Annotated in this window: 66 protein-coding genes, 1 tRNA gene and 1 pseudogene; 8 read left to right on the top strand and 60 right to left on the bottom strand. The window is 70.2% G+C overall.

Features of this window, described 5'->3' with window-relative positions:
- Positions 1–3: 3 nt before the first annotated feature.
- Complete coding sequence (locus tag Csp2054_RS14395; protein WP_096900151.1) at positions 4–1,200, bottom strand: Gfo/Idh/MocA family protein; 1,197 nt, start codon at positions 1,198–1,200, stop codon at positions 4–6.
- Positions 1,201–1,364: 164 nt separating this feature from the next.
- Between Csp2054_RS14395 and Csp2054_RS14390 the strand changes: the two genes are divergently transcribed.
- From Csp2054_RS14390 to Csp2054_RS14370, 6 genes are all read left to right on the top strand, one after another.
- Positions 1,365–2,789 carry a glucose-6-phosphate dehydrogenase gene (locus Csp2054_RS14390; RefSeq protein WP_096900150.1) on the top strand — a complete coding sequence of 475 codons (1,425 nt, stop codon included), beginning with the start codon at positions 1,365–1,367 and terminating at the stop codon, positions 2,787–2,789.
- A gap of 76 nt (positions 2,790–2,865) precedes the next feature.
- Positions 2,866–3,642: a dienelactone hydrolase family protein gene (locus Csp2054_RS14385; protein WP_096900149.1), complete on the top strand. Its 777-nt coding sequence runs from the start codon at positions 2,866–2,868 to the stop codon at positions 3,640–3,642.
- Positions 3,643–3,744: 102 nt separating this feature from the next.
- A tRNA-Arg gene (locus Csp2054_RS14380) sits at positions 3,745–3,817 on the top strand.
- A gap of 235 nt (positions 3,818–4,052) precedes the next feature.
- Positions 4,053–4,334 carry a hypothetical protein gene (locus Csp2054_RS14375; RefSeq protein WP_141399281.1) on the top strand — a complete coding sequence of 94 codons (282 nt, stop codon included), beginning with the start codon at positions 4,053–4,055 and terminating at the stop codon, positions 4,332–4,334.
- A 39-nt stretch (positions 4,335–4,373) separates the two neighbouring features.
- Entirely contained in the window at positions 4,374–4,541 is a 168-nt protein-coding gene (locus tag Csp2054_RS18270) for a hypothetical protein (protein ID WP_176491735.1), read from the top strand.
- Between the two features lie 71 nt (positions 4,542–4,612).
- A complete protein-coding gene (locus Csp2054_RS14370; protein WP_096900147.1) occupies positions 4,613–5,674 on the top strand; it encodes an acyltransferase family protein in 1,062 nt (353 codons plus the stop codon).
- Here the strand turns inward: Csp2054_RS14370 and Csp2054_RS14365 are convergent.
- The 58 genes and pseudogenes from Csp2054_RS14365 to Csp2054_RS18240 form a co-directional block, all read right to left on the bottom strand.
- Positions 5,671–7,728, bottom strand: a complete 2,058-nt coding sequence (locus Csp2054_RS14365) for a hypothetical protein (protein ID WP_096900146.1) — start codon at positions 7,726–7,728, stop codon at positions 5,671–5,673. The two genes, Csp2054_RS14370 and Csp2054_RS14365, sit on opposite strands and share 4 nt — an antisense overlap.
- 15 nt (positions 7,729–7,743) lie before the next feature.
- Complete coding sequence (locus Csp2054_RS14360; protein WP_096900145.1) at positions 7,744–8,136, bottom strand: hypothetical protein; 393 nt, start codon at positions 8,134–8,136, stop codon at positions 7,744–7,746.
- Positions 8,137–8,185: 49 nt separating this feature from the next.
- A complete protein-coding gene (locus Csp2054_RS14355) occupies positions 8,186–9,625 on the bottom strand; it encodes a phosphodiester glycosidase family protein (protein WP_096900144.1) in 1,440 nt (479 codons plus the stop codon).
- On the bottom strand, positions 9,625–10,041 hold the full coding sequence (locus Csp2054_RS14350) for a hypothetical protein (RefSeq protein ID WP_096900143.1): 417 nt from the start codon (positions 10,039–10,041) through the stop codon (positions 9,625–9,627). Before Csp2054_RS14350 ends, Csp2054_RS14355 begins: the two co-directional genes overlap by 1 nt.
- 13 nt (positions 10,042–10,054) lie before the next feature.
- Positions 10,055–10,543 (bottom strand): hypothetical protein, encoded by a 489-nt coding sequence (locus tag Csp2054_RS14345; protein WP_096900142.1) that lies wholly within the window; start codon positions 10,541–10,543, stop codon positions 10,055–10,057.
- Entirely contained in the window at positions 10,543–10,977 is a 435-nt protein-coding gene (locus tag Csp2054_RS18265) for a hypothetical protein (RefSeq protein WP_096900141.1), read from the bottom strand. The genes Csp2054_RS14345 and Csp2054_RS18265 overlap by 1 nt, the downstream gene beginning before the upstream one ends.
- Positions 10,974–11,678 carry a hypothetical protein gene (locus Csp2054_RS14335; protein ID WP_096900140.1) on the bottom strand — a complete coding sequence of 235 codons (705 nt, stop codon included), beginning with the start codon at positions 11,676–11,678 and terminating at the stop codon, positions 10,974–10,976. Before Csp2054_RS14335 ends, Csp2054_RS18265 begins: the two co-directional genes overlap by 4 nt.
- 62 nt (positions 11,679–11,740) lie before the next feature.
- Positions 11,741–12,400, bottom strand: a complete 660-nt coding sequence (locus Csp2054_RS14330; protein WP_096900139.1) for a hypothetical protein — start codon at positions 12,398–12,400, stop codon at positions 11,741–11,743.
- A gap of 32 nt (positions 12,401–12,432) precedes the next feature.
- Positions 12,433–13,323, bottom strand: a complete 891-nt coding sequence (locus tag Csp2054_RS14325) for a hypothetical protein (RefSeq protein WP_096900138.1) — start codon at positions 13,321–13,323, stop codon at positions 12,433–12,435.
- Positions 13,320–14,456: a hypothetical protein gene (locus Csp2054_RS14320; RefSeq protein ID WP_141399280.1), complete on the bottom strand. Its 1,137-nt coding sequence runs from the start codon at positions 14,454–14,456 to the stop codon at positions 13,320–13,322. Before Csp2054_RS14320 ends, Csp2054_RS14325 begins: the two co-directional genes overlap by 4 nt.
- Positions 14,457–14,473: 17 nt before the next feature.
- The gene (locus Csp2054_RS14315) at positions 14,474–15,367 is read right to left on the bottom strand and encodes a hypothetical protein (protein ID WP_096900136.1); all 894 of its coding nucleotides are present in this window, start codon (positions 15,365–15,367) and stop codon (positions 14,474–14,476) included.
- The gene (locus Csp2054_RS14310) at positions 15,364–18,597 is read right to left on the bottom strand and encodes a hypothetical protein (RefSeq protein WP_096900135.1); all 3,234 of its coding nucleotides are present in this window, start codon (positions 18,595–18,597) and stop codon (positions 15,364–15,366) included. The genes Csp2054_RS14315 and Csp2054_RS14310 overlap by 4 nt, the downstream gene beginning before the upstream one ends.
- Positions 18,590–18,868: a hypothetical protein gene (locus tag Csp2054_RS14305; RefSeq protein ID WP_096900134.1), complete on the bottom strand. Its 279-nt coding sequence runs from the start codon at positions 18,866–18,868 to the stop codon at positions 18,590–18,592. Before Csp2054_RS14305 ends, Csp2054_RS14310 begins: the two co-directional genes overlap by 8 nt.
- 23 nt (positions 18,869–18,891) lie before the next feature.
- Positions 18,892–19,320 (bottom strand): hypothetical protein, encoded by a 429-nt coding sequence (locus Csp2054_RS14300; RefSeq protein WP_096900133.1) that lies wholly within the window; start codon positions 19,318–19,320, stop codon positions 18,892–18,894.
- An 81-nt stretch (positions 19,321–19,401) separates the two neighbouring features.
- Complete coding sequence (locus tag Csp2054_RS14295) at positions 19,402–20,109, bottom strand: phage tail tube protein (RefSeq protein WP_096900132.1); 708 nt, start codon at positions 20,107–20,109, stop codon at positions 19,402–19,404.
- A 76-nt stretch (positions 20,110–20,185) separates the two neighbouring features.
- Positions 20,186–20,632: a minor capsid protein gene (locus Csp2054_RS14290; protein ID WP_096900131.1), complete on the bottom strand. Its 447-nt coding sequence runs from the start codon at positions 20,630–20,632 to the stop codon at positions 20,186–20,188.
- Positions 20,629–20,994, bottom strand: a complete 366-nt coding sequence (locus tag Csp2054_RS14285; RefSeq protein WP_096900130.1) for a hypothetical protein — start codon at positions 20,992–20,994, stop codon at positions 20,629–20,631. The genes Csp2054_RS14290 and Csp2054_RS14285 overlap by 4 nt, the downstream gene beginning before the upstream one ends.
- A 12-nt stretch (positions 20,995–21,006) precedes the next feature.
- On the bottom strand, positions 21,007–21,330 hold the full coding sequence (locus tag Csp2054_RS14280; protein ID WP_096900129.1) for a hypothetical protein: 324 nt from the start codon (positions 21,328–21,330) through the stop codon (positions 21,007–21,009).
- Complete coding sequence (locus Csp2054_RS14275; RefSeq protein WP_096900128.1) at positions 21,327–21,791, bottom strand: hypothetical protein; 465 nt, start codon at positions 21,789–21,791, stop codon at positions 21,327–21,329. Before Csp2054_RS14275 ends, Csp2054_RS14280 begins: the two co-directional genes overlap by 4 nt.
- Positions 21,792–21,807: 16 nt before the next feature.
- Positions 21,808–22,233, bottom strand: coding sequence for a hypothetical protein (locus Csp2054_RS14270; protein WP_096900127.1), 426 nt, complete (start codon positions 22,231–22,233; stop codon positions 21,808–21,810).
- Complete coding sequence (locus tag Csp2054_RS14265) at positions 22,233–22,598, bottom strand: hypothetical protein (RefSeq protein ID WP_096900126.1); 366 nt, start codon at positions 22,596–22,598, stop codon at positions 22,233–22,235. The genes Csp2054_RS14270 and Csp2054_RS14265 overlap by 1 nt, the downstream gene beginning before the upstream one ends.
- Before the next feature lie 19 nt (positions 22,599–22,617).
- Complete coding sequence (locus Csp2054_RS14260; RefSeq protein ID WP_096900125.1) at positions 22,618–23,478, bottom strand: P22 phage major capsid protein family protein; 861 nt, start codon at positions 23,476–23,478, stop codon at positions 22,618–22,620.
- A gap of 17 nt (positions 23,479–23,495) precedes the next feature.
- Complete coding sequence (locus tag Csp2054_RS14255) at positions 23,496–24,281, bottom strand: hypothetical protein (RefSeq protein WP_096900124.1); 786 nt, start codon at positions 24,279–24,281, stop codon at positions 23,496–23,498.
- 91 nt (positions 24,282–24,372) lie between these two features.
- The gene (locus Csp2054_RS18260; RefSeq protein ID WP_176491734.1) at positions 24,373–24,519 is read right to left on the bottom strand and encodes a hypothetical protein; all 147 of its coding nucleotides are present in this window, start codon (positions 24,517–24,519) and stop codon (positions 24,373–24,375) included.
- Positions 24,520–24,528: 9 nt separating this feature from the next.
- Positions 24,529–25,779 (bottom strand): phage minor capsid protein, encoded by a 1,251-nt coding sequence (locus Csp2054_RS14250; protein ID WP_096900123.1) that lies wholly within the window; start codon positions 25,777–25,779, stop codon positions 24,529–24,531.
- Positions 25,739–27,385 carry a capsid protein gene (locus tag Csp2054_RS14245; RefSeq protein WP_096900122.1) on the bottom strand — a complete coding sequence of 549 codons (1,647 nt, stop codon included), beginning with the start codon at positions 27,383–27,385 and terminating at the stop codon, positions 25,739–25,741. The genes Csp2054_RS14250 and Csp2054_RS14245 overlap by 41 nt, the downstream gene beginning before the upstream one ends.
- 10 nt (positions 27,386–27,395) lie before the next feature.
- A complete protein-coding gene (locus tag Csp2054_RS14240; RefSeq protein ID WP_096900121.1) occupies positions 27,396–28,691 on the bottom strand; it encodes a PBSX family phage terminase large subunit in 1,296 nt (431 codons plus the stop codon).
- 86 nt (positions 28,692–28,777) lie between these two features.
- A complete protein-coding gene (locus Csp2054_RS14235) occupies positions 28,778–29,245 on the bottom strand; it encodes a helix-turn-helix domain containing protein (RefSeq protein ID WP_096900120.1) in 468 nt (155 codons plus the stop codon).
- Positions 29,246–29,654: 409 nt separating this feature from the next.
- Positions 29,655–29,885: a hypothetical protein gene (locus tag Csp2054_RS14230; protein WP_096900119.1), complete on the bottom strand. Its 231-nt coding sequence runs from the start codon at positions 29,883–29,885 to the stop codon at positions 29,655–29,657.
- Positions 29,882–30,334 (bottom strand): HNH endonuclease, encoded by a 453-nt coding sequence (locus Csp2054_RS14225; protein WP_176491733.1) that lies wholly within the window; start codon positions 30,332–30,334, stop codon positions 29,882–29,884. Before Csp2054_RS14225 ends, Csp2054_RS14230 begins: the two co-directional genes overlap by 4 nt.
- Before the next feature lie 672 nt (positions 30,335–31,006).
- Positions 31,007–31,213: a hypothetical protein gene (locus Csp2054_RS14220; protein ID WP_096900117.1), complete on the bottom strand. Its 207-nt coding sequence runs from the start codon at positions 31,211–31,213 to the stop codon at positions 31,007–31,009.
- Positions 31,210–31,752 carry a hypothetical protein gene (locus Csp2054_RS18255; RefSeq protein WP_176491732.1) on the bottom strand — a complete coding sequence of 181 codons (543 nt, stop codon included), beginning with the start codon at positions 31,750–31,752 and terminating at the stop codon, positions 31,210–31,212. The genes Csp2054_RS14220 and Csp2054_RS18255 overlap by 4 nt, the downstream gene beginning before the upstream one ends.
- A 108-nt stretch (positions 31,753–31,860) precedes the next feature.
- Complete coding sequence (locus tag Csp2054_RS14210) at positions 31,861–32,628, bottom strand: hypothetical protein (protein WP_096900116.1); 768 nt, start codon at positions 32,626–32,628, stop codon at positions 31,861–31,863.
- Complete coding sequence (locus Csp2054_RS14205) at positions 32,625–32,915, bottom strand: hypothetical protein (RefSeq protein WP_096900115.1); 291 nt, start codon at positions 32,913–32,915, stop codon at positions 32,625–32,627. The genes Csp2054_RS14210 and Csp2054_RS14205 overlap by 4 nt, the downstream gene beginning before the upstream one ends.
- Entirely contained in the window at positions 32,912–33,052 is a 141-nt protein-coding gene (locus Csp2054_RS18250) for a hypothetical protein (protein ID WP_176491731.1), read from the bottom strand. Before Csp2054_RS18250 ends, Csp2054_RS14205 begins: the two co-directional genes overlap by 4 nt.
- A complete protein-coding gene (locus tag Csp2054_RS14200) occupies positions 33,049–33,375 on the bottom strand; it encodes a hypothetical protein (protein WP_096900114.1) in 327 nt (108 codons plus the stop codon). The genes Csp2054_RS18250 and Csp2054_RS14200 overlap by 4 nt, the downstream gene beginning before the upstream one ends.
- Positions 33,375–33,929: a single-stranded DNA-binding protein gene (locus Csp2054_RS14195; protein ID WP_096900113.1), complete on the bottom strand. Its 555-nt coding sequence runs from the start codon at positions 33,927–33,929 to the stop codon at positions 33,375–33,377. The genes Csp2054_RS14200 and Csp2054_RS14195 overlap by 1 nt, the downstream gene beginning before the upstream one ends.
- A complete protein-coding gene (locus Csp2054_RS14190; protein ID WP_096900112.1) occupies positions 33,926–34,276 on the bottom strand; it encodes a hypothetical protein in 351 nt (116 codons plus the stop codon). The genes Csp2054_RS14195 and Csp2054_RS14190 overlap by 4 nt, the downstream gene beginning before the upstream one ends.
- A complete protein-coding gene (locus Csp2054_RS14185; RefSeq protein ID WP_096900111.1) occupies positions 34,273–34,638 on the bottom strand; it encodes a hypothetical protein in 366 nt (121 codons plus the stop codon). Before Csp2054_RS14185 ends, Csp2054_RS14190 begins: the two co-directional genes overlap by 4 nt.
- Positions 34,635–35,414, bottom strand: a complete 780-nt coding sequence (locus Csp2054_RS14180) for a hypothetical protein (protein ID WP_096900110.1) — start codon at positions 35,412–35,414, stop codon at positions 34,635–34,637. The genes Csp2054_RS14185 and Csp2054_RS14180 overlap by 4 nt, the downstream gene beginning before the upstream one ends.
- Positions 35,414–35,818 (bottom strand): HNH endonuclease, encoded by a 405-nt coding sequence (locus Csp2054_RS14175; RefSeq protein ID WP_096900109.1) that lies wholly within the window; start codon positions 35,816–35,818, stop codon positions 35,414–35,416. The genes Csp2054_RS14180 and Csp2054_RS14175 overlap by 1 nt, the downstream gene beginning before the upstream one ends.
- Positions 35,815–35,958, bottom strand: coding sequence for a hypothetical protein (locus tag Csp2054_RS18610; protein ID WP_255252763.1), 144 nt, complete (start codon positions 35,956–35,958; stop codon positions 35,815–35,817). The genes Csp2054_RS14175 and Csp2054_RS18610 overlap by 4 nt, the downstream gene beginning before the upstream one ends.
- 68 nt (positions 35,959–36,026) lie before the next feature.
- Positions 36,027–36,572 (bottom strand): hypothetical protein, encoded by a 546-nt coding sequence (locus Csp2054_RS18605; RefSeq protein ID WP_255252762.1) that lies wholly within the window; start codon positions 36,570–36,572, stop codon positions 36,027–36,029.
- Positions 36,469–36,912: pseudogene (locus tag Csp2054_RS18600) on the bottom strand (DNA cytosine methyltransferase); the annotation flags it as partial. The pseudogene Csp2054_RS18600 and the gene Csp2054_RS18605, both read right to left, overlap by 104 nt.
- A gap of 53 nt (positions 36,913–36,965) precedes the next feature.
- A complete protein-coding gene (locus tag Csp2054_RS14165; protein ID WP_096900107.1) occupies positions 36,966–37,157 on the bottom strand; it encodes a helix-turn-helix domain-containing protein in 192 nt (63 codons plus the stop codon).
- Complete coding sequence (locus Csp2054_RS14160; protein WP_096900106.1) at positions 37,154–37,732, bottom strand: crossover junction endodeoxyribonuclease RuvC; 579 nt, start codon at positions 37,730–37,732, stop codon at positions 37,154–37,156. Before Csp2054_RS14160 ends, Csp2054_RS14165 begins: the two co-directional genes overlap by 4 nt.
- Positions 37,732–38,412, bottom strand: coding sequence for a hypothetical protein (locus Csp2054_RS14155; RefSeq protein WP_096900105.1), 681 nt, complete (start codon positions 38,410–38,412; stop codon positions 37,732–37,734). The genes Csp2054_RS14160 and Csp2054_RS14155 overlap by 1 nt, the downstream gene beginning before the upstream one ends.
- A gap of 15 nt (positions 38,413–38,427) precedes the next feature.
- Entirely contained in the window at positions 38,428–38,823 is a 396-nt protein-coding gene (locus Csp2054_RS14150) for a hypothetical protein (protein WP_096900104.1), read from the bottom strand.
- On the bottom strand, positions 38,820–39,758 hold the full coding sequence (locus Csp2054_RS14145) for a RecT family recombinase (protein ID WP_096900103.1): 939 nt from the start codon (positions 39,756–39,758) through the stop codon (positions 38,820–38,822). Before Csp2054_RS14145 ends, Csp2054_RS14150 begins: the two co-directional genes overlap by 4 nt.
- Positions 39,755–40,378, bottom strand: a complete 624-nt coding sequence (locus tag Csp2054_RS14140) for a YqaJ viral recombinase family protein (protein WP_176491730.1) — start codon at positions 40,376–40,378, stop codon at positions 39,755–39,757. Before Csp2054_RS14140 ends, Csp2054_RS14145 begins: the two co-directional genes overlap by 4 nt.
- Before the next feature lie 112 nt (positions 40,379–40,490).
- Positions 40,491–40,802: a hypothetical protein gene (locus tag Csp2054_RS14135; RefSeq protein WP_096900101.1), complete on the bottom strand. Its 312-nt coding sequence runs from the start codon at positions 40,800–40,802 to the stop codon at positions 40,491–40,493.
- On the bottom strand, positions 40,799–42,079 hold the full coding sequence (locus tag Csp2054_RS14130; RefSeq protein ID WP_096900100.1) for an ATP-binding protein: 1,281 nt from the start codon (positions 42,077–42,079) through the stop codon (positions 40,799–40,801). Before Csp2054_RS14130 ends, Csp2054_RS14135 begins: the two co-directional genes overlap by 4 nt.
- Positions 42,080–42,167: 88 nt before the next feature.
- Positions 42,168–42,299, bottom strand: coding sequence for a hypothetical protein (locus Csp2054_RS18595; protein ID WP_255252761.1), 132 nt, complete (start codon positions 42,297–42,299; stop codon positions 42,168–42,170).
- Positions 42,296–42,544, bottom strand: a complete 249-nt coding sequence (locus Csp2054_RS14125; protein ID WP_096900099.1) for a hypothetical protein — start codon at positions 42,542–42,544, stop codon at positions 42,296–42,298. The genes Csp2054_RS18595 and Csp2054_RS14125 overlap by 4 nt, the downstream gene beginning before the upstream one ends.
- Complete coding sequence (locus tag Csp2054_RS18245; RefSeq protein WP_176491729.1) at positions 42,541–42,714, bottom strand: hypothetical protein; 174 nt, start codon at positions 42,712–42,714, stop codon at positions 42,541–42,543. The genes Csp2054_RS14125 and Csp2054_RS18245 overlap by 4 nt, the downstream gene beginning before the upstream one ends.
- Positions 42,711–42,905, bottom strand: coding sequence for a hypothetical protein (locus Csp2054_RS14120; protein ID WP_096900098.1), 195 nt, complete (start codon positions 42,903–42,905; stop codon positions 42,711–42,713). The genes Csp2054_RS18245 and Csp2054_RS14120 overlap by 4 nt, the downstream gene beginning before the upstream one ends.
- Positions 42,902–43,165: a hypothetical protein gene (locus Csp2054_RS14115; protein WP_096900097.1), complete on the bottom strand. Its 264-nt coding sequence runs from the start codon at positions 43,163–43,165 to the stop codon at positions 42,902–42,904. Before Csp2054_RS14115 ends, Csp2054_RS14120 begins: the two co-directional genes overlap by 4 nt.
- Positions 43,162–43,401, bottom strand: coding sequence for a hypothetical protein (locus Csp2054_RS18240; RefSeq protein ID WP_176491728.1), 240 nt, complete (start codon positions 43,399–43,401; stop codon positions 43,162–43,164). Before Csp2054_RS18240 ends, Csp2054_RS14115 begins: the two co-directional genes overlap by 4 nt.
- A 71-nt stretch (positions 43,402–43,472) precedes the next feature.
- Between Csp2054_RS18240 and Csp2054_RS18235 the strand changes: the two genes are divergently transcribed.
- The gene (locus tag Csp2054_RS18235; RefSeq protein WP_176491727.1) at positions 43,473–43,841 is read left to right on the top strand and encodes a helix-turn-helix domain-containing protein; all 369 of its coding nucleotides are present in this window, start codon (positions 43,473–43,475) and stop codon (positions 43,839–43,841) included.
- A 20-nt stretch (positions 43,842–43,861) separates the two neighbouring features.
- Positions 43,862–44,254 carry an ImmA/IrrE family metallo-endopeptidase gene (locus Csp2054_RS14105; RefSeq protein WP_096900095.1) on the top strand — a complete coding sequence of 131 codons (393 nt, stop codon included), beginning with the start codon at positions 43,862–43,864 and terminating at the stop codon, positions 44,252–44,254.
- On the opposite strand, the gene Csp2054_RS14100 is transcribed toward Csp2054_RS14105, so the two are convergent.
- Complete coding sequence (locus Csp2054_RS14100; protein WP_096900094.1) at positions 44,171–45,499, bottom strand: tyrosine-type recombinase/integrase; 1,329 nt, start codon at positions 45,497–45,499, stop codon at positions 44,171–44,173. The two genes, Csp2054_RS14105 and Csp2054_RS14100, sit on opposite strands and share 84 nt — an antisense overlap.
- Positions 45,500–46,099: the final 600 nt, after the last annotated feature.

The following is a 46,099-nucleotide window of genomic DNA, read 5'->3' as shown; positions in this document are numbered from 1 at the left end:
CGCTCAGCCGATCGGGCGCCAGGCGCGGTCGCGCGCGCTGTCGAGCACCGACTGGATGACCGCCGCCGCCCGTGCGCCGTCCGCGAAGGTCGGCAGGCCGTCAGGCGAGCCGCCGCGGACGGCGGCGTAGGTGTCGGCGACGAACGCCGTGAACGCGTCGAGGTACCCCTGCGGGTGACCGGCGGGCACCACGGCGAGCCGGCGCTGGTCCGGATCGCCCTGGGACGGGTCACGGACGACGATGGTGGCCCCGCGCTCGTTGCCGAACCACGCCGACTCCGGCTGCTCCTGGTCGAACGCGGCCGATCCGAGGGTGCCGTCGACCTCGAACCACAGCCGGTTCTTCCGCCCCGCCGAGACCTGTGAGATGACGACGTTGCCGATGCGACCGGCAGCGGTGCGGAACGTCGCGGCCGCGGTGTCCTCGGTGGTCACCGCGGAACGCTCGGAGGCGTCGGCGACCGGGTCGGGGTCGGGGGAGCCGGAGAAGGACGGGCCGGACGCCGCCGGACGGGTGGGGTAGACGATGTCGGTCGCCGCCGAGACCTCGACGAACGGTTGCCCGGTGACGAACTCGACGAGGTCGCACCAGTGCGAGCCGATGTCCGCGAACGCCCGGGACGCACCGCTCGAGGACGGGTCGACCCGCCACGACGACGCGTCCTCGTCGAGCATCCAGTCCTGCAGGTAGTGCCCGTGCACGGCGAGCAGGCGTCCGAGCTCGCCGGCGGCCACGCGCGCCCGGACCTCGCGGACGACCGGGTGGTAGCGGTACACGAACGGGACCGTGGCGACGACCCCGGCCTGCTCGGCCGCGGCGGCGAGCTCGTCGGCCTGCCCGGGGTCGAGCGCCAGGGGCTTCTCGCACACCACGTTGATGCCCGCGCGGATCACCGCCAGCGACTGCGGGTGGTGCTGGCCGTTCGGGGTGCAGACGTGCACGACGTCGGGGGCGTCCGCGATCACCTCGTCGAGCGAGGCGTAGCCGCGGGGCAGTCCGAGCTGCGCCGCCACCTGGGCCGACCGCTCCGGCGTCCGCCCGAGGACGCCGAGGACGTCGGCACCCGCGGCTGCCGCAGCGCGCACGTGGACCGCGGCGATCATGCCGGTGCCGACCACCGCGACGCGCAGCCGACGCCCGTCGTGCTCGGTGACGGTGCCACTGCTCCCGGTGCCACTGTTCACGGTGCCACTGCTCATGCTGCTCCCTCGCGCATCGCGCTCCTCCGCGCCGGACTGCCCCCACCGTAGCGGGACCGTGCGGCGCGTGCCCCCACCGTGACGGCGCACCGCGCGCCCGGTCCACCTCGCGGCCGCGCGCCCGGGGCGACCACGCGCAGGAGCCGGTGGGTACCGTCGGGGGCATGTCGAGCCTCCAGACCACCCTGCTCATCCTCGGTGCCAGCGGCGACCTCTCCAAGCGCCTGCTCCTGCCGGGTCTCGCCACCCTCCTCGAGGTCAAGGAGGACTGGGACGTCCAGCTCGTCGGCGCAGGCACGGAGGACCTGTCCGACGACGACTGGAAGCGCCTGGTCCACGACGCGTTCGAGAACGCGCAGGCCTCCAAGAACGAGGAGGACGAGGGCGCCCACGACGGCTCCGAACGCCTCAGCCAGCGCCTCCGTTCCGTCATCGACGCGTCCAGCTACCGCAAGTCCGACGTCACCAGCGCGGACGACCTGCAGGCACTCCTCGCCGACTGCCGGCACGACCCCGCCGTCTACTTCGCCCTGCCGCCCGCCGTCACCGAGAAGAGCTGCGAGGTGCTCGCCGACCTCGACCTGCCCGCGGGCACCCGGTTCGCGCTCGAGAAGCCGTTCGGCACCGACGCCGCGAGCGCCGAACACCTCAACGACGTCCTGCACCGCTTCCTGCCCGAGGAGCGCATCCACCGGGTCGACCACTTCCTCGGTCGGTCGACGGTGCTCAACCTCCTCGGCCTGCGGTTCGCCAACCGCATCATCGAGCCGCTGCTCTCCTCGCAGCACGTCGAGCGGATCGACATCGTCTACGACGAGACCCTCGGACTCGAGGGCCGGGCGCGCTACTACGACAAGGCCGGCGCGCTCGTCGACATGATCCAGAGCCACCTGCTCCAGGTACTCGCCGTCGTCGCGATGGAGGCCCCGGCCTCGATCGACGCGGACGACCTCCGCACCCAGAAGGAACTGGTGCTCCGCGCCGTCCGGCCGTGGGGTGGCGACGTCGCCACCGCCGGCAAGCGGGCCCGCTACACCGCGGGGAAGGTGGGGGACCGACCCCTGCCGTCGTACGTCGACGAGGACGGCGTCGACCCGTCGCTCGGCACCGAGACCCTCGCCCAGCTGCGCCTCGAGGTCGCGAACTGGCGGTGGGCGGGCGTCCCCGTCACCCTCCGGTCCGGCAAGGCCCTCGCCGAGCAGCGCCGCGAGATCGTCGTCACCTTCAAGGACTCGCCGCACGTGCCGAACGGGCTGACCGGAGCCGAGCGCCCCGACCGGCTGCGCATCTGGATCGCGCCCGACGAGATGCAGCTCGAGCTCAACGTGAACGGGCCCGGCGACCCGTACACGATCGACCACACGGCGCTCGCCGTGACGTTCAACCCGGGACGGCTCAGCGCCTACGGCGAGGTGCTCGCCGGCGTGCTCGAGGGGGACGCGACGCTCTCCGTCCGCGGGGACAGTGCGGTGCAGGGGTGGAAGGTCGTCGAACCCTTCCTCGACGCCTGGCGGAACGGCGACACCCCGCTCGACGAGTACGCCGCCGGCTCGGCTGGTCCCGACGGCTGGGACAACCTGGACGACTGACCCGGCCGGGGACGGTCGGCGGGGAACCTGGACGACTGACCCGGCCGGGGACGGTCGGCGGGCGTAGCGTCGGCCCGTGACCATCTACGACGACATCCTGCAGACCGTCCCTGCCCCGGCGGGGTCCGACGTCCGGGTCGAGGCCGTGCGCTACGACCACGACGGGACCGCGCTCGAGGGCCTGCTCGCGAAGGACCACAGCGTGTCCGGGCCCCGTCCGGCCGTGCTCGTGGTGCACGACTGGCTCGGCGTGAACGACCACGTCCGCGCGCGGGTGACGATGCTCGCCCGCCTCGGGTACGTCGCGCTCGGAGCCGACATCTACGGCGCCGACGTGCGACCGTCCCACGAGGAGGCCTCGGACGTGGCCGGCGGCTTCTACCGCGACCTGCCGCTGCTGCGGGCGCGCGCGCTCGCCGGCTTCGAACGGCTCCGCGAGGACCCGGACGTCGACCACACCCGCATCGTCGTCATGGGGTACTGCTTCGGCGGGTCGACCGCCCTCGAACTCGCCCGGGCCGGCGCTGACCTGGTCGGGGCCGTGTCGTTCCACGGCGGCCTGATCGTGCACGACCCCGCCGACGTCGACCACGTCCGGGCGAAGCTCCTCGTGCTCACCGGCGGCGCGGACCCGATGGTGCCGGACGAGACCGTCGCCTCGTGGCAGGCGGAGATGCGCACCCGGCCGGAGATCGACTGGCAGGTCACGACGTACTCGGGCGCGATGCACGCGTTCGCCGTCCCCGGCACCGACGCCCCCGAGATGGGTGCGCAGTACCAGGAGCGGGCGGACCGGCGGTCGTGGCAGGCGCTGCAGGTGTTCCTCGGTGAGGTCTTCGACGAGGAGGCCTGAGCGTTCGCCGACGTCGCGACACGCCGGGCAGTCGGCTCGGAGGCCCTCGATTGGCGCGTGGCCCGCACCTGTTGTAGAGTCTTCCACGGCCGCTGAGGCCACGCGCTCGTAGCTCAATGGATAGAGCATCTGACTACGGATCAGAAGGTTGGGGGTTCGAGTCCCTTCGAGCGCACACTGTGTTGAGACAGTTGCATCCCACGGTGCATCCCACCGTGAGTGCAGAGAACGCCCCGAGCTTCGGCCCGGGGCGTTTCTCGTTTCGGGGGAGGAGTGCCACGTGACCGACTGCGCGCACATCTGGGTGCCCGCCGGCCTCGACCCCGACGACGTCCGCATCTGCGCGAAGTGTCTCGCCGAGCAGGAGCCCACCGAGGCCTGATGTCGGCGGTGCACGCCAGCATCACCCCATGACCGATACGCAGTGGTCGCCGCCGCACCACCCCGACCCCCGGCGGCCACCGATCGTCGAGATGGCACCCGACCCGGAAGCCCGCGACCTCGACCCGGCGCCGCCCGTGTGGGTCCGCATCGACGTCGAGGGCATGGGAGTGCAGCGCGTCGTCGGCTTCGCGCTCAAGGCGTCACCGCTCGCCGTGTACGCGCAGCTGCAGTTCCTCGGCCGGACCTACCACCTCTGGGTCGAACGCTCGAAGGTCACCCACCGCACGATCCCACCGTCGGGACGCTGACACCTGACCGATCGTCGGCTTTGGATGTAGAATACGGTCATGGGTCTCCGCTGGCACATCCCCCTTCCCGGGCCGTTCTCGCTCAGTGGCCGCGTCGGCGGGTCCGGCACCGTCTGGAAGCACCCAGGCTGCAACATCCACCACCGCACAAAGCACGCCGCCGACACCTGCCCCAACCGGGTCCGCCTCGCACGCAAGGGCCGCTGAACGACGAAAACGCCCCACCCCCGGTGACAGGAGGTGGGGCGCATCATGAGAGTCGCTTAGCATCGAACATCATGGGGGAATCTCTCAAGCGCATGCCGCGCCTCGACTCGCTGACCGGTCTTCGTGCGTTCGCCGCGCTAGCAGTGTTCCTCCATCACGCCACCGCGTACCAGGAGTCTCCGGGTTGGGCCGGCTTCATCACGAACGCCGGGGACGACGGCGTCTCGTTCTTCTTCATGCTGTCCGGTTTCGTTCTCGCCTGGAACGGCCGTGACTCCGACAGCCCAGGCCGGTTCTACCGACGTCGCGCGGCACGCATCCTGCCTCTGTACTGGATCGCCTGGATCGTAGGCGGTGCCTACGCCATCGTCGCCGACCACCAGCGGCTGACGAGCATGCTGCCGTCCGCCGTCTTACTGCAGAGCTGGTTCCCGCAGAAGGACGTACACTTCGCAGGCAACTCCGTGGGCTGGTCACTGTCCGCCGAGATGTTCTTCTACCTGATGTTCCCGCTCGTGTTCCTCGGCCTTCGCCGCCTGCGCTCCCGTGGGGTGACGATCGTGCTCCTGACCGCCCTGTTCTTCGTCTTCGCAATCCCACTCACGCTGCAGCCGACCGAGGCCGCCGGCATCCGGTACTGGGTCATCTACCTGTTCCCCGTCACGCGGTTCTTCGAGTTCGTCGTCGGCATGAGTCTCGCGATGATCCTCCGCAGCGGAGTGCGCTTCCCCGTGCCGGTGGCAGCGACTGCAAGCTTCGCCCTCGCCGTGTCGATCGCGTCGAACTGGATGCCCCGTTACTGGCTGCTCGTCGCGGCGACCGCCATCCCGTTCGTGCTCCTCCTCGCGAGCGCTGCAGACGCCGACCGTGCGGGGAAAGGCAGCGTCTTCGCGTGGAAGCCCATCGTGAAGCTCGGCGAGTGGTCGTTCGCTTTCTACTTGGTGCACCTCGTGGTGCTGCGCGTCGTGATCGCGGTGACGAATCGGACTGTTCCGATGCCGTGGTGGGCTACATCAGCTATCGGACTCGTCATCGGGGTGGCCGTCGCCGCGGTGCTCTGCGAGTACGTAGAGAAGCCGCTCGAGAAGCGGCTCCGCGGCGACGACCGGCTCCCGCGGTCCCTCGAGGTTTAGTTCGTCGCGCCCGAGTACAAGCCCTTCCACTTGGCCGCAGTCGTGTTGTAGAGAGCGGGCCCGACCCCACACCCCAACGCCGCATTGGTGTTGAAGGCGACATCTCCGTCGACCGCGGACAAGATGGCGACGTCCTGCTTCAATCCGAGCCCGTTCACGGACACGACCTGAGATGCGTCGCGGGAGACGGTGATCGTGGACGCTCCCAGGTAAGAAACGCCGTGGCCCACGACCCGAGCAGACCCGCTCGCCCCGCTCACGGCCACGAGGGCGCTCGACGATGTCGCAGCGATTGACGACAACGACGCGGTGACCGGGCACAGGGCGGCGATGAGATTCGCTCCTGCAAAGGTGATGTCGCTGAGCTGCATGCTGACGGCGTTCGTGCCGCTCTTGGTCGCCACCACGTTCGACCCGGCCCAGGAGCACGCGCGGATCACAAGGGCCGTGATTACAGCGCCGACGAGGTCGGCGAACACCGAACCGGCCGTTCCATCCGAAACGACGTTCGCGATTCGGAGCGACTGAAGCACACCTCCTGACCCCGTGTTGCCCGTCATGAGCGCGACAGCGGTGAAAGTCGCGGCAGCGGCCGTGGTTGTCTTGCCGTTGTAGACGCCATCGACGGTGAACGTAGACCCGTAGGTGCTGCCGCTGAGGTTGCCCGCGAACACGACACCGTAGTTAGACCCGGTTGGGGCGGTCTGCATTCGAACGTCTCGGATCGACACGAGGCCCCGGGCCTGCATGATGTTCACAATCCCCGCCGCCGCCGCCTGCGAGCCGTTCCACGCGATGTCCTCTACCACGATGTCACCGTTCGCGAACGTGCTCACCACGGGCAGATTCTGCCCCGTCACGAGGTGTACCGACGACACACGAACGTCGCGCACTCGAGCAGCGACCGCTCCGTTCGCCACGTACCCGATCTGCACACCGCCGGCCGTCGTCGTGCCACGCACGTTCTCGACCGCGATGTTGCCGCCACCGAAGCGGTTGTCCTGACCGATCTCGTACAGCTTGAACGCGGACAGCGACCCCTGCGGAAGAACGTCGCGGATCAGTATCTGCGAGTACCCACCCTCGGTGTCCGTGATGAACGGCGTGTTCGAGTCCTGGCCGTTGAGGACCGTCATGTCGTCGCCACTGTCACCAGTGATGTGCGTCGCGGTGATGTTCGACACCGGTCCGGTGAAGTGCAGGCCGTCGCCGGCGGTACCGTCGAACCGGATGTTGTCGACGAAGACACCGTTTGCGTCCGCGATGCTCAGGGCGAACTTCCCGCCCTGCCCACGCGTGCCGACCATGTGCCAGGTCTGGTCGCGGAGGACCAGGCCGTCGATGCGTCGGAACGCGGACCCGAGCGCGTTGAGGTACGTCGCGGAGGCGACGTGTCCGTGCGCTGGCTCCTTGTCGATCGACCAGTAGCCGCCCTGAACGACTACATTCGACGTTCGTGTGCTGAAGATATCGGCCGTGGCGCCCGTCATTGACGTGACGGCAGCGATCGACAGCGTTGCAGTCTGCGTGTCCGTAACAGCGGTGATCGTGGCGTACCAGGTCGCCCCCTGCGTCGACGCCTGCTTCGCGCCTGCGCCGATGACCCCTACTGCGGATCCGATGTCGGCCGCCGTGAAGTTGGCGGTCGAACTCTTCAGGGTCGTGCTCCCAGCCGTGGACACGGCATCCGTGACTGTCCGCGTTGGCAGCGCAGACGAGGTCCGGATGATGTTGCCCCCGTCCAGCCCGTGCAGAACCGCACCGTACGCCTCGAGCAGCGAGTTGCTCGGCAGGGTGATGGCGCCATTGAAGTAGTAGTGGCTTCCCGCGAGGAGACGAACTCGATGATCCTGCGTGAGAGCGGCTTGCACCGCGGCAAGGTCCTCAGCACCCGTCTGATCGCCACTGGGATGGATCGTCTTCAGGTACCGCTGCGCGAGCGCAGCGCCCTCCGGTGCTGCCGGATCTACGAGGTTCTCTGCAATGGCAGCACGCACCACGTCGGGAAACTGTCCCGTGGTCGCGTCGGCTGCCATGAAGGACGGAATTGCCATGGGGTGACCTCCTGGTCAGTTCGACGAGTACGCGCCGGTCGACGCGTCGTAGATGATGGACGACCCAGCCGGCACCGAGTAGACGCCCGTCGTGGAGTCGTAAGCGAGAGCCCCGCCGCCACCGCTCGCAGCGACAACCTCCGCCAGCGCCGCCCCTTCCGGTGTCGCCGGGTCGGTCAGGTTCGCGGCGATCCGTGCGCGCACGTCATCACCGAACTGATGCGTGGCCCCGTCGACGTACGCGGCAGCGTCGAGGTCACCCATCGGGGTTACCCCGTCACCGATGCGTTGCAGTCGGGAGTCGGTTTCGTAGGCGGGTTCCCCGACGCCGGGGATGAACGCGGCTGCGGCGAAGTTCGCGCGGGTGTCGCGGCGGATGCGGATGTTCGCGAAGAAGGGAGTGTTCATGGGCTCGGTTTCGTTCGTGAGCTCACCGGACGACGCCGGCAGGACTGGGTCAGAAGATGGTGTCCGCGCCCCACTTCACCTCGTCGAGCGTGACGTAGAGCGGTGTCGCGGCCCCCGCGATGACGGTCATCGAGAAGTCGGAGGGGATGCCGAGCTTCCGGATGTTGTCGTTGTTGCCGGCGAGCTCGAACCCCTTCGCAGCACCCTGGAACCGGAACAGCGGCGGAACGTCCGCGACCGTCGAGTCCGTCGTGGGGAACGGGACAGCGGAGCCGCTCACCGGCGCCGGAGCGATGCTGCCCCGCATCTCGATCTGCCCGTTGAGCTGCCGGATCGACGGCGGGTTGTCGGGGTTGTACGCGACGAACCCCGACCGCAGCGGCAGCGGCATCCATCCCGTGTCGACGGCCGCGGTCGCGAGCACACCGTTGACGAGGAAGCAGTCGCCGACCTTCCTGCGGCCCACCGTCCCGTCGTAGCCCGTCGCCCCGTCCGATGAGGGGATCGGGTAGAGACCCTGCACGTACATCTGCGCCGAACCGCCCCCGTCGAACGTGGACGCGTTGTAGCAGCCCTCCGCGACGGCCAGGGCGACCATGTCGTTGCCGGTCAGGCCGACGCTGTTCGTCTTCCCGACGGTCGAGATCAGGATGATGTCGCCCGTTTCCGACTGGCCGATGATCGTCCGGGCGGAGATCTCGGTGAGGAAGTACTGCCAGTTCTTCTGCGTGAGATCCTGCGCGACCCCGTCGACGACGAGGTTCGGGCCGTACGACCACGAGTGCACGACACCTTCCGCGACCATCGACGCGGCCGTGTCGCCGCGCAGCGCCGAGTAGCACTTGAGGCGTCCGTCGGGCAGGAGACCGAGGCCCTCGATGCCGGCCGGGGAGCCGCTGAGGTCCGTGCGCTCGAAGTCGTGGAAGATCTTCCCGTTCCGGATCTGCGCGCCACGCATCTCGCCGAAGTTCGACGTGACGTTCCACCCGGACGCGTTCGTCGCGATCGGGTAGCCGGTGCGGCGCGCGAAGGCGTCCACACGTTCCCCGGGCGGGATGAACGCGGTCCCGGTGGAGTCCGGGTTGGTCTCGTCGAAGTCGCCGCCGTACCGCTTGTCGACCAGGCCAGGGATGAACCGCCCATCGGTCTGGACACGGGTCACGGCGTACGGGTAGCCCGCCGCGGCGACCTTGTGGGTCACCGAGACCCGGGGCGGTTTCCAGTCGACGACCCGCTGGTACAGGCCGGAGATCTTCGCGAGCAGCGCGTCGAGCACCTGCGGGGGGAACAGGTGAGTGGTCGGGTCGACGGGAGGATGGTACGGACGGTCGGACCACCGGTTCGACCCGTCACCGAACGTGACGTCGCCCGTCTCGATGTTCACGCCGGGCTCGGCGACACCGAGGACCGGGTTGTAGAGCTCCCAGTTCGCGGTCGTGTCCGCGCGGAAACGGAACTGGAACGGTTCCTCGGTGTCGATGAGCGGCATCAGCCGATTCCTTCCTGTCCGCGGCGCACCCGCAGGAACTGCTCCCGCGGGATCGTCCGCTCCATCTCCGGCCACGCCGGGAGTTCTTCACGGGTCAGGCCCGCTTGTTCGATGAGCTGCACACGCAGCGCGGCCGCGTGCTCACGAGCTCGCTGCTCGTTCTCGACAGCGACCTGACGGTTCGCATCCGCCCAGTCCGCGCGCGCCTGCTCCGCCGAGGCGCGCATCCGCTCCTTGTCGAGGCGGGCGAGGGCTTCGTCGCGCTGCTGCACGATGTCGATGCGCCGCTTCCCCTCCCGAGGGGACACGCCGGCGCGGAGCTTCTGCAGGACGGTGGCGAGGGCACGGATCACATGTCCGATGCCGACACCGCCACCGAGTGCTGCGATGAGGACGACAGGGTCGGTCCAGTGCAAGGTGGGCCTCCCCCTAGAAGTGCTGCCGTGGGACCGTGTTCTTCGTCCTCCGCTTCCGCACGCGGTTCAGCCAGGAGCCGTCGCTGTCGCCGGGTTCGGAGGTGAAGATCACGAGCTCGTCGTAGCGGCGCGCCATGTACAAGGTGGTGGCGACGGTCATCCCGAACGCGGCGAACGTCGCCACGCCCGACAGGGCGCCCGGGAACAGGACGACGGCGTACACGGCCGTTCCCCACCCGGCCGCGACGTTGCCGACGTACTCGAGCGCCCACAGGCGGGTCGCCCGGCCGATCAGCGCCACCCAGCCGCCGAGCATCAGCCACGCGAACAGCATGATGATCCACGTCTGCCCGAGCAGGGTGTCGTACACGTAGTCCGACACCCTGCCGAGCGCGAGGAACCCGGACACCCCGATCACCGCGTAAGCGAGGAGATCCGTGATCCACAGCAGACGTTCCCACCAGAGCCGACGCTGGTTCAGCTTCGGATCAGTGGCGACCATCAGCTCGCCGCGAGGTGCTTCGGAACGTCGTCCGAAGCGTCGCTCGCGGCGGCGGCGTCCGGGCCGACCGCCTGCTCGGCCTCGTCGGCGCCGACCGCGTTCTGCGCGTCGATCTGCGCCTTCACCCAGTCGGGCATCTCGATCTCGGGCACGTCCGCCATGTCGACGGACGCGTTCTGGATCACGGTGCCGTCGGCGCGGGTCGTGGAGACGTTGATGGTCTCCTTCTTGATGTAGCCGAACACGAGCGCGACGCCGACCGTGATCAGGCCCAGCGCCCAGGCGGGCGGGTTCCAGCCGGGCGCGACGGTCTCGATGATCTGGTTCACGCCGACGGTGGTGACACCGCCGACGGCGACCGCCTGCACCTTCGACGAGATGTCGGTGGCCTTCCGGACGACCTTCTGGATGCCGTCGATGATGTTCTGGGTCACTTCGCTACCGCCTTCTGCACGAGCTTGTCGAGGGTCCCGGCGGACACCTGCCGGACCACCGGGTTGTTCTTCTGCCAGGTGTTGAGCTCGGCCATCGAGCCGAACGTGAACAGGCCGGTCGTCTCGTCGCCTCCGACGAACCGCCGGCCATCCGTGTAGACCGCTGGTGCTGCCATGTCGTCCTCCTGGACGGGTGTGTGGGCGGGAGCGCCCGGGGTGGGTGTGGGTGTGCTGGTGAGGTCCCAGCCGCCGTAGGACGACAGGAACCCGAGCAGGGGGCGGCCGCCGGTCTGCGCGATGCGCTGCCGGATGGTGACGCGGCCGATGACGCCGAGTCCGGCGAGCGAGTCCGTGGCGGGGCCGCCGCTGTCGTAGCCGACGCCGTCCCCGTCAGCGGTGAACACGTCGCCGTACATCCAGTTCTTGTCCCCGGCCCACCGCGGCCCGTTCGTCGGGCCGAGCGCGATGACCATGCCTCGGGGGATGCGCGTCTTCCCATCGATGATCGGGTGCCGGTGCTGCTTCGGCGCGTTCTCCCACGCGGCGATCGCGGAGGGCAGCGGCGTGGTGTTCGGGACTCCGCCGATCGCGAAGTACGTCCACCTGGCGCAGTTGCCGGGGCGGTTCCGTCCCGGCGAGTAGCCGTCGACGGACATGGTGAGGAACCTCTGGGGTGCTGCGGTGACGTCGATCGACGGCATGCATGCCTCCTTCAACGACGAAGGCCACCCCCGCGGGATGGCCTGGATGGGTGCGTGCTCGGTCAGATGTTGATCGGGTACGAGAGGGTGAACCGGATCCGGTCGCCGGAGGTCCACTGGAACGGCGACGACGACGACGTGGCGGACGTGTTGATCGCCGACCCGGCCGCAGTGCCCGTGGTCGTCGGGATGCGCGCGAGCGCGTTGCCGTTCGAGTTGATGACCGGGCCGATGAACCGATCGTCGGCGGACGAGCCGACGTTGATGAGTTCGACCGTGCCGATGTAGTCGGTGTCGTCGAGCCACGACGCGATCGGGATCGGCGGGACCAGAGAGATGTTGCCGATGCTCGGGAAGTTGCCGAGCTGCCAGGAGAACCGCACCTCGGCGTTGTCGAGGACACGGCGCACCTTCGAGTAGATCGTCGTGCCGCCGCTCATGCCGTTGTACTGCGGGGAGAAGTTCGTCCAGCGGGTCAGTAGCGGCAGCCATGACCCGGACTGCAGCAGGTAGAGGCCGCCGTCGGTGGTGTCGTACCACTCGAGGCCGTCCCACACGTCGCCGTCCGCGAGCGCCTGGTTGCGGTCGGCGGTCGTGCCGACCTTCCGGTTGCCGACGAGGGCGGCGTACGCGGCAACCTCGGTCAGGTCCGCAGCGTCCTGCGGGACGCCCGACCCGGCGTACTGCGGTTGCCCCTTCTCGCCGGTGGAATCGCGTGCCATGAGGCTCCTTCGAGGTCGCGGCCGGTGGGCCGTCAGTAGGTGGCGGTGATGCGGAGCGCGCCGGACATGCCGTCCTGCGCGAGGGAGCGGAAGATGTTCTTCCCGCCGTGGTTCACGCCGACGCCGAACGAGCCGCCGCCCTTGCGGAGCGCGTTACCCCACGAAGTCGGGAGGGACACCCACCCAGCGGTCGGGGCGAGGGTCGTCTGCGCGCCGTACGACGGCTGCCCGGACGGCTTCGACTGGTAGCCGTGCAGGGCGAAGTTCGGCCGGTTGCCGAACGTCGACACGATCGACAGGTAGATCTCGACACCGGTGATCGTCGCGTTCGACGGCAGCGTGTCCGCGAGCTTCGACCCGTAGAACCACGCGCCGTAGTACGAGTCCGACGCCCACACCTGCGCCTGCTGCCACCCGTACCGGTTCCAGGAGCCGGCGTCGCGGGCGGTGAACACGGTCACGTGGCGCGACGTCGTCGGCGCCGGGTCGTCCGGAGCCGGAGGCGGCGCCGGTGTGGTGGAGAGCACACCGATCGCGACGGGCCCCCCGTGCCACCGCAGCGCCATGATCTGCCCGGCCGCGGGCGTGGAGCCGATGTACGGGGCGACCACGTCACCGAAGTCCGTAGCCAAGGTCACCAGGCTCGACGCGACCGACTTGACGGTGCCCTTCGCCGGCTTCGTGACCGTCGGCCCCATCACGAACGCCGTGCCGTCGTCGAACGTCCACACGTTCACCGGCTCGTTGACCTCCGGCAGGTACCCGGACCCGAACCGGGCGGGGATGCGGCCGCCGCCGACGTCGACCGTGCAGTCCGTCATGGACGACGCCACGAACGTGCCGACGAGGGGTGTGAGCTTCGTCTTCCCGTCGATGGCCTTGAGGAGCACGTCGACGTCGGGGATGCCCGCCTGGTTCGTCACTGCGGCCCCACCTTCACGGTCGTCTGCTGCGTCGTCGCGTCGGAGCGTTGGATGCGGGTCACACGGCCGACGTACGGGGCGACGCCGAGCTCCTGCACGGTGATGACGTCGCCGATCTGCCGCAGCGGGTTGAACGTCTCGGTGAGGTCGTGTTCGACTCCGGTGAGCTGCGCGACGCGCGGCAGCCAACGGTCGACGTACGCCTTCGCCTGCAGCCGGTTGGTGATGTACTGCGACTGGTAGAACTTCGGCCGCCGGCGGAACGGCGACAGTGCGCCGTCGGGTTCCGCGGCGCGTAGCGGGCCGTCGGTGATCTGCCCGGACGCGAGGACCGCGGAACCGTCGGTGGTGTCGTAGGCGCGGACCGCGATCGCGTTGTAGACATCATCGGGGCTCATGCCACGGTCGACGCGGATCAGGTTCCCGCCGTCCCCGTCGCTGAGCGTGTCGACGGGGCCCGGCCACGTGTTCGGCCGCATCGACACGGTGCCGTCCGGGGTGACGAACGGGACAGCGTCGACCGAGTACGTCGCGAGGTCGTACACGGCTTGCAGCCGGTCCTCCTGGTACGCCACCGACTTCGGGATCGGAGCGTCCGGCACGTCGGAGGGGCGCGTCACCGGAAGGCCGGTGAGCCGCTGCACCTCAGTCCACGCCGACGTCAGCGACGACGGCGACCCCGGCGTGTAGAACCGGTCCACCTGCACGCCGTAGAACAGGTCCGACAGGGTCACGTCGATCGTCTCGCCGACGGTGACCGCGGCCCCGTTGAACAGCATGCGGGTCGAGTTGATCGACGGCGTGCTGTCGACGAGGTACTGCCCCATCAGCACCCGCTCGGACAGGGCGGGACCGTCCTCGACGAGGACGTACGCCCACACCTGCGTGCCGAACGGGCTGAGCACGTCGGCGACGCCGGACGGCGCGATCGACCGGGCGAAGTCGTCCTGGTAGACGAACGACAACGACCCTGTCGACTGCACCTGCTGGCTGTCGTCGTCCGTGAACGACGGCGCCGTGCAGGGAAGATCCTGCAGGACCCGTTCGCCGTCCTTGATCACGTCCGCGACCCACCGGAACGTGAAGGAAGCCCCGCTGATCGCCATCCGGAGCTGAGCAGATGACGGGCGCACGGGGCCTCCTCGGTACGTCAGCCCGCGAGTCCCGCGAGCTTGTAGTCGGTGTCGCGGGCCAGGCGCGACGTGTACGCGGCCGCGCGGGCCGCCCGGGTCGGGTACGCCGCGTCGATGTCGTCGCGGGTGAGCGACGGGACGACGAGGCCGGGCGCTGGCGGAGCGACCTCGGAGCCGTCGAGCTGGTACTGCACCAGCTTGTTCGCGCCCGACGTCAGCCGCTTCGGTGTCGTGCAGCCCCAGAACAGCACCGCTGGCAGCGGCACCGACGGCGGTGTTCGGATGCACAGCACCGCGGGGAACGTGGTGTCGTACGTGCCGAACATCGCGTCGAACGTCGCCGCGTCCGCCGGGTGTAGCAGCCGCAGCAGCAGCGACACGCCCTTGAGGCCCGACCGCTGCCCGTTGATCGTCCGGCCGAGAGCGTCGCCCTGCGTCCACACGGTGTCGCCCGGTGACTCCCACGCCAGCGTCTCGGTCGACATCACCCGGACCCGCACCTGCAGCGCGAGCGACGGGTTCAACGGCTGCGACACCCACGTGTCCGTCGTGTCGACGATCACGGTCGCCGGGTCCGTCATTCCGAGGGACACTCCGTCCGCGCTGAACTGCTCAGCCTGGTACGTGACCGGCACCCCGAACGGCACCTCCTGGTCGAGGACCGCGGCGCCGCCGACCGCGAACAGGTTCACGCCGCCCCGGACGGGCATCGTGCGACCTGCCGCGGTGCGGCGGACGACGATCGTCTGCGTCCCGCCGGCGAGCGTCGAGAACGACACGGCGACGCGGGGGCCGAGCGTGTCGTCGTCGAGCACCGTGATTTCAGGCGCGGTGAACGAGGAGAACGCGTTGCCGCCGTCGAGGACCAGGGGAGGAGTCGACGATGCGTCCCCGCCGTTGAACGTGGTCACGTGCCGCTCCTTCGTCCTGCCTTGACCGACGCCGCGCGCCGCCTGCCCTGCTGCTCCACCTCGACCCGGATCACGTCACGCAGCCCGTCGCCGGTCACGTACACGTTCACCGGCGCCGGCACAGCCGCCTTCGAGTCGGTCAGCCGCTCGAGCGTGTTCGCCGGGTTCGCGTTGATCGCCTTCACGACGGACCGTGCGCCCGGGTACGCCATCGCCTGCGCAGACGACACCTCCTCACCGATCGACAGCCAGGTCGGGATCTTGTCGCTGAACGACGACCCCGCGGAACCCCACACCGACCCGGACTGGCTTCCCGACGTGCCGCCCTCAGCGAAACGCTGAGCACGGATACCGTCGACGCCGGCCGTGCCGCCGTGCGCCTGGAACGCCGCCTTGGCCGCACCGGGCGCTGCGCCCTGCTGGATCGCCTGCGTGATCTGCACGTTGCGGGTCGTGATCGTCACGGTCTTCGACGTCGGGATGCCGGCGATCGACCGCTTCACAGCGTCGAGGTTCGCCTGCGCCTGAGCGATCTCCGCTCGCAGCTTCGTCTGCTGGTCCGGCGGGACCGTCTTGAGGTCCGCCTTGAGCTGATCGATGTGCCGCTGCGCCTGGTCGATGAGGGTGTCGGCCTTCGTGGTGTGGCTGCCCGGGATCGTCGCGATGTACTTCTTCAGGTCGGCGATGCCCGAGTCGGCCTGCTTCTTGTCGATCTCGAGCTTCGTGGGCTTGACCGTGAGGTTCGACACGTCGTAGAGCTTGTCGATGTAGGCCTGCACCGCCGGGGTCAGGCTCCCTTGCGCGCGGAGAGCATCCTCGAGCGCCGTCTTCGACTGCTTGTACGCCTCGACACCGGCCTGCGTGGACCCGGTGGCCTTCGACTGCGCTTCGGCCATCTGCTGCGCGGCCTGCACCTGACCCTGGATCGCCTGCTGGTTCGCGACCGCCGCGGCCGAGTTCCCGTCCATCGACTTGCCGTTGTCCTTGAACGACTTCGCGGCCTGGTTCGTCGCTGACGCCACACCCGTCTGGGCCTGCGCGACCGACAGTGCCCCGCCGTTGAGGAGCGTCAGGGCGTTCGACAGCAGACCCGCGGCGTCGTTCTCGAGCTGCATCGCCTGCGTCGCCTCGCGGGACGACGCGGCCTGCTTCTTCGCCGCGTCCGTCGCCTTCTGGTAGGCGCCGGTCGTCATCTCGTACGCGGCGGCGTTCGACTTGATCGAGTTCGTCGCCTTGTCGGATGCGGCGTTCGCGGCGTCCTGCTGCGCCTTCTGCTTCTGCACCGCCTTCGCCTGACCGTCGATCTCAGCCCGCAGAGCCCGCAGCGCGTCGAGCTGCTTCGACGCGGCACCCGTCGCGCCGGCGAACGCTCCACCGGCCTGCGACTGCGCTTCCACGCTCTTCCGGAGCTTCTGCTCCTGCTGGTCGAGCACGTCGTTGATCTGCGACTGCGCGTCCCGGTTGCCGGTGACGGCCTTCGTCATGTCGGTCAGGGTGATGCCGTACTGCTTCGCGGTCGACATCGCCTTCGACGACTGCAGCTCCTGCGCGACCAGCTTCGCGGTGTGCTCACCGATCGCGTCGCCGTCCTGCTGCAGCGCGGAGGTGTAGTCCGTCGTCGCCTGCGTGTTCTGCTGCGTCGCGTTCATCGCGACGAGGGTGACGGCTGCGAGGCCGGCGAGGAGCCCGACGACGAGCCCGATCGGGTTCGCCGCCATCGCCGTGTTCATCGCGACGGCACCCTCAGCGACGGCAGCCTCACCGGCGGCCGCGGCCGGAGCGGTCGCCGCGACCGCACCCTGAGCGGCAGCCTGCCCGGCGGTCGCCGCAGCGGACCGGGTCGACGCGCCCAGCAGGCTATCCATCGACGCGGACATGACCGTGATGCCAGCCTGCACGCCGGACGCGAGAGACTTCGCGCCCTCCCACACCTTGAACCCGAGCCACGCCGCACCCGCGCCCGCCGCGAGAGCGGGGAGCACGGGCCCGGCCTGTGCCGCGACCTGCGCGATCTGCCCGATGCCGCCCGCGACCTGGATCACCGTCAGCCCGACCGGGCGGAGGGCGCCGAGGAGCGCGACCGCACCCTGGGCGAGGTTCCCGAGGCCGTCGACGACGATCGGGAGGTCGTGGGCTGCTTCGTTCGCGAACGTCGCGAGCCCATCACCGGACGCCCACCGCTCGAACCCGTCCGCGACGCGGACGATGAGCCGCTGCCCCTGCTCCATGAGCGGGTTCGCGACCTGGAAGCCCTTCACCAGTCCGGTGAGGATCGAGTTGCCGGCGTCACCGAGCGCGTCGGAGAAGCCGACGATCTGACCGCGGAGCGCGGGCATGTCGCCGGAGATGGTGCGCTCGGCCTGCTGGAAGTGCTCGAGCATGGCGCCGGCGGACGTCGCGGCGAGGCTGTCGAGGTCGCCCTTGAGCGCCTGCAGCCCGGACCGGTACGCGGCGCCCGCGTCGGTGCCGTCGTCCATCGCCTTCTTGATGCCGAACACGGCGAGGACACCGGCGGCGCCCATGCCGAGGAACGCACCACCGACGGCGGCCGCGGCACCTGTCAGCGGGCCGATCGTGGAGATCAGGCTGACGATGCCGGTCGTGAGCAGCCCGGTGCGGGTCGACGCGACCTGGAACGACTTGCCGCTGCTCTCCGCCGCGTCGCCGGACGAGCGGGTCGCGCTGGCGAGTTCCGCCTCGCCCGCGGCTGCCGCGGCAGCCGAAGCCGCCTCCGCCGCCCGAGCCTCGTTGAGCTGCCGGGTGAGCCGCTGCGCACGCTCCACGGCCGCCGACTCACGGTTCGTCGCCTCGGCGAGAGCGATCCGCTTCGCCATCAGCTCGGACGCCGTGCGGCTGCCCTTCTCCTCCGCCTCGTTGAGCCGGGCCTGCGCGAGGTCCGCCTTCATCGACGCGACGGCAGCCTTCTCCTGCGCGTCCGTGAGCTGCGCCTGCGCGTCCGCCGCGGACCGGGTCGCGACGGATCCGCCGCCACCTGCCCGCTCGACGACCTTCACGTCGATGGTCGCGGACTCCGCGTCGAGGGCACGCACCGCGGCGGCGAGCATCGCGATGCGCTCCTCAGCGCGGTCCGTGTCCGCCGACACCCGCACGTCGGCGTTCATCGTCTTGAGCTCGCGGACGTCGGCCTTCGCCTTCGCGATCGTCCGGTCCCACTCGGTGTCGTCCAGGCGGAGGAAGCCCTTGATGCCGCCGACTTCGGTGTCACTCATCGTCGCGTTGCTCCTCGTCGTCGGGGGTGTGGAAGTGGGAGCCGATGAGGGTGCCGGGCACGGTGATGATGCGTCCGGGCGTGACGAGGTGCTCGTCGATGCTGAGCAGCCCCGACACGAGCGCGGCGAACTCCCGCCACGTGTGCGTGCGGAGGACCGTCGTCAGCCGGAGGCCGAGGTGCCGCTGCATGTCGAACGCGAGGAGGTCGAACCGGGCGATGATCTCGCCCCAGTCCGCCGTCGTCCGCTCGCCTGCGACGTCGGGCGGCACCTCGTACCACTCGTAGGTGCCGGTCAGCTCGTCGTAGTCGCCTCGTCCGTACTGGGCGATGGCGTCGAGTCCGTCTCGGGGGCCGGCGTCGGCTCCGGCTTCGATGCTTTTGGGTCGATCGAGTTCCACATCCGCTCGGCGACCTCGCGGCCCGCCATCGCGTCGCCCATCGCGGTCGTCGCGGCGTGCTCGATGACGCCCGGGTGGATGCCGTCGGCGCGCATTTCGTCGAGCGCGGAGCCGAGGAACATGCGCTGGTACTCGTCGTCGGTGATGCGGTCGGCGTCGGTGATGACGACGCCCTCCTCGCCGGCCTGCAGCCGCTCGATCAGGCCCTGGTACTTGCGGTACCGGACGACGGCGGACGCGGTCGCGGGCGGGATCTCGTACCCCTTCCCGCGGATCGGGAGGACGAGCGGGTCGGCGAGTTCGTAGTAGTCGCGGAAGGTCATGAGCTGGGGACTCCTTCGAAGGTGGGGACTGAGGTGTAGGCCGGGGCCGCCGCGTCCCCAGAAACGGCGGCCCCGGGGTCATCAGGCGCTCCGCGTGTAGGCCAGCGCGCTGCTGGTGTCGACCGGCGTCGTGACCGTGATCGGCGCGGAGCCGGCGGACGCCGACGGGAGCACGGCGACGATGAGCTGGTCGTTGATGACGTCGAACGACGTGGCGGCGGTCGAGCCGAACTTCACGGCGGTGGCGCCGGTGAAGCCGGAGCCGGTGATCGCGACACCGTCGCCGGTGCCCTGCCCGCTCGGGCTCGCCCCGACGACGACGGGGGACGCGGTCACCTGGTACGGGTTCGTGATGTCCATCTGCAGCGGCACGTCGGTGCCGGTGAACGTCACGGTCGCCTGCTCGAGGTTCTTCACCCCGGTGTTGGACCGCTTCCAGGTGACGAGCGCGACGCCCTGGTTCGCCTCGGGGCCGCCGGTCTTGTCGAACCAGCGGAACCCGACCCGGGCCGCGTCGTCGAACTGGCCGATCCGGGACCGGACGAGCTCCTGCGCGGGGTCGTAGACGCCGCTGTTCTTCCGGCGGAAGAAGCTGACGTCAGCGTTCCAGTCCTGCATCGTCACCTCGGACGACGCCCACCCGTCGGTGTCGTAGTCGGACGCGTCCTCGAGGTTCGGGTTGACGTTCGGGTTGAAGTCGTTCACGCCCTTGAAGCGCAGCCAACCCCCGGCGAGGGTGAGGTCTGCGGTGACTTCGCAGGCGAACTTGCGGGCGAGCGCGGTGCTCATGTGTGCCTCCTGAGGCGGTGTGCGGGCATGCGGAAGTGCCCCCACTGGGGAGGGCTGCGTCTGGGGACGAACCGACCTACGGCCGGTGGCTGGTGGGCGACCACTCGACGTCGACGTCGAACTGGTCCGCGCGCTCCTTCCGGAGCTTGTCGTCCTGGCCCATCGGCACGCTGTTGCGGCGGAGGCACTGGACGATGACGGCCGACCCGGCGGGCTGGTCGGTGAGGCCGTGTAGGGCGGCGAACACGGCGTAGCCGATGTCGTCGACGGACCCCGGGTTGCTGGCGGTGCCCTTCATCGCGACCTGCAGGATGCCGGTGCCCTGCGTGATCTCCGGATGCTGGTCGGTGTCGACCCAGTTGAGGATGATCTGCGCGTTGTCGACAGGCCGTTCGGTGCCGCGGAAGATGACGACGTCGTCGGGACTGTACGTGCCGGTCGTGGACCACACGCCGACGCCGGCAGCGTCGAGCAGCTCGGCGATCGCGGTGATGAGCTGGCTGACGGGGGAGTCGGGGGTCACAGGCGCTCCTCGAACACTCGGGCGCAGGCGCGCAGGGCGGGGTCGCGGGCTTCGACGATGCCGGTGGTGAGGAAGAACGACTGCCCGTGCGTGTGCGTCAGCGGGGCGCCGACGCGGCCGTGGCGGTAGTAGACGCCGAACTCCTGGTAGCGGGCGTACGGGCCGGGGAACCGGATGATCGCTTCCGCGCCGATGGCGGTGACGCTCGGCGAGCCGACCAGGTGCGACGTCTCCACGGGCACCTTCGGGGTGGTGACCTGCCGGACGACTTCCATGCCAGCGGCGACGGCCGGGGTGATCGCAGCGTTCTTCCGCGCCTGCAGACCGTCCCAGTCGAAGGTGTCCTCCCACTCGATCGGCACGTGCGCCTCCGGTCAGGTGAGGGTGACCTGCACGTGGTCGGGCAGGTCGAGGTCGCCGGAGTCGTAGACGGTCGCGGCGAGGATGCGTGCGGTGCGGCCCCGCACGGTGACGCGGGACTCCGCGGCGAGTGTCGCAGCGTGCTTGAGCGGCGCGTACACGGGAGCGTTGACGACGAGCTGCTCACCGGTCGCGGTGCGGGTGACCTTCACACCGCCGTCGATGAAGCAGGGCACGTCGACCGGGTCGGCGTAGGCGGGCCCGTTGCCGCCCTCACCGAGGAACGTTTCGACGGTGATGGTGTGCACCCAGAACTCGTCGAGGTCGTCGGCGCTCACCCGATGCTCCACGCGGTGCCGGTGATGAGGTTCACCTGGCGGAGCCGGGTCACGGCGGCCGGCACGAGGCCGGTGACCGCGGCGGCGCGTGCTGCGGCAGCGTCAGCGGTGTCCGCGTAGGACACGCGGGCGGAGCCGATGCCCTTCCCGGTGCGGATGCCCGCGGTGATGACGCCGCCGGTGTCGGGGTCGATGTTGAGCTTCGCCCACGCGAGCGCCTGCAGGCAGGTCGCGTCGGTGAGAGCGTCGGCGATCATCGGGGACACGGCCAGACCCGTGGCCGGGTCGACGTCGTACCAGGCGTCCGATGCTGCGTCGAGGACGAGCGGGGTGACCGCGTGCAGCAGCGCGTCCCCGTTCGAGGGGACGGGCACGCCGCGGGCGGTGCAGAACGCGGCGAACGCCTCAGCGGAGGCGAGCATGTCGGGGATCACGGTCCCGTCAGGGATGTAGTTCGTCATGCCCGCCTCCTCGAGGTCACTGCTGGTTCTGCTGTTCGGCTGCGGCCTTCTCGGCGGCCTCGCGCTCAGCGCGCTGCTCGTCGGTCTCGTCCGCTTCGTGCTTGCCGTGCTCCGGGTCGGTCGGCTCCTGCGCGGTGCCGTACGCCTCGATGAGCTGGTCCTTCGTGAGGGCCTGCGCGTCATCGATGGTGATCGGCGTGCCGCGGCGCTCCGACTCGGCGACCGACCAGGCCACCCAGTCGTCCTTCGACGCCCGGACCGTGGGACGCGTGTCGGCCGGCTCGACGCCGGTCGGTCGCGCGTGCTCGTCGAACGGCGACCCGTCCGCGTTGACGCGGCGGACGATGCCCTTCTTGAGCTTGTCGGCGATCGTCTCGTGGAGGGGCAGCGAGAGCTCGAACACTCCGCCGCCCTCCCCGAGGATGTGGATCGTGTCCGTCATCAGACGCGCGACCCCTGGAACGCCGTGACGGTGACCGCGGCGGACGCGTCGACGGCGAGGGAGCCGTCGTCGGCCTGGAACCGGGCCGACTCGAACGGGCCGACCCACGCGGTCGCCCCGGCCGCGACGGACACGGTGAGGTCGCCCTGCCCGGCCGAGATCGCGGCGACACCGGACCCGGCCTTGACGGACACGGTCGCCGCGGCGCCGCCGCTGTTCTCGACCCGCAGGTGCAGGCGCTCGAGGAACGGCTGCCCGTCGACGACGACGCCGTTCCCGTCGCCGGTGCCGGTCGCGGTGCCGGTCGGGTCGGTCACGGACCCGTTCGAGACGAGGTCGGTGGCGGTGATGCTGGTGCGTGCCATGAGGCTGCTCCCTTCTCGCTCAGTTGAGCGGGTCGATGGTGACGGAGGCGGAGGCGAGGCTGTCCGGTCGGACGTTCTTGCCGCCGTAGAGGAGCAGGCCCTTGACCGCGTCGGAGAACGAGTCCTGCGGGCGGTACGCCTCGACCTTGTTGATCTGCTCGGCGAACGTGATCGCACGGTTGTTGCCGGCGATCACGACCGACTGCCCGGTCGACGCGTTCAGCACGGGCGCGTTGTTCGACAGGAGGATGTCGAAGCCGGCGGCGCGGCCGACCATGCCGTTGCGGAGCCCGTCGGTCGTGCCCGACTCGTTCACCTTGATGAACCGCGGGTCGAGCAGGAGGAGGCCGTGCTGCTCCGGGGTGATCGCGACGGATCGGCCCTGGGTGGACACGTTCGCCTTGTCGAGGCGGACCTTGAGCGGCACCAGCACCTTGTCGTAGAAGTCCGTCGGCTTCGACATGGCGATGGTCAGCGGGGTGAGCTGGTTCGCCTCCTGGATCGACGTGTAGAACGACGCGAGGTACTGGTCGACGTCGTCCGCGAACGCGTAGGCGGCCTCGTCCATGAGCTGCGGCATGACGTCGCCCTTGGCCTGCCGCTTGTCGACGTCGTCGACCTCGAACGCGAAGAACTTCGACTGGTCGACGATGAGGGTGCGGGACGAGTCCTTGAGCTGCTCGGGCTCGATCTTCGTCTCGTACGGCACGTAGGTGCCGATCTTCGGGCGGCCGACGGAGGTGATGCGGACGGAGTCGCCGGCCTCGGCGATCTCGCCCTCGTAGTCGCGGTTGATGAAGGCGCTGTAGATCAGCGACTTGCGGAGCGCGACGAGCAGGAGCGGGCTCCAGATCGTCGGGCGGAAGTGGAGGAATGCCACGGGTGGTGCCCTTCTGGTTAGCCGAGCAGGTGCTTGAGGCGGCCCTCGCGGTACGCCTTGTCGATCTGCTCGGGGGTCATCTGCGCGAGCTGCGCTTCGGTGATCGGGCCGCCCTCGGGGCTTCCTGCCTCGGGTGCGGCCGTGCTCGCGCCGACCGCCCGGGTCGTCTTGAGCGAGGGGTCCGCGTCGACGGCGGCCTTGACGGCTGCCTGGAACGCGGGACCATCGGACGGGTCCAGCCCGGCGATGGAGTTGGTGAAGTCGAGTCGGTTGAGGAGCGCGTTCGCCTGCGCGGTGTCGGCGGCGGCGGTGAACACGGCGAGGCGGCGTTCGGTGGCCTTCGCGGCGTCCTGCGCGGCGGTGACGGCGGCGGTGAGCTTCGCGGGGTCCTGCGCGTCGTCGGTCTTGAGGCCGAGGGCGACGGCGACCTTGTCGGCGAGCTCCTGCTGCGCGGTCTGCGCGGCGGACTGCTGGCCGGTGCGGTACTTCGCGGCCTCGGCGCGGGTGTCGGTGATGATCTTCTGCGCCCATCCGGGCAGCGACGCAACGTCCTGCGGCTCACCGCCCGATCCGGCGGTCGTGTCGGCGGTCGTGCTCTGCGCGCCGGCCTCGGTGCCGCTCTGCGTGCCCGCGGCGGCCTGCTGGTCGGCGGCGCCGGCGTCGGAGGCTCCTGCGCCGGCGCCTGCGCCGCCCTCGCCGCCGCTGTAGCGGAGGCCCATGAGGGCGTGGCGGGTGCGGCCGATGACGGCGAGGCCGTCACGGTCAGCGACGACGGGGAGTGCGGTGGGGACGGTGCAGGTCACGGGAGCCTCCTGGGTTCCTCGGGGGTGGAGTCCGGCGCCGGGCCGGGCTTGGGTAGGTCGGTGATGGGGCCGAGCGGCCACCGGTTGTCGGTCACGGTGCCTCCGTGAGCCGGTCGACGGCCTCGTAGGCGACGGTGCGGCCGTCGAGGGAGCGGAGCACGCGGGTGTGCTGCCGGACCGCGATGACGGTCCAGACGCGCTCCTGGTGGATGACGGCCGTGCCGATGCCGAGGATCACGACGGCCTCCTAGCTGGTGAAGAGCGGGATCTGCGCGTACGCGTCCCGGAGGTGGGGTTGCTCGCGGCGCGAGTTGCGGGCGAGGTCGTCGCGGCTGTTGACGTGGTCGCGGAGCCGTTTCTGCGCCGCCCGTACCTTCGCCTGCGCGTCGGCGGCCATGTCGCCGTCGAGGGCGTTCTCGATCTGCCGCTTCGCCTTCCGCACCGCCAGCTCGAGGCGGCGCTGCTTCTGCACCGCCTTGTAGCGGGCGTCGCGCGCTGGCGTCCACGTCTGCCGGGGCGGCAGCGTCGTGATGCCGGGGAACACGCCGACCAGGTGGTGTCGGCACTGCGGGTGGAACAGGCCCCGGCTGGTCGCCTCCGCGATCGTCGCGTCGACCGGCAGCTCCGGGGCGACGACGGGCCCGTTCGTCAGCACAGCGCCCTGCCACGGCAGGCACAGCGGGCACGGGGAGCCGGTGTCCGCGACGGTGAAGTAGCGGATCCCGATCGCGAGCATCCGTTCCAGGTGCGACGCGTTGAACGCGCGCGCCGCGGCCGTGCGGACCGCCATCTCCGTGTACGCCGACAGCGACCACTCACGGCCGGACCGGTCGACGAACCCGGTGATGCCGTTCGACGTGAAGTCCCGCCACGCGATCGCCTGCGCCTGCGCCGGCGTCAGCTCCACGTCGAGCACCTGCACCCGCGCCGACTGCGGGGCGAGCATCTTGTAGATGTCGTTGTCGAGTCGGGTGATGCGGCGCCGCACGTCGGTCAGCTCGGACACCAGGTCCGCGCGGATCGCCGCCTCCGCCCGCACCGAGTGGGGGACGGAGAAGTCGAACGGCTTCGGCGCGTCTCCGCGCACCAGGTCCGTGCCGGGCGGCTTCGGTGGCCCGCCGCCGGGCGTCCCCCTGGACGCGCCCGGAGGCAGCGACCGGTCGAGCATCGCCCGGATGCGCCCCTCGATCGCGTGATCACCGTCGGAGGTGAGCTGATGGATCTCCTCGAGCACGTCCCGGTCCGCGGCAGACGCGCCGTCGAGCAGTTCCCCGTCGATGACCTCGTCGATCAGCGGCGGGACGACCCGGTTGAGGTGCTGCACCGTCTGGCGGACGACGCGGCGGATCTGCGGCAGCGCCGACGCGAGCGACCCCGCCCGGCGCAGGATCAGGGTGATCGTGTCGAGCAGGTGCGACTCCGCGGCGATGTGCACGGCGACGAGCGCGGCGACCGCCTCACTGGTCGGTCGCCGCTGCTCCTGCTGCTGTTCCGCCACCGTCTGCTCCCTGCGTTGCGTCGAAGCTGGTCAGCGCGGGATCGGTGAGGGCGGTGAGGGCGAACTCCTCGCGGATCTTCGCCGCCTCCTTCTGCACCTGCTCGTCCTGCCAGTCGGGGTGCAGCCACGCGACGCGCGTCTCGATCGACGCCGACTGCCCCTGGTAGAGCGCCTGCGTCGTCTGGGCGAGCGTGAGCGGGGTGTCCTGCACGCCGTCGGAGAACTCGATCGCGAGGTCCGTCACCGAGCCGGACCCGCCGAACACGTACGCGTCGACGAGGAGCAGCTTCGTGACGAACCGGTGCAGCGCCGGCTTCCACTCCCGCAGCTTCCGGCCGCGGGTCATCAGGGATCGCCGCTCCCGCGACTCGACCTCGGTCGCGGTGCGCTGGCCGCCCTGCTTCGACGTGCCGGAGCCGCCGGTGTCGAGGCCGAACGTCTGCGCCGAGTAGCCGGCGAGCTCGACGATCTGCTCGAGCAGCGCCCGCGCCGTCGTCAGGTAGCCGGACGGGTCGAACGTCGGCTGCACCGTCTGGACCAGGTCCGACAGCTTCACGTCGCGGACGCCCGCCTCCACGCCGACGTACGTCTCCTGCGCCGTGTCGATCACCGACCCCTGACCGGGGCCGAGGTTCTTCGCCAGCGCCTTCGAGTGCAGCACCCGGGCACGAGCGGCACGCCGGGCACGGGCGAGGTCCGACATCGTCTCGACGAGCTCGTCCATGAGGCGTTCTGTGCCGTCGAGGTCCGACCGGCCGAGGTTCCGGCCGACCGGGTCGCGGCGCCACATCCGGTTCGGGGTCTGGTTCGGCACGTACACGGCGGCGAGGCCGGGGGAGCCGGTGTCGATGGTGCCCTCGAGGTTGAGGTCCTGGTGGACGGCCAGCGGCGCGGTCGCTTCGACCGTGCTGAGGCTGACCTGCACGCCGAGTGTGTCCGACGTGCCCTCGTACAGGCCGTGGAGGATCACGCCGCGGCCGCCACGCAGTTCGTGACGTTCCAGGTGCCGCCACACGGTGTCGCCGTGGCCCTGCTGGACGATCGTCCAGAACGTGACCGCCTGCAGCCGTCCGAACCGGAACTCGGGGTCCGCCTCGTCGGAGTGGCGGATCGTGGGGAACGCGCGGTCCGTGACCTGCTCATCCCACGACGTGACGAGGTACACGCCGCCGTGCGCGGCCGCGAGCTCCGCAGCTTCCGCGATCGTGGTGTGGAAGTCGTCGTCGAGGATCTCCTCGAGGCGGGCCTGCATGCCCTTGTCGGTGACGGTGACGGTGAACGGGTCGGAGAACAGCAGGTCCGACGACGCCTGGCACATCTCCGCCGCGATCGGGACGGGCACCTTCGTGTTCCGGTCCGTCGCCGACGGTGCCTCACCGACGAACCACCGCTTGATGGCGCGACCAGCGTTCACGACGGCGCGGCCCGTGTCGGAGCGGTAGAACGCACCAGCCGGGCCCTGCGGGGCGACGGTGCCGGCGTACACGGCCTGCAGCCGGTCCAGGTCGCCCGTCCACCAGGCGTCCCACTCCCGCACCTTGTCGAGGACGACGGTGAGGCGCTGCGGCGGCCACGCGACCTTCGGTCCACCAGCGGGCAGCGGCATGGTCGCCTCCTCAGAATGCGGGAACGGATGAGCGGAGTTCGTCGCGCCACTGATGCTCGAGCGTGGTCACGATGTAGCGGGCGGCGTCGAGGGAGTCGTCAGCGACCTTGATCGGTTCGTCCTGCCCCGCCTGAACCTTCTTCGGGTCCCACGAGTAGCCGGGCGCTTCGACGATGAACCCCTGGCAGCGGTCGGAGACGAGCAGGTGCCCGTCGCCGAGGAGCGACGCCATCGTGCTGATGCCGTACTTCACGTCCTTGTCCGCGGCGTGCGTGTGCACGGCGGGTTCGCCGGGCCGGTCGCGGGACAGCTCCTCACGGAACGACGCACCCGCCTGATCGGCGATCAGCCACTCGGGGCGGAGGCCGTGCTCGTCGGGCATGTGCGGCTTCGGGAGCCACTGCTTCACGAGGCGTGCCTGCTCGGAGTCCGTGAACCGGTGCTGCGACTGGGCGGCGTCGATGCGGAGCTCGTCGAGGAGGTACAGGCGGCGGTCGTAGCCGAGGCCGAGCGCCATCGCGGAAGTGGCGTGGTTCGTGCCGTAGTCGATGCCGACGCCGAGGAACCGGCGGATCGGTGGGAGGTCGTCGAAGGGGACGACGTGCCGGTCCGGGTCCCACATGTCGTAGACGGCGCCCTCAGCGGCGACCCACTCGCCGAGAATGAACCGGCGGAACCACAGGCCGGTGAACTCGCGGTGCTTCGCGGCGATGAACTCGGGGGTGAGCGACGGGTTGTCGGTCATCCGGAACTGGAAGTACCGCCAGTCGGGCAGGTCCGCGAGCCGGTCGAGGAACTTCCGCTTCAGCCAGTGTGCCGGGTTGTCGGGGTTCGTGGTGCCGAACAGGCGTGCACCGCGCACCGACATGCGGCCGAGCAGCTGGGTGAAGAACTCCTCGGGGATCACGGTGACCTCGTCGACGTACGCGCCAGCGACGGTCATGCCTCGGATCGTCTTCTCCGCCTTGACGTCGGACGCGCCGATGACGTGCACGCGGCGGCCGAGGATCACCCCGGTCGGTGCGCCGGGCGTGTAGACGACGTGGTCGGCGAGGTCACCGAACAGGGTGCGGTCCTGCAGGACGCCGAAGATGTTGCGGGCGATCGACTCGCGGGTGCGGCCGATCATCACGATCTCACCGGTCGGCGGCGCGTCGGCGATGAAGATCATCCACGCGACGAGCGACACGAGCGTCTTGCCGGCGCGGATGCTGCCATCCCAGATGTTCACCGACGCGGTGCAGTCGCGGATCGAGAGGAGCTGCTTGCGGGAGAACGGGGCACGGACGAACGAGTCGAGCGACATGCGTCCTCCCGTCGTGCGGGGCGCGTGTCCCTCCGTCGTCGTGCTCTCGGCCCGGGCGTGACCCGAACACACCCGGACCGAGGCGTCTACTCGTCCCCGTCGGGGATGGCCTGCAACGCGGCACCGAGGTTCCGCAGCAGCGACTTCGCGTCGTCCGCCTTCTGGTCACCGTCCTGCAGTTCCAGCTTCGCGGCCGCCGTCAACGCGGTACCGATCGTCGCGACGAGCGCCCGCTCATGCTCCGGCGGGACGAAGTCGAGCTCGTCGACGTGCTCCGCGCCACCCTCACCACGCACGAGCGTCCGGAACGTGTCCGCCTCGAGCCGGTCGAGGTTCGACTCCGCACGCGTGTACAGCCGAGACACGATCTCCGCCCGACGCTCCTTGAGCGTCCGCACCCGGGCAGCGACCGCGACCGCCGTCTGCGCCCGGGAGAAGTCCAACCCGAGGGCCTTCGCGATGCGAGTGACCGTCGAGTTGCCGAGGCCGAGCTCCGCGGCGATCGCGTTCCGCCCCTTCCCCTGAGCGTGCAGAGCAGCGACCCTCGCGCGCACGGCAGGGTCCTGGACTGGACCAGGTGCGGTCGTGTCGTCGGTCATGGTTCTCGTCTCCGTGCGCCGCCTGGGCGCTCATCGAAGGGTGGGTTTCTGTGTCCTCGGTGCGCGGATGGTGGTGAGGGTGGTGTTCGGCCGTCGTAGCGTCACGTGTATGAGTGGTTTGCCACGAGTGGGTGGGGATGCGTCTGGTGATTCAGAGCCAGATTGGGTAGTTGATTTCTTGACCGAATTCGAGAACGACTTGACGTCTCCGCCGGGAGCGGGCGAGTAGACGGACCGCACCGTTGTTCCAGCGTGCGGATGAGGTGCTGTTCTCGGATTGGTGGGGGCCCTCGTGTTCGGCTGCGTGTTGGCACGCGTAGGTGAGGAACTTGGAGGTGCAGCGCATGGCAGGACGCTAGCGTGGCTAGCTGCTGTCCGCTTGCGGTGCGCTGGCGGGTGCGGGGATGTGCTTGCGGATGAGGGCGTTGAGAGCGTCGGTGTCGACGTTGCTGGTTGCGGTCGCGGTGACCGTGGTCTGGCCGCCCTGGTTCACGAACGCGATGCCGAGGGTGGACGGGTCGACGGCGGTGGGGTCCCAGCCTGCGAGGGCTACGAGGTCGGCGTTGAAGTCGGCGCCGAGCGATATCCCACTCATGCTGCCCTCCGTCGGTTGCGGCCCTTGCGGATCATGTCGTGCACGTTGTCGGCGGGGGAACCTGTGAAGAGGTGCCGTGGGTTGATGCACGGCGGGTTGTCGCAGGTATGGCAGGCGAAGTAGCCATCTGGGATCGGTCCGACCCACACCTGGTAGGAGACTCGGTGTGCGAGGTTGCCGAGCTCGGTCTTCGTCACCCCGTACCCGTCGGCGTTCCGGGCACCCTGCCACTCCCAGCAATCGTCCGGTCCGCCGATGTCAGCGTGCAGACGTAGGCGGTCAGCCAGCGGCGTTGCATCGTCGGCTCGGGCGAACGCGACCACGTCGGCGTTGCCGTGCTTCCGGATGCGCTTGTCGTGCCGGTTGCAGTACGCCGCTGACGCGTTCCGGGCTGGTGCGTCACAGGTCGCGATGGAACATGGCGGGACCGGCTTGTGCTGCTTCGACATGAGCGGGTCGCCCCACGCACGCCACCGCTGGTAGTGGGCGCTACACCAGCCTCGGGCCTTGATCTTGCCTCGGCACCCATCGATCGAGCATGATTGCATCATCGACTCCTCGAAAGTCGGTCACGCCCCAGGCTGTTCACGCAGCGCTGGGGCATCCTCGTGTGGTGGGGGTGTTCCGGGGTGGGCGCAGGTCGTCTCGGCGGGAGATCGCGCCGTGTTGCGGCGGCCTTCGCGGCTACGGCGGGCGCGCGTTGACGCCCACCCCGTGAGGGTGTTCCCCGTGCTCGACGCCGTGTGCGGTGGTTCGCTTGCGACGGCCGGACGTTGCCGCTCAGGGCGGGCACGAGTGCAGCGGGGCTGTGCTGCGGTTGTTCGGTCGTGGCGTGTGCGGTAGCGGTGCGTGTCGGCGGGCACGGGGAAGAGTGTGGGAGCGCCCCGCAGACGGCCCGGCCAGGACTTGACGGCCGCGAGGCGCTCGACGCATCCGCTGCACTGTGCCGCTGTGCTTCGCCCACGTCGCGGCCGAGCCGGTGACATCAGGCTGGGGATTCAAACCCCGGTCTTCGGATGCGGATACACGAACGGCCCGGACCGTGAGGTCTGGGCCGAGTTGTGCTGCATGCGAAGCATATCAGGTGAGGGGTGCAGTTCGGGGCACTCCTCGTTCGGGGGTCAGATCGTGTCGCGGGTGCGTCCGTGGCGGCGCCCGTGTCTCCGCTGCCAGTCGGTGAGGTCGGCGACGCGGACGTGGCGGACGCCGCCGAGGAGCTCGGTCGGCATCCCGTCGGCCTGCCAGGCGAGCAGGGTGCGGCGGGAGCGGCCGACGAGCTTCTCGGCGGCGCGGAGGGTGACGAGCCGCTGCGGGTCGAGTCCGGTCACGTGGTCGGCGGCGGGGTCACGTCGCGGATCGTGGACGGGTCGATGTCCTCGATGTCCCAGGCGTCGCCGTCGTCCTTCTGCAGCCAGCGATCGCCGAACGAGTCCATGACGGTGAAGGTGTCGCCGGCGCTATCGAACGTCGTCCCCGGTGCCATGTCCTCGGGTCTAGGCGGCTCGACGCCGCATGTGCACACGCAAGTCACTCCTGCTGCCTCGTTCCACTCACCGGCAAAGCAGTCTTCGTCATGCTCGGCGGTCGAGGTCGGCTGCGAGAGCAGGGCGAGCACGGCGTCGGCAGCCTGTTGCGCGGCCTTCTGGATCAGGTCCACGGCGTTGTCCGCGTCAGGAAGCCCGGGGCGGCCACGGAAGTAGTACTCCGTCCCTTCCCAGGGGTCTCCCCATGACTCGGTGTGGTGCGCGCCCTTCCCGGCGATGGCGACCGCCGACAGGATCGCGTCGATGAACCCGACGCCGGTGCGCTCGAAGCCGTAGTAGTACGCGTCCATGCGGGCGTCATCGGGCAGCGGTGCGATCGACACGGGCACCTGCTCGGTCGGCTCAGGCATCGTCGCCTCCCTTCGCGATCCAGGTGCAGACGATCGCCGTCGCGCAGACGGCCAGGACGATGAAGACGACCAGGTCCTCGGTCATGCGGGTGCTCCTTCGATGCGGGGGACGGACGTGCCGACAGCGATCTGCCGGACGATGCGGGCGAGCTTCCGGCCGGCGGCACGCTGGTCGGGGGACTCCGAACCGCGGACGTGCACCGTGCCGGCGGAGTCCGTGGACACGAGGACGTGGGAGCAGGACTCGCACCAGACGGTGACGTCGCGGATCTCCGCGTCCGGTGACCAGTCCGCGGTGACGGCGAACTCGCCGCACTGCTCGCATTGCCGGTTCCAGTGGGGCCGGTCCGGGCGGGCCTCGAGCGGGAATCGGGAGTACACCGTCTCGATGGTGTGCGCGACGTCGTGGAGGAACTCCGGGCCGCCCGGGTGGGTGGCGATGCGGTCGAGGTGCAGCAGCAGCCAGTCGGTGAGGTCCCGGGTGAGGGCTGCGGCGCCGGGCGGGGTGGTGGTGGACCGGAAGCCGAGCAGCACCCCGTCCGTGGTCCACTGCCCGGAGCGGAGCGCGACCTTGAGGGTGGAGATCGACAGGTCCCGCGCCCACCGGCGGACGTGGCCGACGAGGTCGACGTAGATCTGGTCGGCGTCGTCGAGCGCGCCGACGTGCAGCGGAGCCGGCGGGGTGCGGGACGGGGCGCCGGGCTGGCCGTCGCGGACCGCGCCGCCGGGCATGCGGCGGATGCGGACGTACTCGACGAGCTCGGGGGCCTCGGCGAGGCGGCGGCGGGCACGCTCGACGAGCAACGCGACGGTCAGCTCGTCGTCGACCTCGGGTGGGGTGATGGTCACTGGTCTCTCCTGGTCTGGTTGAGGTGCATCGCGACGGCGTGCAGGGTCTGCACGGCCACCGCGGCGGCGAGCTTCGAGTCCTCGACGTACCGCTCCGAATCCTCCATCCCGCTGAGGTTCAACGGGTCGAGGTCGGCGAGGTGCGCTTCGGTGACGACCGCGTCGGCGCGCTTCATCAGCGCTTCGGCGTCGGGGTGATTCCAGTCCGCGAACGCCTGCAGCAGGTCGGGCAGGGCTTCGGCGATGACGGGCACGAGCAGCTCGTCGAAGGCGGACTCGGCGCTCACCGGGTGTGCCCGTCGTCGTGCTCCTCGCGGAGCTGTCTTGCGCGGGCGGCCCGCTGCTCGGCGGCGATGAGGTAGGTCGGGGACTTCGGGTCGCCGAAGTCGTAGCCGCCGGTGTCGTTGCCCTGGGTGATGGTCACGAGGAGGCTCCTTCCGGCGTCACGTACTGCCACGTGCACCCGTCGCCCTGCCACGTCCCGCGGACCTCGCCCGAGTGCCACTCGAGACGGTCGAAGTCCCCGTCGTCGTCGAAGTAGGTGTCGCTGAGGTACTCGCCCGCGTTCCACCACGGCGTCATCCAGCACGACGCCTGGCGCTCGACCGGGTGCTCGCACGGCCACTCCTCGCACTGGCAGCTCGGGTACTGATGGCACTCGTCGTCTGGGCCGCCCTGGCAGGTGAACGTCCCGACGCCGAACAGGTAGCCGGTCGTGACCTCAACGGTGTGGGTCGCGGTCCCCATCAGAACGGTGTCTCGTCGTCGTAGGTGCCGGGCTGGGACCACACGTCCTGCCCCTGCGCGCCGCCGCCCGGCTGCTGGCCCTGCTGGCCCTGCTGCTGGCCGCCCTGCTGGCCCGGCTGCTGCGTGGGCCACCCCTGGTCCTGCTGCCCGCCCGTAGGTGCGCCGCCCTGCCCGCCACGGCCGCCCTGCCCCTGTGAGCGGGTGACCTGCGCGGTCGCGTACCGGAGCGACGGGCCGATCTCGTCGACCTCGAGCTCGATGCTCGTGCGCTGCTGCCCCTCACGGTCGGTGTACGACCGCTGCCGGAGCACACCGCGGGCGATGACCCGGGAACCCTTCGTCAGCGAGCCGGACACGTGCTCGGCGAACTCACGCCAGACCGACGCGCGGAGGAACAGGGCGTCGCCGTCCTTCCACTCGTTCGCTTGACGATCGAAGGTCCGCGGGGTGCTCGCGATGGTGAAGTTCGCGACCGCGAGGCCGTTCTGCGTGTACCGCAGCTCCGGGTCGGCCGTCAGGTTCCCGACGACCGTGATGATGGTCTCTCCGCTCATGCGGCTGTCCTTCCGTGCTGTGCGGCTGCTGCCGCCTGTCTCTGCGAGTACGACCGGATGGCCGCCTCGATGTCGCTGTCGTCGTCCACCGGCTGCTGGTCGAAGCCGCGGGCCCGGATCTCCCGGTCCGCGTCGTCCGTCTGGCTGCGGACCGTGCGCCGCTCCACCTCGCCGCACATCCGCGCCCAGAAGTCCCGGCGGACGTAGTCGTGGGCGAATCGGACCTCGTGGTCCTGCCGCGACCCCGGCCGTTCCGCGTCGAGGTCACCGAGCACCCGGTACCGCTCCGCCTCGACCGCGGCCGGGTCGAGCTGCGCGATGAAGTTCGCCCACGCGTCGTCGGTCACGGCACCCTCCCCGCGTCGAGCGCTCGCTGCTCCGGGTGCTGGCGGTAGAACGCCGTCCACTGCGCCGTCTCAGCCTCGAGCGCCGGCCGGTCGAGGGTGATCGGCCGCGGCGGCTCGATCTGCCGACGGATCCGCGCCTCCCGCTCCTGCTCCGCCCGGATCACCTTCGCCTGCTTCGAGATGTGCCCCGGCAGCAGGTACTCCGTCGAGTCCCGGAAGTGGCGCACGAGCGCCTCCTGCGCGACCTCAAACGGCAGATGCCGGAGCGCGGCGTGCCACGCGATGACCTGCTCGTCGGAGACGGTCCGGTTGTCGATCGCGGACGCCACCGTGAGCAGCTTCGCGACTTCGGTCTGGTTCACATGCCCTCCAAGGCGCTCGGGTACTGCTCCTGCTGCTCACGGGCCGCGAACCGTTCGACGACGGAGAGGTTCCGCTGCGCCGCCGTCGACCGCGGCTGGTCACGCTTCGCGACGTCGTCCGCCTTGCGGCGCATCCAGTTGCGCCACGTCGCGTCCCAGTCGGCCTTCGTCGCGGCCTGACCCGTCTTCGACGTCCAGTAGTCGACGAACACCTCGTGCTCGCGACGAAGGTCGATGCCAGGTGCTTCGGCACGCATCCGGTCGACCGTCTCCGCTGACGGCTGCCACGACCGTTCGAGCCGTGTCCCGCGCTTGCGCGGCACGGTCTTCCCTTCTCCGTCAGGAGAAGGAGGTCGGGTCGGGTCGGGTCGGGTCGGGGTAGGTGTGACACCCCCTGTGACCGAGCCGTGACTCACGCCGTCAGTCACGCCCTTGTCACGCTGTGACGAACCCCGTGCTTCCCTGTGTTTGCGCTGCCTCTCGGTCGCTGCCGCACGATCCGCCTCCACCCGGGCGCGGGTGGGCTGACGACCATCGGCGTTCCACTCGTGGAAGCGCCACGCGCCGTCCGCGCGCGTCCACAGCCCCGCCGCGACGAGCGCGTCAGCCTGCTTCCGCGTTCCGAGCGACGGGAGAATCGAGTCGGGGATGACGCCGTCAGTGAGCTGCTGAGCGGCCCACGAACCGGCGCGGACCCAGAGGCCCATCGCCGCGTTGCCCGCTGCGAGCACCTTCGGGTGGAACGCCAGGTTGTCGTCGACCTTGAACCACGGCATCAGCCGCCACCTCCTTCCATCCGTCTTCGCGCCTCGTCGGCGCTGATCTCTCGCCAGCCGCCGTCGTCGTCGAGCAGCACCCACGCCTGCCGCAGCGTCCCCACCTGGGTGCGGAGCCACCGACGGGCCGGGTACTCCGCCGGCCGCGCCCACCCGGGGACGCCCCAGCCGTCGTGCCACGCGTCCGGCCCGTTGTCGGTCTTCCACTCGTGGCACTCGGGGCAGAGGAGGTGCAGGTTCGACGCCAGCGTGAGGCCGCCCTGCGAGCGGTTCTGCCGGTGATCGCGGTGCACGACGGCACCGCGCCAGCATCGCTGGCACCGCTCCTCGTCGCGCTCAAGCACGAGCGCGTAGGCGCGCAGCTCCTCGGACGCAGTGGGCTGCGCCACCTTCGGGCCGATCACGCCGCCGCCACCGTCCGCTCGAGCAGCGTGCGCACCGCGAGGGCGGCCTGCTGCGGGACGACGCCGTTGCCGAGCGCCTTGAGCTGCTGGGCGCGGGTGATCGGTGCGCCGGTGACGTGGCCGGCGGGGAGGCCCATCATCCACTCGACGAACTCGGGCGCGAGGCGGTGGGAGCCGCCTCGGCCGTCGGGGTTCGTCGGCGCGGGCGCTACTCGTCCGGTGACGCGCTCCCAGCGCTCGACGGCGGGTCCGAAGGGTCCCCACTGGCGAGGAGCTGCGCTGCGATCGTCAGCGGCATCCCCATCCCGTTCCCGTTCACGCCGGTCGCTTTCACCCGCGCACGGCGCGCCAGCCAGGACCCCGTGTCCTCGCCGTCGTTCACCACCGCGGCGCTCGGCGTCGGCAGCAGGTGCTCCACCTCGTCCGCGAGCGTCGGACCGTGTCCACCCTCGCGGCGCTTCTCCGGATGCTGCGAGCCACCGTTCACCGCGAGCTGCGCCGTCGGCGTCTTCAACAGCACGGACCGGAGCTGCGGGGTGTGGCGCGCCTCGTCCGCCGGGCTCGACGATCGGTCGTCCGAAGCGAGAGGCGTCGGCAGGAAGCGCGACGACGAAGACCCGGTACCGGCCGTGGGGAGCACCGGCGTCGGCAGCTCGAAGGCCACACCACTCCGCGTCATACCCGAGCTCGGCCAGGTCGCCGAGAACGGCTCCGAGTGCTCGGAGAGCAGGTCCATCGTGTCGGTCTCCCACACCCCACGGGCTTGATTCCATCTGCCGATCAGCCGTCGCACTGAGCAGTCCTCTCACGTTCTCGATGACGACGAGCGACGGCCGCAGCGCGTCGATCGCCCGGGCGAACTCCGACCAGAGGCCGGATCGGGTGCCGTCGCGGAGTCCGCGGCGGAGCCCGGCGAGGGACACGTCCTGGCACGGGAAGCCGCCCGTGAGTACGTCGACCCGCTCGACGTCCGGCGACGACCAGTCGACCGCCGTCACGTCGCCGTAGTTCGGCACGTTCGGCCAGTGGTGCGCGAGGATCGCCGACGGGGCCGCGTCGAACTCGACGTGCCACGCCACCGTCCCGCCGAGCACCTGCTGCACGCCGAGGTCGAGACCGCCGTAGCCGCTGAACAGCGAGCCGATCTTCACGAGCGGGTCTCCTTCCTGGTGGGTCGGCCGCGGCCGTGGTTCGCGGGAAGTCCCCGCTCGTCGCGGATCCGCTGCACCGATGAGCGGGCGACGCCGAGCTCGTCGGCGATGTGCTGGTCCCGGCGGCCGGCGATGACCGCGGCGGCGATCGCCATGCGGGTGCAGGTGGTGATCGGGCGGCCGCTCATTCGGACCACGCGACCTTCCCGAACGCGTCCCATCGCGACTGCGACAGGTCACCCTCGACGGGGTGGCCGACGTGGCGGGCGAGCATCGACGCGAGCACGACGGCGTCCGCGGTGTTGTTGTTCGTCACGTCGGCCTGCGGGTACCGCTTCACGACCGCCGCGAGGACGACGTCCTTGTCCGCGCGGGTCTCCCCGGTCGCGTACTTCTTGACGTGCATCGGGTTGATCTCGTGCACGTGGTGACCACGGTCGACGAGCATCGTGAGGACGAGCCAGCGGAGCCCGCCGAGGTCAACGGCGCCCTGCGGCATTCCGTAGGCGGGGGATTCGACGACGACCTCCGTGCACGGCGCGACCTGCGCGCAGATCGCAGCGGCGTGGTCGTCGAACCGGCGGGCCTTGACCTTGAGGCTGTCGGTCTTCTTCCCCGACGACCGGACCCGCGCAGTGCGGATCGACCCGTCGGTGTGCACGACGGCGACGCCGGTGTCGGTGAGGGAGAGGTCGAGGCCCGCGGCGACGGGAGCCGGCGGGGTGGTGAAGCCATCGAGGGGCGGGGGGAGCACTTCGGACATCAGTCGGCATCCTCCTCGCGGACCGGCTGCAGGATTGCCTCGGCGTAGACCTTCCCGTTCGAGGCGTACGAGACGTGGATCGCGCCCTGCTTCGCGTGGTTGTGCTTCGCCTCGGTGAAGCGCACCCGTGCTGGCACGTTCCGTGCCGGAGCGAGGACGCGCATGCTCGCCAGGTAGTCGAGGTTCAGGTTCCGTGGGGCCGCGACCTCATCTGCGACGCGGGTCTCGTCAACGAGACGTTCCACAGGCGGGAAGTTGCCCCGAAAGAGCGGTCCCGTGTACGTCACGGACTCGTCGAGCGCCTCGTCGCGCTTGAACGTGATCTGCACCGAACCGGTGTCGTGCTGGACCGCCGGGTCTGCAGGGGTGAACTGCATGACCGCGATCGGCTTCACCGCTCGGTTGCTGCGGCTGCTGAACGTGCCCGCGTTCTTGACGATCCACCGGAGCGCGGCTTCCGGGAGGAGGAACACGCCCTCACCGGACCGCTTCTCGGTCTCGGCGTTGATGACGTGCACTCGGTACCGGTCGGTCGCGACGGCCTGCACGCCGTCCTTGCCGATGGTGATCCGTGCGGTGTTGAGGGTTGGGTACCAGCCGAGCCGGTTCATCGCGGCGAGGGAACCCTCGGCGAGGTAGCGTGCGGCACCGGCCTCGATGGTGACGGAAGTTCTCTTCATGGTGATGTCTTTCGATCAGCGGCCGTGGCCGTAGGACTGGTAGGTCGCGGTGACGGCCTTGTTGAGGTTCAGGAGGCCGTACAGCTTCGCGGTGAGCGCCTTCTGCAGCTCCTCGCCGGCGTGCAGCGCTTCCTTCTTGAGGTCGAACTCGAGCCGCAGCGGCAGGGACGCGAGGTCCGCCTCGGCGCGCTTCTCGGTGACGGTCGCGCCCTTCGCGGTGAGCATCGCCTTCGCGCGGCCCTCGATCAGCGCACGCTCTGCCTCGTACCGGTCGTGCCACATGGCACGCAGCACCGGGACGGACGCTTCGAGCCGGTCGGTGAGGACCCGGATCATCAGCTCGAGCTCCGCGGGCCCGACGGGCTCGTACGTGACGAGCTCGCCGGACGCCTGGTTGATGATGTCGGTCACGACGTCGCTCCGTGGCGGAGCGCGTCGGCTTCGGCCTGGGCGAGCCAGTCGTCGTCGGACAGCTCGGCGGGCGACGTCGGCGCCGGGTCCGCCGCCGGCACCTCCGGTTCGACGACGGTCGGCTCGTTCGCGACGACCGGGGTCGTCTCACCGAGCATCCCGTGACGTGCGAGAGCAGCCGTGCGCACCTGGTCGGTGCGCTCCCCGGCGTCGTCCGCCGCGTCGAGCAGGTCCTCGACCTCGTCGTGCGTCGTCGCCTGCTCGATGAGCGCGACCCAGTCCCGGGTCGGCGGTGCGACCTCGACGTGCTGCTGCGGGGCTGCGGCGATCTCGTCCGAGGTGTACAGCCCGGACAGGTCCATCGGGAACGCCTTGCGGAGCGCGAGCGCCTCCGCGCACTTCGCGAGCTGTCCAGCGCCCTGCTTCGCCCACATCTCCGTCGGCGCGCCGTCGCGCTTCGTCTGCACGTACGCGCCCCACTCGGCGACGCCGACGGCGGGCCGGTCCCAGTCGGACCGCCAGACGCGGACCCGCGCGGCGAGCGGATGCCCGCCGTGCAGCTTCGGGATGAACGCGTCCACCCATTCGCCCTGGTCCGTCATCCACTCGGCGGCGTCCTGCCCGCCGTACTTCTCCGACCGGTCGGCGACGAGCCGGAACCCGTCGATGCCGGTCTGCACGGCCCACTCGACGCGGCCCTTCGACAGGCGGCCGATGCACCAGATCTGGTTCGACAGCGGGTTGAGGCCGGACTGCCGCGACAGGGCGAGGAACTTCTCGACGACGGCGCGCGGCGCGGGTTCCCGCTGGCCCTGACGGTCGCCGTACGTGTGGGTGAACACCAGGCCGGCGGCGTCCGCGATCGCTTTCTCGGCGTCGGACCAGGACGCGACGTCGCCGTTCGCGGGGAGGTTCGTGAGCTCCGTGGTGGTCATGCGGCTCTCCGTTCGTAGGTCAGCGCGACGCGGAGCCGCGCGAGGACGTCGGTTGCGATGGGGACGATCAGCGCGCGAGCGGCGACGATCTTCGGGTGGCCCCGGGTGATGACGATCCGATGGGGGATGCCGTGGTGGGCGTCGCGGAGGTCCCACTCGTCACGGTCGTTCTTGACGAGCTCGCACCAGAGGAACTCGATCTCGTCGGCCTCGGGGAGCACCTCGAACTGCCACGCGAGCTGCCGCCACTCGGCCGTGCTGGGGCCGTCGACGACCTTCCCGTGCTTCGCCTTGCACTCGGCGAGCGTGAGGCGGCCGTCCGCGTTCACGCGCAGCCCGTCCGGCGTCGCCGCGAACCCGGGCTCGTCGGGGGAGTGGACCAGCGCCACGTTCTGAGGGATACCCGCGTAGGCGAGCATCATCGGCTCCCACCGATGCCCCTGCTCCGTGAACGCGTTGCCGGTGAACGTCGACGGGGCGAGCTTCGCCGCGAGGTACTTGTCGACGCTGGACGCCTTCGCGAACTTCGCCGCGTCCGACGCGCCGATCACCTGACGGCGGGCGCCGAGCCACAGGTCACGGTCGTGACCGTCGACGATGATGCGTTCCTGCCAGGTCACCACTGGTTCCTCCATTCCTGCATGCGGGGGCCGGTCGTCTCGGCGATGACCCACTGCGCGGCGGCCGTGAGCACGAGCGCTCCGGCGACGGCCGCGAGGATGATCAGCGCGCTCATGCGAGGTCCAGCCGTTCCGCGACGTCCGCGGCGAGCACCAGGTACCGGCTGCGGATCCGCTCCTGACGGTCCGCGGCGAGCAAGCTGTACGGAACATCCCGGCTCGCGGTCGGCATGGGCTCCTGGAAGACCTCCGGGCCCTCCTCGTCGAACACAGCGATGAGGTTCGCGGTGCGCTGCTCCTCAGCGACGGCGATCATGGCGAGCACCTGCGCACGCTGCAGAGCACGCTCCGCCGCGTACTCCTGCCCGTTCCGCATGGCCTCGTCGGACTCGGCGAGAGCCTGCCGGGCGTCCGCGGCGCTCACGCAGCGACCTCGCCGTCCTCGATCGTGAACCCGACCGCACGGGACTCGTCGACGCGGGAGATCCACACCTGGAACGACTTCTCGGCGGCGAGCTCCTCGATGATCTGCAGCGACGCGGAGTCCAGCGACTCGCCGCCGTCGATGCGCATCACCCGGATCGTCGGGTCGCCGGCCATCGCCAGAGCGGTCGACACTCGCACCTGCTCCGACGTCGACGCCTGCGAGAACGGGATGCCGTTGAGGGTCACGCCGTCGGCGTCGAATCCGAGGCCCGGCACCGGCAGCTCGGCGGCAGCGATGCCGTCCGCCTTCTGCTGGTCGATCTCCTGCAGCCGGAGCGTGTGCTGCGCCTGCTCCTGCTTCCGGTCGGAGAGCTCCTCTACGATGGCGGCGCGGTCGCGCTGCTTCCGCACACGCTCGTTGATCACGTCGATCTCGCCGAGTTGGTCGAGGAGCGGCTGCGGGTTCGCCCGTTCGCCGAGCGCTCGGGCAGCAGCGACGGACTCCGTCGCACGCGCAGCCGCAGCGTCGAGAGCGTTCTGCGCCGCGACGAGGGCGTCCTCGGCCCGCTGCTGGTCCGCGCGAGCCACCCGGGCCCGCTCGATGGCGGCGTCGATGTCGCGGTTGTGGCGGGTCATCTGGTCGACCTGCGCCACCAGGTCCGCGGCGGACACCTCCTCCGACGGCAGCGACGGGTCCGGCTCCGGGTAGCCACGGAGACGCCCCTCGAGCTCGGTGACCTTCCGCCCGACCTCGGTGCGGCGGTCGTACACGCCCTTCCGCTCCGCGTCGAGCTGCAGCGGGTCGAACCCGAGCGAGTCCCCGAGCGCTGCGATCAGGGCCGCGAGCTGCTTCTTCGCGTCCATCCGGGTGAACGCGAGCGGGTCGAGGCTGATGCTGCCGAGCAGGCCGTCGAGGAGCTTCTGCGGCGACGAGAACCGGGCGTGGTCCTCGGACTCGACGGTGAGCGAGCCGGCGTCGTCTTTCGTCCACCGACGGGTGGCGACGAGCACGACGTTGCCGGCGTCGTCGCCGATCTCGAGTCGGGCGGTGGCGGTGTCCTGGCCGTCGCGGATCGGCTGCACCGTTTCGCGGGCTGCGGCGCCGCCCTTGAGCACGGCGTAGATCGCGTCGAGGACGGACGTCTTGCCCTGCGCGTTGCGGCCGCCGACGAGGACGACGTTGCCGTCGGGTCTGATCTGCACCGCGGTGAGCCGTTTGTAGTTCTCGGCGCGCAGCTCGAGCACTCGCAGGGGCACGTTCGGGATGGTCGTCATGGTGTTCTCCTGGGGTTGGTTGATGACGCGCTGCCGGTGTGGAGCGCGTTGGTGAGGGAGGGGACCGAGGCTGCGGGGCCTGCTCAGATCAGTCGCAGTCGGTCGGGTCGTCGACCTCGGCGGCGCGGGCGATGGCCTTGCCGAGCGCGTCGTCGTCGTGGAGGCCGGAGAAGGTCCAGCAGACGTCGCATGCGCAGAGGACGCCATGCGTGCCGGTCATCGGCTGACCGCCCGACGCCACAAGTCCGGCGCGAACTCGACGATCGCCCGAGTCACGTCCAGGTCATGGTGCATCTGCGCGATGTCGCGATCGATGCTCCACGGCTTGCTTCGTCCGTACGGGATGCCCTCGCGCCGAGGGTGCTGGTACGGGCCAGCGATGGGGTAGGACTGGGTTGCCTCGGCGCTCTCGTAGCCCCATCGGCGCCGGATGCGCTTGCGCTCCTTGCGGGCTGCGGTGCTCACGGCTGCTCCTTCGGGGCGTTGAGCACGGCGATCAGCCGGAACAGGGACGCCATGAACAGGGCCACGAACGCGACGACGAGGACGAACCACACCGTCTGGGTGCGGTCGAAGCCGGACGCGAACGCGGCAGCGACGAGGGCCGCGTACATGAGCGCGCCTGCGGTCCTCACGACGCCACCGCCAAGCCGAGAGCGGCGAGCACGACGTCCGCGTCATCGCAGCGGCCGTGCACGAGAGTCCGGACCGTCTCCGCGTCCTGCTCGGTGGTGCCGGCGGGGCGGGGGTCGACGACGTCGAGGTCCCGGGGCGCACGGCTGCTGATCGTGCCTCGGACCGGCCGGCGGGCGACGAGGGCGCTCATGCTGCGCTCGGCTTCTCGGTCGGGAGGTGGCGCAGCCACTCGACGGCGTCCTCGATGAAGACGATCGGCTTCCGGCCGGCGGTCGTCGGGTATCTCACGGTGAGCGCGCCGGCGTCGATGTTGCGTCGGATGGTGTCCTCGGACACTTCGACGAGGGTCGCGAACGTCGGGACGGCGTACGCGAGCTTCTCGAACTTCACGTAGTCCGAGAGCTGAGGCAGGGCGGCGACGGGAGCGTCGCCGGTGGCGGTCTGGGTCATGTGGTGGCTCCGTAGAGGTCAGACGGCCCGAGACGCAGAACGCCGCCGACCCGCACGATCTCGACCATCGTCAGATCACCCGTGCGCAGGTGGTCTTCGAGGTCCGAGACGGGCAGGCCGGCGGCGTTCGCGACGGTGGCCGTGTCGGTGCCACGGTCGACGATGGCAGCAGCGATGCGCTGGGCCGGGTCCGTGGCGGGGAGTCTTCTTGTCACATGTGGCAATTTACGCGTCACATCTGGATTGTGCAAGCCGATTCGGCATGTTTTTTGTCAGATGTGGCAAGTTCGCCGGGTACGCTGGACCCGTGCCCCAGCCCTCGGACTTCATCAACCAGGCCCTCGCCGCCGTCCTTCGGGGCGCGTACGCGAAGAAGGGCATCAACCGCGAGGTCATCGCTGAGCGGTCCGGGATCAGCCTGTCGACCATCCAGCGGTACATGAACGGCAAGGTCGACATCCCCTCGAAGTCGTTCCAGCGAGTCGCCGAAGCGATCGGCGTGCCCGCCGACGAGCTCTACGCCGAGGCGCTCCGCGATGCCGAGCGAATGTCGGTGGCTGCCGACCACAATGTCGTCGACCTGCGGACCTGGTCTGCAGAACAGCTCGAGAACACGACCGAGGCGCACGCGGCCAACCCCCGCGACCCCGAGTCGGACACCGACGAGACCGACTAACCACCGGCAGAAGGGGCGGCGTGGGGACCTACGACCCGTACGAGCACGCAGCGCAGCTCGGGATCAACGTCGTGCACAGGCCGATCCGCACCGCGAACGGCTTCTGGTACCCCGACCACAACCTCATCGTCATCCGGTCAGGGATGCGCGCCGTGCACGACCGCTCAGCGCTCGCCCACGAGATCGGCCACGCCGTCCTCGGGCACCGCGATGACCGACCCAAGCACGAGACGCAGGCGGACCGCTACGCAGCGCTGCACCTCATCGACGACGACGACGTCGCCCGGGTGTGCGCGTGGACGCAGGACTCCGCGAAGATCGCCGCCGAGCTAGGCGTCAGCGGCAAGCTGTGGCGCGTCTGGGCGAACGTCCGCCGTCAACAGGGCGGAGACCTTGACCAGGGCGTCGCGTAGCAGCGCGTGGTTCCCGCGCGACCGGTAGCCGCGCGTAACCGACAACGTCGACTGTCCGAGGATCTCCATGATGACCGGCTCAGCGACACCCGCCTCGTAGAGCAGGTCAGCGGTCGTGTGGCGGGCGTCGTGCAGCCGGGCGTCGCGGACCCCGACGTGGGCGAGGAGCGCGTGCCACGCGTAGTTGTCCTTCGCCGGGTCGATGGGCGCTCCGTCGAGCGGCCGCGGCTCGTCGACGTACGGGTCGCGCTTCCGTTCTGCGGTCCACACCAGTCCGTGCGGGTTCGGCTCCGTGGCGGCCGTCGCGATGCGGCGCTCGATGATCGACCGCAGCGGGTCGACGAGCGGGATCACCCGCCAGCCAGCATTCGACTTCGGCCGCGACAGCCAGAGGCCGCCGGTGAGGTGCCGGTGCTCGTGGTCGGCGGGCGCGCGGAGGAACCGGTCCGGGCAGTCCGTTCCGCGGATCCGGCCGCACCGCGGCGCTGAAGCGTCACGTGGGTTGCAGCCGTGGGACCAGGTGAGGCGCTGCAGTTGCCAGGACAGGTCGAGCTCGTCGGAGACGCGGTCGATCTCAAGGCCGAGGAGTTCTCCTTGCCGCGCGCCGGTGAGGAGTGCGGCGGCCCACCGGGAGCCCATGCGGACGTCCTCGCGTGCCGCGTGCTCGAGGATCCGCACTCCGGCCGCCGCGTCGAGCGTCACGAGGGTGACCCGGCCGCGCTTCGGGGCGTCAACGAGCGTGGTGACGTTCCGGGTGACGCGCCCCTCACGCTCGGCGTCACGGAGCGCGGTCGCGAGAATCCGGTGCGCCTGCAGGGCCGTCGACGGCGCGCGGCCCTTCGCGACGATCGCGTCGCGCAGCCGGCGAACGTGGGCGGGCTCGAGCTTGTCGAGCCGCACGCCCCCGATCGCGGGGATGATGTGCTGCTTGATGATCGACTGGTAGGTGGCCGCGGTCTTCGGGCGGACGCGCTCGACGGCGATCTGATCGAACCAGGTGCGCAGCCACGCCTCGAGCGTCATCGACGCCGTCGGCAGGTCGCCGACGCGCTCAAGCTCCTTCTGCAGGGCCCGGAGCTTCTTGAGCGCGGTCGGCTTGTCCTTGGCGCGGACGTACTTCCGGCGGCGCTCACCGTCGCGCTGGGGGAGCTCGACGACGGCCTGCCAGTACTTCACGGGCTGCTTCGTGTCCTTCGGGACTCGGAACAGTGCGCCCTCGCCCTTGCCGCGTGCGATGTCGCCCACGGGGCTCCTTCCGGGTCAGGGCGCCGGGCGTGCCGGCGTGCCACCTCTTCTGTCGTGCGCGCTCCACCGTCCGTCGCTCAGGACGCCGGTGTGCGTGGTTCTTCTACGTCGGTGGCTGGGCCTACCGTGCATCGTGTTCCTCTCGTGCTGACTTCACGGGTGGGATTGAGGGCCGCGACCTGGCAGGGTCGCGGCCTTCTTCTTGCCGGATGGGTGCATCCGGTTCGTGCATCCTTCGCAATCTGCTTGTGCAGGCCGCTGGAAGCACGTACGACACGATAGTAGTCAAATATGACAGTCCGCAAGTCAGATGGGGCACATTTTTTCTGACTACGGATCAGAAGGTTGGGGGTTCGAGTCCCTTCGAGCGCACACTGTTTGAGACAGCAGGGATGACGCCCCCGGTTCCATCGGAGCCGGGGGCGTCTTCTGTTGCCAGGGGACGTCCGCTGTCGGGCGTCCGCCTGCGGTCGCCGTCGTGGTCGCAGCCGGGCGTCCGCCTGCTGGCCGAGCGTTCCGCGGTCCCCGGACGACGGGGCCGTTGTCGTACGACGTCGGCGGGTGTCGCTCGGCAGCGGCTGCCCTGGCGGACGCGCCCGT

The sequence above is a fragment of the Curtobacterium sp. 'Ferrero' genome, from assembly GCF_002412165.1.
Classification (GTDB): Bacteria; Actinomycetota; Actinomycetes; order Actinomycetales; family Microbacteriaceae; genus Curtobacterium.
The sequence above is the reverse complement of the archived record's forward strand: the minus strand, read 5'-3'. Positions and strand labels throughout refer to the sequence as shown.

Coding starts and splice junctions, on each gene's coding strand:
- Csp2054_RS14395 (WP_096900151.1), bottom strand. CDS start 1,200: ATGAGCAGTGGCACCGTGAACAGTGGCACCGGGAGCAGTGGCACCGTC.
- Csp2054_RS14370 (WP_096900147.1), top strand. CDS start 4,613: ATGGGGGAATCTCTCAAGCGCATGCCGCGCCTCGACTCGCTGACCGGT.
- Csp2054_RS14155 (WP_096900105.1), bottom strand. CDS start 38,412: ATGAAGAGAACTTCCGTCACCATCGAGGCCGGTGCCGCACGCTACCTC.
- Csp2054_RS14335 (WP_096900140.1), bottom strand. CDS start 11,678: ATGCCGTCGATCGACGTCACCGCAGCACCCCAGAGGTTCCTCACCATG.
- Csp2054_RS14240 (WP_096900121.1), bottom strand. CDS start 28,691: ATGTCGCTCGACTCGTTCGTCCGTGCCCCGTTCTCCCGCAAGCAGCTC.
- Csp2054_RS14115 (WP_096900097.1), bottom strand. CDS start 43,165: ATGACCCAGACCGCCACCGGCGACGCTCCCGTCGCCGCCCTGCCTCAG.
- Csp2054_RS14200 (WP_096900114.1), bottom strand. CDS start 33,375: ATGGGGACCGCGACCCACACCGTTGAGGTCACGACCGGCTACCTGTTC.
- Csp2054_RS14310 (WP_096900135.1), bottom strand. CDS start 18,597: ATGAGTGACACCGAAGTCGGCGGCATCAAGGGCTTCCTCCGCCTGGAC.
- Csp2054_RS14120 (WP_096900098.1), bottom strand. CDS start 42,905: ATGAGCGCCCTCGTCGCCCGCCGGCCGGTCCGAGGCACGATCAGCAGC.
- Csp2054_RS14230 (WP_096900119.1), bottom strand. CDS start 29,885: ATGAGTGGGATATCGCTCGGCGCCGACTTCAACGCCGACCTCGTAGCC.
- Csp2054_RS14375 (WP_141399281.1), top strand. CDS start 4,053: ATGACCGATACGCAGTGGTCGCCGCCGCACCACCCCGACCCCCGGCGG.
- Csp2054_RS14275 (WP_096900128.1), bottom strand. CDS start 21,791: ATGACGAACTACATCCCTGACGGGACCGTGATCCCCGACATGCTCGCC.
- Csp2054_RS14165 (WP_096900107.1), bottom strand. CDS start 37,157: ATGAGCGGCCGCCCGATCACCACCTGCACCCGCATGGCGATCGCCGCC.
- Csp2054_RS14130 (WP_096900100.1), bottom strand. CDS start 42,079: ATGACGACCATCCCGAACGTGCCCCTGCGAGTGCTCGAGCTGCGCGCC.
- Csp2054_RS14390 (WP_096900150.1), top strand. CDS start 1,365: ATGTCGAGCCTCCAGACCACCCTGCTCATCCTCGGTGCCAGCGGCGAC.
- Csp2054_RS14345 (WP_096900142.1), bottom strand. CDS start 10,543: ATGGTCGCCACTGATCCGAAGCTGAACCAGCGTCGGCTCTGGTGGGAA.
- Csp2054_RS14180 (WP_096900110.1), bottom strand. CDS start 35,414: ATGCCGTGGTTCAAGGTCGACGACAACCTGGCGTTCCACCCGAAGGTG.
- Csp2054_RS14365 (WP_096900146.1), bottom strand. CDS start 7,728: ATGGCAATTCCGTCCTTCATGGCAGCCGACGCGACCACGGGACAGTTT.
- Csp2054_RS14295 (WP_096900132.1), bottom strand. CDS start 20,109: ATGAGCACCGCGCTCGCCCGCAAGTTCGCCTGCGAAGTCACCGCAGAC.
- Csp2054_RS14265 (WP_096900126.1), bottom strand. CDS start 22,598: ATGGCACGCACCAGCATCACCGCCACCGACCTCGTCTCGAACGGGTCC.
- Csp2054_RS14195 (WP_096900113.1), bottom strand. CDS start 33,929: ATGAGCGGAGAGACCATCATCACGGTCGTCGGGAACCTGACGGCCGAC.
- Csp2054_RS14355 (WP_096900144.1), bottom strand. CDS start 9,625: ATGCCGCTCATCGACACCGAGGAACCGTTCCAGTTCCGTTTCCGCGCG.
- Csp2054_RS14225 (WP_176491733.1), bottom strand. CDS start 30,334: ATGTCGAAGCAGCACAAGCCGGTCCCGCCATGTTCCATCGCGACCTGT.
- Csp2054_RS14160 (WP_096900106.1), bottom strand. CDS start 37,732: ATGTCCGAAGTGCTCCCCCCGCCCCTCGATGGCTTCACCACCCCGCCG.
- Csp2054_RS18610 (WP_255252763.1), bottom strand. CDS start 35,958: ATGATGGGCCTCCCCGCCGGCCACGTCACCGGCGCACCGATCACCCGC.
- Csp2054_RS14145 (WP_096900103.1), bottom strand. CDS start 39,758: ATGACCACCACGGAGCTCACGAACCTCCCCGCGAACGGCGACGTCGCG.
- Csp2054_RS14330 (WP_096900139.1), bottom strand. CDS start 12,400: ATGGCACGCGATTCCACCGGCGAGAAGGGGCAACCGCAGTACGCCGGG.
- Csp2054_RS18270 (WP_176491735.1), top strand. CDS start 4,374: ATGGGTCTCCGCTGGCACATCCCCCTTCCCGGGCCGTTCTCGCTCAGT.
- Csp2054_RS18595 (WP_255252761.1), bottom strand. CDS start 42,299: ATGACCGGCACGCATGGCGTCCTCTGCGCATGCGACGTCTGCTGGACC.
- Csp2054_RS14245 (WP_096900122.1), bottom strand. CDS start 27,385: ATGCCGCTGCCCGCTGGTGGACCGAAGGTCGCGTGGCCGCCGCAGCGC.
- Csp2054_RS14360 (WP_096900145.1), bottom strand. CDS start 8,136: ATGAACACTCCCTTCTTCGCGAACATCCGCATCCGCCGCGACACCCGC.
- Csp2054_RS14300 (WP_096900133.1), bottom strand. CDS start 19,320: ATGACCTTCCGCGACTACTACGAACTCGCCGACCCGCTCGTCCTCCCG.
- Csp2054_RS14270 (WP_096900127.1), bottom strand. CDS start 22,233: ATGACGGACACGATCCACATCCTCGGGGAGGGCGGCGGAGTGTTCGAG.